Origin of the sequence: Vibrio galatheae, assembly GCF_000967545.1 — a bacterium.
In the GTDB taxonomy this organism is placed as follows: domain Bacteria; phylum Pseudomonadota; class Gammaproteobacteria; order Enterobacterales; family Vibrionaceae; genus Vibrio; species Vibrio galatheae.
This window is the reverse complement of sequence record NZ_JXXV01000012.1, coordinates 1-57,671: the sequence shown is the minus strand read 5'-3', so window position 1 is coordinate 57,671 and position 57,671 is coordinate 1. Positions and strand designations below refer to the sequence as shown.

At 44.6% G+C, this 57,671-nt stretch carries 52 protein-coding genes and 2 pseudogenes (1 of these 54 running past the window's edge); 26 read left to right on the top strand and 28 right to left on the bottom strand.

From position 1 onward, the window contains the following. The 7 genes from TW81_RS05935 to TW81_RS05905 all read right to left on the bottom strand — a co-directional run. A protein-coding gene (locus TW81_RS05935) for a DUF2861 family protein (protein WP_045954789.1) crosses the window boundary here: on the bottom strand, positions 1-219 show its 5' portion. The gene continues 660 nt to the left of window position 1, outside the view; only the first 219 of its 879 coding nucleotides appear in the window; its start codon is at positions 217-219; its stop codon lies beyond the left edge, outside the window. Next, complete coding sequence (gene vxrB, locus TW81_RS05930; protein ID WP_045954788.1) at positions 219-878, bottom strand: response regulator transcription factor VxrB; 660 nt, start codon at positions 876-878, stop codon at positions 219-221. Before vxrB ends, TW81_RS05935 begins: the two co-directional genes overlap by 1 nt. Further along, positions 853-2,277 carry a sensor histidine kinase VxrA gene (gene vxrA / locus TW81_RS05925; RefSeq protein ID WP_045954787.1) on the bottom strand — a complete coding sequence of 475 codons (1,425 nt, stop codon included), beginning with the start codon at positions 2,275-2,277 and terminating at the stop codon, positions 853-855. Before vxrA ends, vxrB begins: the two co-directional genes overlap by 26 nt. 180 nt (positions 2,278-2,457) lie before the next feature. Continuing rightward, on the bottom strand, positions 2,458-3,834 hold the full coding sequence (gene pntB, locus TW81_RS05920; protein WP_045954786.1) for a Re/Si-specific NAD(P)(+) transhydrogenase subunit beta: 1,377 nt from the start codon (positions 3,832-3,834) through the stop codon (positions 2,458-2,460). 13 nt (positions 3,835-3,847) lie between these two features. Beyond that, positions 3,848-5,398, bottom strand: coding sequence for a Re/Si-specific NAD(P)(+) transhydrogenase subunit alpha (locus TW81_RS05915; protein ID WP_045954785.1), 1,551 nt, complete (start codon positions 5,396-5,398; stop codon positions 3,848-3,850). 297 nt (positions 5,399-5,695) lie between these two features. Continuing rightward, positions 5,696-5,974: an HlyU family transcriptional regulator gene (locus tag TW81_RS05910; protein ID WP_045954784.1), complete on the bottom strand. Its 279-nt coding sequence runs from the start codon at positions 5,972-5,974 to the stop codon at positions 5,696-5,698. Positions 5,975-5,994: 20 nt separating this feature from the next. Continuing rightward, positions 5,995-6,360, bottom strand: a complete 366-nt coding sequence (locus TW81_RS05905) for a late competence development ComFB family protein (RefSeq protein ID WP_045954783.1) — start codon at positions 6,358-6,360, stop codon at positions 5,995-5,997. 218 nt (positions 6,361-6,578) lie between these two features. On the opposite strand from TW81_RS05905, the gene TW81_RS05900 reads away from it, so the two are divergent. Continuing rightward, positions 6,579-7,814, top strand: coding sequence for a GGDEF domain-containing protein (locus tag TW81_RS05900; RefSeq protein WP_045954782.1), 1,236 nt, complete (start codon positions 6,579-6,581; stop codon positions 7,812-7,814). Here the strand turns inward: TW81_RS05900 and TW81_RS05895 are convergent. After that, entirely contained in the window at positions 7,811-8,743 is a 933-nt protein-coding gene (locus tag TW81_RS05895; RefSeq protein WP_084715823.1) for a GGDEF domain-containing response regulator, read from the bottom strand. The two genes, TW81_RS05900 and TW81_RS05895, sit on opposite strands and share 4 nt — an antisense overlap. A gap of 215 nt (positions 8,744-8,958) precedes the next feature. On the opposite strand from TW81_RS05895, the gene TW81_RS05890 reads away from it, so the two are divergent. After that, positions 8,959-9,396, top strand: coding sequence for a DUF3069 domain-containing protein (locus TW81_RS05890; protein WP_045954780.1), 438 nt, complete (start codon positions 8,959-8,961; stop codon positions 9,394-9,396). Between the two features lie 39 nt (positions 9,397-9,435). Here the strand turns inward: TW81_RS05890 and modC are convergent, their stop codons facing one another. Genes modC through TW81_RS05870 form a run of 4 tightly spaced genes read right to left on the bottom strand, consistent with a single transcriptional unit; the run spans position 9,436 to position 13,457 of the window. Continuing rightward, complete coding sequence (gene modC / locus TW81_RS05885; protein ID WP_045954779.1) at positions 9,436-10,542, bottom strand: molybdenum ABC transporter ATP-binding protein ModC; 1,107 nt, start codon at positions 10,540-10,542, stop codon at positions 9,436-9,438. 2 nt (positions 10,543-10,544) lie between these two features. Then, positions 10,545-11,228, bottom strand: a complete 684-nt coding sequence (gene modB, locus TW81_RS05880) for a molybdate ABC transporter permease subunit (protein ID WP_045954945.1) — start codon at positions 11,226-11,228, stop codon at positions 10,545-10,547. 5 nt (positions 11,229-11,233) lie between these two features. Further along, on the bottom strand, positions 11,234-11,995 hold the full coding sequence (gene modA / locus TW81_RS05875; RefSeq protein ID WP_045954778.1) for a molybdate ABC transporter substrate-binding protein: 762 nt from the start codon (positions 11,993-11,995) through the stop codon (positions 11,234-11,236). Between the two features lie 4 nt (positions 11,996-11,999). Next, positions 12,000-13,457: a cobyric acid synthase gene (locus tag TW81_RS05870; protein ID WP_045954777.1), complete on the bottom strand. Its 1,458-nt coding sequence runs from the start codon at positions 13,455-13,457 to the stop codon at positions 12,000-12,002. Between the two features lie 168 nt (positions 13,458-13,625). Here TW81_RS05870 and TW81_RS05865 point away from each other — a divergent pair, with 168 nt between their 5' ends. Together TW81_RS05865 and TW81_RS05860 are read left to right on the top strand one after the other, a co-directional pair. After that, complete coding sequence (locus TW81_RS05865) at positions 13,626-14,000, top strand: YgiW/YdeI family stress tolerance OB fold protein (RefSeq protein WP_045954776.1); 375 nt, start codon at positions 13,626-13,628, stop codon at positions 13,998-14,000. Between the two features lie 111 nt (positions 14,001-14,111). Next, the gene (locus TW81_RS05860; RefSeq protein ID WP_045954775.1) at positions 14,112-14,630 is read left to right on the top strand and encodes a hypothetical protein; all 519 of its coding nucleotides are present in this window, start codon (positions 14,112-14,114) and stop codon (positions 14,628-14,630) included. Between the two features lie 55 nt (positions 14,631-14,685). On the opposite strand, the gene cra is transcribed toward TW81_RS05860, so the two are convergent. Further along, a complete protein-coding gene (gene cra / locus TW81_RS05855) occupies positions 14,686-15,663 on the bottom strand; it encodes a catabolite repressor/activator (protein ID WP_045954774.1) in 978 nt (325 codons plus the stop codon). A 311-nt stretch (positions 15,664-15,974) separates the two neighbouring features. On the opposite strand from cra, the gene fruB reads away from it, so the two are divergent. The 5 genes from fruB to glgC all read left to right on the top strand — a co-directional run bounded on the left by fruB (position 15,975) and on the right by glgC (position 23,312). Then, positions 15,975-17,108 carry a fused PTS fructose transporter subunit IIA/HPr protein gene (gene fruB / locus TW81_RS05850; RefSeq protein ID WP_045954773.1) on the top strand — a complete coding sequence of 378 codons (1,134 nt, stop codon included), beginning with the start codon at positions 15,975-15,977 and terminating at the stop codon, positions 17,106-17,108. An 11-nt stretch (positions 17,109-17,119) separates the two neighbouring features. Next, the gene (pfkB, locus tag TW81_RS05845; RefSeq protein ID WP_045954772.1) at positions 17,120-18,094 is read left to right on the top strand and encodes a 1-phosphofructokinase; all 975 of its coding nucleotides are present in this window, start codon (positions 17,120-17,122) and stop codon (positions 18,092-18,094) included. 19 nt (positions 18,095-18,113) lie between these two features. Further along, entirely contained in the window at positions 18,114-19,850 is a 1,737-nt protein-coding gene (fruA, locus tag TW81_RS05840; RefSeq protein ID WP_045954771.1) for a PTS fructose transporter subunit IIBC, read from the top strand. A 194-nt stretch (positions 19,851-20,044) separates the two neighbouring features. Beyond that, positions 20,045-21,946 (top strand): sensor domain-containing diguanylate cyclase, encoded by a 1,902-nt coding sequence (locus TW81_RS05835; RefSeq protein WP_045954770.1) that lies wholly within the window; start codon positions 20,045-20,047, stop codon positions 21,944-21,946. 151 nt (positions 21,947-22,097) lie between these two features. After that, entirely contained in the window at positions 22,098-23,312 is a 1,215-nt protein-coding gene (gene glgC / locus TW81_RS05830; RefSeq protein WP_045954769.1) for a glucose-1-phosphate adenylyltransferase, read from the top strand. 208 nt (positions 23,313-23,520) lie between these two features. Here glgC and TW81_RS05825 read toward each other — a convergent pair whose 3' ends face one another. Continuing rightward, a complete protein-coding gene (locus TW81_RS05825) occupies positions 23,521-24,405 on the bottom strand; it encodes an AraC family transcriptional regulator (RefSeq protein WP_045954768.1) in 885 nt (294 codons plus the stop codon). Positions 24,406-24,547: 142 nt separating this feature from the next. On the opposite strand from TW81_RS05825, the gene TW81_RS05820 reads away from it, so the two are divergent. Both TW81_RS05820 and TW81_RS19525 read left to right on the top strand, forming a co-directional pair. Then, on the top strand, positions 24,548-25,696 hold the full coding sequence (locus tag TW81_RS05820) for an iron-containing alcohol dehydrogenase (protein ID WP_045954767.1): 1,149 nt from the start codon (positions 24,548-24,550) through the stop codon (positions 25,694-25,696). 50 nt (positions 25,697-25,746) lie between these two features. Next, positions 25,747-25,889 (top strand): annotated as a pseudogene (locus TW81_RS19525) (lysoplasmalogenase family protein); the annotation flags it as partial. On the opposite strand, the gene TW81_RS05815 reads toward TW81_RS19525, so the two are convergent. Beyond that, the gene (locus tag TW81_RS05815; RefSeq protein ID WP_045954766.1) at positions 25,880-26,401 is read right to left on the bottom strand and encodes a GNAT family N-acetyltransferase; all 522 of its coding nucleotides are present in this window, start codon (positions 26,399-26,401) and stop codon (positions 25,880-25,882) included. The pseudogene TW81_RS19525 and the gene TW81_RS05815 sit on opposite strands and share 10 nt — an antisense overlap. 7 nt (positions 26,402-26,408) lie before the next feature. After that, positions 26,409-29,300 (bottom strand): TMAO reductase system sensor histidine kinase/response regulator TorS, encoded by a 2,892-nt coding sequence (gene torS / locus TW81_RS05810; protein ID WP_045954765.1) that lies wholly within the window; start codon positions 29,298-29,300, stop codon positions 26,409-26,411. An 80-nt stretch (positions 29,301-29,380) separates the two neighbouring features. Between torS and torT the strand changes: the two genes are divergently transcribed. From torT to TW81_RS05795, 3 genes are all read left to right on the top strand, one after another. Further along, positions 29,381-30,397, top strand: a complete 1,017-nt coding sequence (torT, locus tag TW81_RS05805) for a TMAO reductase system periplasmic protein TorT (RefSeq protein ID WP_045954764.1) — start codon at positions 29,381-29,383, stop codon at positions 30,395-30,397. A 9-nt stretch (positions 30,398-30,406) separates the two neighbouring features. After that, positions 30,407-30,862: a methylglyoxal synthase gene (locus TW81_RS05800; protein WP_045954763.1), complete on the top strand. Its 456-nt coding sequence runs from the start codon at positions 30,407-30,409 to the stop codon at positions 30,860-30,862. A 237-nt stretch (positions 30,863-31,099) separates the two neighbouring features. Beyond that, positions 31,100-31,297, top strand: a complete 198-nt coding sequence (locus tag TW81_RS05795; RefSeq protein WP_045954762.1) for a hypothetical protein — start codon at positions 31,100-31,102, stop codon at positions 31,295-31,297. Here the strand turns inward: TW81_RS05795 and TW81_RS05790 are convergent. Both TW81_RS05790 and TW81_RS05785 read right to left on the bottom strand, forming a co-directional pair. Next, complete coding sequence (locus tag TW81_RS05790) at positions 31,294-31,941, bottom strand: HAD-IA family hydrolase (protein ID WP_045954761.1); 648 nt, start codon at positions 31,939-31,941, stop codon at positions 31,294-31,296. The two genes, TW81_RS05795 and TW81_RS05790, sit on opposite strands and share 4 nt — an antisense overlap. A 139-nt stretch (positions 31,942-32,080) precedes the next feature. After that, positions 32,081-32,581, bottom strand: coding sequence for a hypothetical protein (locus tag TW81_RS05785; RefSeq protein ID WP_045954760.1), 501 nt, complete (start codon positions 32,579-32,581; stop codon positions 32,081-32,083). A 224-nt stretch (positions 32,582-32,805) separates the two neighbouring features. Between TW81_RS05785 and TW81_RS05780 the strand changes: the two genes are divergently transcribed. Beyond that, positions 32,806-33,273, top strand: a complete 468-nt coding sequence (locus TW81_RS05780; RefSeq protein WP_045954759.1) for a CreA family protein — start codon at positions 32,806-32,808, stop codon at positions 33,271-33,273. Positions 33,274-33,463: 190 nt separating this feature from the next. Further along, positions 33,464-34,768 (top strand): inosine/guanosine kinase, encoded by a 1,305-nt coding sequence (locus TW81_RS05775; RefSeq protein ID WP_045954758.1) that lies wholly within the window; start codon positions 33,464-33,466, stop codon positions 34,766-34,768. Between the two features lie 30 nt (positions 34,769-34,798). On the opposite strand, the gene TW81_RS05770 is transcribed toward TW81_RS05775, so the two are convergent. Next, complete coding sequence (locus tag TW81_RS05770) at positions 34,799-35,401, bottom strand: beta-phosphoglucomutase family hydrolase (RefSeq protein ID WP_045954757.1); 603 nt, start codon at positions 35,399-35,401, stop codon at positions 34,799-34,801. Positions 35,402-35,544: 143 nt separating this feature from the next. Between TW81_RS05770 and TW81_RS05765 the strand changes: the two genes are divergently transcribed. After that, positions 35,545-37,305 carry a methyl-accepting chemotaxis protein gene (locus TW81_RS05765; RefSeq protein WP_045954756.1) on the top strand — a complete coding sequence of 587 codons (1,761 nt, stop codon included), beginning with the start codon at positions 35,545-35,547 and terminating at the stop codon, positions 37,303-37,305. A gap of 73 nt (positions 37,306-37,378) precedes the next feature. On the opposite strand, the gene TW81_RS05760 is transcribed toward TW81_RS05765, so the two are convergent. The 3 genes from TW81_RS05760 to TW81_RS05750 form a co-directional block, all read right to left on the bottom strand. Next, positions 37,379-40,534, bottom strand: coding sequence for an efflux RND transporter permease subunit (locus tag TW81_RS05760; RefSeq protein WP_045954755.1), 3,156 nt, complete (start codon positions 40,532-40,534; stop codon positions 37,379-37,381). Positions 40,535-40,543: 9 nt separating this feature from the next. Then, positions 40,544-41,668: an efflux RND transporter periplasmic adaptor subunit gene (locus tag TW81_RS05755; RefSeq protein ID WP_045954754.1), complete on the bottom strand. Its 1,125-nt coding sequence runs from the start codon at positions 41,666-41,668 to the stop codon at positions 40,544-40,546. A gap of 98 nt (positions 41,669-41,766) precedes the next feature. Continuing rightward, positions 41,767-42,327, bottom strand: coding sequence for a GNAT family N-acetyltransferase (locus TW81_RS05750; RefSeq protein WP_045954753.1), 561 nt, complete (start codon positions 42,325-42,327; stop codon positions 41,767-41,769). Positions 42,328-42,586: 259 nt separating this feature from the next. On the opposite strand from TW81_RS05750, the gene TW81_RS05745 reads away from it, so the two are divergent. After that, positions 42,587-43,714: an acyl-CoA desaturase gene (locus TW81_RS05745; RefSeq protein ID WP_045954752.1), complete on the top strand. Its 1,128-nt coding sequence runs from the start codon at positions 42,587-42,589 to the stop codon at positions 43,712-43,714. 48 nt (positions 43,715-43,762) lie between these two features. Here TW81_RS05745 and TW81_RS05740 read toward each other — a convergent pair whose 3' ends face one another. The 3 genes from TW81_RS05740 to TW81_RS05730 all read right to left on the bottom strand — a co-directional run bounded on the left by TW81_RS05740 (position 43,763) and on the right by TW81_RS05730 (position 46,204). After that, complete coding sequence (locus TW81_RS05740) at positions 43,763-44,269, bottom strand: GNAT family N-acetyltransferase (RefSeq protein WP_045954751.1); 507 nt, start codon at positions 44,267-44,269, stop codon at positions 43,763-43,765. Between the two features lie 64 nt (positions 44,270-44,333). After that, the gene (locus TW81_RS05735) at positions 44,334-45,593 is read right to left on the bottom strand and encodes a DEAD/DEAH box helicase (RefSeq protein ID WP_045954750.1); all 1,260 of its coding nucleotides are present in this window, start codon (positions 45,591-45,593) and stop codon (positions 44,334-44,336) included. Positions 45,594-45,628: 35 nt separating this feature from the next. Continuing rightward, positions 45,629-46,204: an acyl carrier protein phosphodiesterase gene (locus TW81_RS05730; RefSeq protein WP_045954749.1), complete on the bottom strand. Its 576-nt coding sequence runs from the start codon at positions 46,202-46,204 to the stop codon at positions 45,629-45,631. A 574-nt stretch (positions 46,205-46,778) separates the two neighbouring features. Between TW81_RS05730 and TW81_RS05725 the strand changes: the two genes are divergently transcribed. Together TW81_RS05725 and msrB are read left to right on the top strand one after the other, a co-directional pair. Continuing rightward, on the top strand, positions 46,779-47,981 hold the full coding sequence (locus TW81_RS05725; protein ID WP_045954748.1) for an aromatic amino acid transport family protein: 1,203 nt from the start codon (positions 46,779-46,781) through the stop codon (positions 47,979-47,981). 153 nt (positions 47,982-48,134) lie between these two features. Continuing rightward, positions 48,135-49,271 carry a peptide-methionine (R)-S-oxide reductase MsrB gene (gene msrB, locus TW81_RS05720; protein WP_045954747.1) on the top strand — a complete coding sequence of 379 codons (1,137 nt, stop codon included), beginning with the start codon at positions 48,135-48,137 and terminating at the stop codon, positions 49,269-49,271. A 79-nt stretch (positions 49,272-49,350) separates the two neighbouring features. Here the strand turns inward: msrB and dbpA are convergent, their stop codons facing one another. Further along, the gene (gene dbpA, locus TW81_RS05715) at positions 49,351-50,727 is read right to left on the bottom strand and encodes an ATP-dependent RNA helicase DbpA (protein ID WP_045954746.1); all 1,377 of its coding nucleotides are present in this window, start codon (positions 50,725-50,727) and stop codon (positions 49,351-49,353) included. A gap of 107 nt (positions 50,728-50,834) precedes the next feature. Then, entirely contained in the window at positions 50,835-51,488 is a 654-nt protein-coding gene (gene folE, locus TW81_RS05710) for a GTP cyclohydrolase I FolE (RefSeq protein WP_045954745.1), read from the bottom strand. Positions 51,489-51,645: 157 nt separating this feature from the next. On the opposite strand from folE, the gene moeA reads away from it, so the two are divergent. The 4 genes from moeA (at position 51,646) to TW81_RS05690 (ending at position 54,914) form a co-directional block, all read left to right on the top strand. Continuing rightward, positions 51,646-52,881: a molybdopterin molybdotransferase MoeA gene (moeA, locus tag TW81_RS05705; RefSeq protein WP_045954744.1), complete on the top strand. Its 1,236-nt coding sequence runs from the start codon at positions 51,646-51,648 to the stop codon at positions 52,879-52,881. A 9-nt stretch (positions 52,882-52,890) separates the two neighbouring features. Then, complete coding sequence (moeB, locus tag TW81_RS05700) at positions 52,891-53,640, top strand: molybdopterin-synthase adenylyltransferase MoeB (protein ID WP_045954743.1); 750 nt, start codon at positions 52,891-52,893, stop codon at positions 53,638-53,640. Positions 53,641-53,667: 27 nt separating this feature from the next. Next, the gene (locus TW81_RS05695) at positions 53,668-53,985 is read left to right on the top strand and encodes a hypothetical protein (RefSeq protein WP_052706153.1); all 318 of its coding nucleotides are present in this window, start codon (positions 53,668-53,670) and stop codon (positions 53,983-53,985) included. A gap of 101 nt (positions 53,986-54,086) precedes the next feature. After that, positions 54,087-54,914: a sulfurtransferase gene (locus tag TW81_RS05690; protein ID WP_045954742.1), complete on the top strand. Its 828-nt coding sequence runs from the start codon at positions 54,087-54,089 to the stop codon at positions 54,912-54,914. Between the two features lie 46 nt (positions 54,915-54,960). Here the strand turns inward: TW81_RS05690 and TW81_RS05685 are convergent, their stop codons facing one another. After that, positions 54,961-55,941 (bottom strand): sugar-binding transcriptional regulator, encoded by a 981-nt coding sequence (locus tag TW81_RS05685; RefSeq protein WP_045954741.1) that lies wholly within the window; start codon positions 55,939-55,941, stop codon positions 54,961-54,963. 449 nt (positions 55,942-56,390) lie between these two features. Between TW81_RS05685 and tal the strand changes: the two genes are divergently transcribed. Both tal and TW81_RS05675 read left to right on the top strand, forming a co-directional pair. Then, positions 56,391-57,341, top strand: coding sequence for a transaldolase (tal, locus tag TW81_RS05680; protein ID WP_045954740.1), 951 nt, complete (start codon positions 56,391-56,393; stop codon positions 57,339-57,341). Positions 57,342-57,419: 78 nt separating this feature from the next. Continuing rightward, positions 57,420-57,671 (top strand): annotated as a pseudogene (locus TW81_RS05675) (transketolase); the annotation flags it as partial.

Here is a 57,671-nt window from a genome sequence, read left to right as displayed (position 1 = left end):
TGATTGCAAGAATATATCGTTGAGATGAGGAGCAATAGCGCGGTTTTTTTCTAACTGCCAGACTTCTACCAACGAATTAAACATCGCTGGTAGCTCATTGTTCAACAAATTTCGATGAGCCTGCGTCAGTGGCGAATTACTTTCGAACCAAGGAACTTGAGCTGCCATCGTTGGCGCACTCATTAGTAGTGCGCCCATAATGAGTTTGACGTTTGCCATTACGCTTTCATTTTGTATCCAACACCACGCAAAGTTTCAATTTCAAGCCCTGGAAGCTTTTGGCGTAGCTGCAAAACATGAGTGTCAACGGTGCGCGTTGTCGGAAAATGGTTGTATCCCCAGACGTGATCGAGCAACTCATCGCGTGTAAATACTCGGCCTAGATTACTGGCTAAGAACAACAATAAATCAAACTCTGTCCGCGTTAGTGTAATCGGCTCATCTTTGTATAAAACTTCACGTGTCGCTTTATCGATAACAAGATGCACGGTGACCACTTTATGATCGTCCTGCGCCTCACCTTCCGGTGCACGGAGCTGAGCTCGGATGCGCGCAAACAATTCTGCTTCGGCAAAAGGCTTTGTTAGGTAATCATTGGCACCTGCATCAAGGCCTGCAACCTTATCTTTAACAGTGACAAGAGCAGTAAGGAGAATGACCGGAACATCTTTGATTTTCTTCCAACTTACAAGGTGTTCGACAGAATCACCATCTGGTAATTGGCGGTCGAGAATAACGAGATCTGCTTTGTCCCAATATTGCTCAACATCGGCAATAGTTTCGGAATGGAAGCATTCATACCCCGCTTGCTCTAAGCTAACCAATAGACCATCAGCTAAGTTTTTATCATCTTCAACAAGAAGCAGTGTCTGTTTCACAAGGTATCTCCAAAATAAACGCTGTTGGTGGGCCAACTAATGACATTTTACCGCCCATTCGCCCAACCATGGATTCCACTATAGTTAGTCCAAGACCTAGCCCACTCTTACTAACAAATGGCTTGCGTAATTGTCGCCAATCTTTCGCAGACAGGGTTCCTTGGTCTTGTACTTTAACCGTGATTTTTTGTGTATCTGTTGTTACATCAAGAACAACAGGCGCAACGCCGTACTTAATAGCATTACGAATTAAATTATCTATACATGTGCCAAGCCAATATACATTGAGCTTGGCGGCAATGTCCTGATTGATGTGAAACTCTACTTTCCCATCAAACTCTTCTTCTACTTTAAACTCTAGCCACTCTTGGACCGACGGGACCCAATCAGTTGCAAGAGGTTTGCTGTCAGACTGCAAATAGTCCTTACTTGCTTCAGCCAACTGGCGAAGTCGTCGTGAGTCTTCACACAAGCGCCTAAATTCGTCATACACCGATTCGGGCAAACGCTCAAATTCACGTCTAAAACCTTCGACAGTCAGAGATAAACTCGCGATTGGCGTTCTGAGTTCATGAGTAAGAATCTGCAGTACCAACATCCGGCTTTTCATCTCTTGCCGCTTGGTATTCCAACGATATGCCGACCAACCGAGAACCAACAATATGTTCGCGATGACCAAAGCGACCATACTGGTTCGCAATATGTCAGAATGATCAGCTACATCCCAACATAAATTGCCTCGTTGCACGAAACAACTGCTTGATTGATTGGTCAGACTAAACGATAGCCCTGATTCTTCTACCGCCTGTTTCCAAAGGCTCTCTGGGTAGACCAAATAGTTGTCGTTTTTGCGCAGCCATAACTCATTGCGTTCAACAAACATGCTCGAACCAGAGATTAAAGCAACCATTGCATCTTCATTCATTCTTTGTAGCCGACCCAACAAACTGGAATCGAGAGCTAAAGGACGCTCTTTGATATGCATATACTGTTGTAGCGCATCACTATACTCTGGATATATTTGAACATATCTATTCGCATAGGTTCCCCCACCGGGGTGAATAAGTGCACTACGCGCAAACCATTTCTCGCTAAGTTTCGATCCTTTACACATCGCACGAGTAAATACCAAAGGTTCAGTAATCAAAGGGCTGAGCGGCAATTTTCCAGTACAATTTTGCGCCAGTTGGTAAAGCCTCTGGATATCTTTTATCGGGTATTCTGAAGTCTGGGGCAGCATTGAATCTGGAGTAAGCAAGCGAGTTGGATAATCAGATTGCAGGCTGCGAATATCATAGGAGACCGTAGCTTGACTCGGTTCGAAAAGATCGACAAATCTGTCGATACGCTCCGGTAAGGACTCAGCAAATACACTACCTGATAAGAACGCAATACCCATTGCGATCACTTTAACTGTTGTCTTAATCAATGCAAAAATTCATTAAATCAGTAAGTTATGATTTAGAGTAAAACATTATGGCAAAAATATAAAATTGAATTGTAATATCAATGTCAGAAATGATACTCAATAAACGAAAGAAGCCAGCGTTATGCTGGCTTCTTTCTCGTATCTAGCGACTTAAAGCGCTTTAAAAATTGCTTCTACACTTTCTTTCGCGTCACCAAAGAGCATTTGCGTATTCTCTTTGAAGAACAGCGGGTTTTGCACACCTGCGTATCCCGTATTCATTGAACGCTTAAACACAATAACGTTTTTCGCATTCCAAACTTCGAGGACTGGCATGCCCGCGATTGGACTGTTTGGATCATCAAGTGCCGCTGGGTTTACCGTATCATTCGCACCGATCACTAATACCGTATCTGTTTCTGCCAGATCGTCGTTGATCTCGTCCATCTCCAGTACGATGTCATAAGGCACTTTCGCTTCAGCTAAAAGCACGTTCATGTGACCGGGCAAACGGCCCGCGACTGGGTGAATACCAAAACGAACTTCAACACCTTGTGAGCGTAGTTTGTCTGTAATTTCATGGACTGGATATTGAGCTTGCGCTACAGCCATACCGTATCCCGGGGTGATAACCACAGATTTGGAGTTTTTAAGCATTTCTGCCACTTCTTCTGCGGTTGTCTCACGGTGTTCACCTTGCTCTTCGTCTGTCGATATCACCACTTCTTGGCCAAAACCACCAGCGATAACACTGATAAACGAACGATTCATCGCTTTACACATTATGTATGAAAGGATCGCACCCGATGAGCCAACGAAAGCGCCCGTTATGATCAACAAATCATTCGCAAGCATAAAACCAGCAGCAGCTGCTGCCCAACCCGAGTACGAGTTCAGCATAGAAACAACCACTGGCATATCAGCACCGCCAATTGACGCGACCAAGTGGTAGCCAAATGCGAAAGCGATAAGAGTCATTAGAATCATTGCAAACATGCTACCGTCGGCATTAACAAAATGAAGCAATAAAAAAATTGATACAATGATCGCTGCAAGATTCATTTTGTGTTTATGCGGTAGATTTAGCGGCGACGATGAAATGATCCCGCGCAGTTTACCAAAGGCCACAACTGACCCAGTAAAGGTTACAGCGCCAATAAATACTCCGAGGAACACTTCAACTAAGTGAATAACATGCTCAGCATGTGTCGCAACTTCTGGCGCATCGATGTAGCTGTTGTATCCAACCAATACCGCTGCCATACCAACAAAGCTATGCAGAATTGCCACCAATTCTGGCATTTCTGTCATTTCTACTTTCTTGGCGTAATGGATACCAATACCACCACCGATCACCATAGCGATAATAATCCAAATAAATCCTTGCGAATCAGGACCAAAGATCGTCGCGATCAGCGCGATTGCCATACCCGCGATACCGAAGTAATTACCAGATCTTGCCGTTTCCTGTTTAGACAGACCTTTTAAACTTAAAAAGAAGAAAAATGCAGCAACAATATAAGCTGCTTGTACTAATCCTGCAGACATTCCTTGTTACTCCCTAGTCTTTACGAAACATTTCAAGCATACGCTTGGTAACGGTGAAACCACCGAATATGTTAATGCTGGCGATCAAAACGGCAATAAAGGATAAGAAAGAGACAACGCCATTCCCCTGTCCAATTTGCAGTAAAGCACCAACAACGATGATGCCTGAAATCGCATTTGTCACCGACATCAGTGGCGTATGTAACGCGTGGGTAACGTTCCATACCACGTAATAACCTACAACACATGCTAAGAAGAACACAGTAAAGTGAGATAAGAATGCCGATGGCGCTACAGAGGCGATCCAAGCGAAAGCACCAACGCCTACAACTAACGCCGCGATCTTTTTAGCTGGTGAAGTAGGCTTTTCGACTTTAGGTTCTGGTTTCTTGGCCGCTGGTGCCGGTTTTTGTTCTGGCTGCGCTGAAACCTGAATTGGTGGTGCAGGCCAAGTAACCTCACCTTCTTTGATTACAGTTACTCCGCGTAAAACAACGTCTTCGAAATCAATGTTGATGTTGCCATCTTTTTCTTTGCTGAGAAGCTTGAGTAAGTTAACGATGTTAGTCGCATATAGCTGCGAAGATTGTGTTGGTAAACGCCCCACCATATCGGTATAGCCAACAATTTTCACTCCGTTAGGCGTCGTGATAACTTTATCTGCGACTGTATATTCGCAGTTGCCGCCGTTTGCTGCGGCTAAATCAACGATAACGCTCCCCGCTTTCATGCTGTCGACCATTTCTTTGGTAATCAGCTTAGGCGCAGGACGACCCGGAATTAACGCTGTGGTAATGATGATGTCGACATCTTTGGCTTGTTCTGCGTACAGTTCAGCCGCTTTTTTGTTGAAGTCGTCAGACATCTCTTTCGCGTAGCCATCACCAGAACCAGAGTCTTCTTTAAAATCGACTTCTAAGAACTCAGCACCCATGGATTGCACTTGCTCTTTTACTTCTGGACGAACATCGAATGCACGTACAATCGCACCTAAACTGCCTGCGGCACCGATAGCTGCAAGACCAGCAACACCCGCACCCGCGACCAAGACTTTCGCTGGAGGAACTTTACCCGCTGCGGTGATTTGACCAGTAAAGAAACGGCCAAACTCATGAGCTGCTTCAACGACAGCACGGTAGCCTGCAATATTGGCCATAGATGAAAGTGCATCCAGAGCTTGAGCACGCGAGATACGGGGAACCGCATCCATCGCCATGACGTTAATGTTTTTGCTCGAAAGCTTTTCCATTAACTCTGGATTTTGCGCTGGCCAGATAAAACTGATTAGGCTAGCACCGTCTTTCAACAACGCTATTTCATCTTGCTCTTGGTTGAAAAGAGGGGCGTTAACTTTAAGAATCAGATCAGAGTTCCAAACCTCTTCGGTGGAAACAATCTTTGCTCCAGCAACTTCAAAAGCGGAGTCATCAAAGCTCGCTAATTCACCTGCTCCAGCTTCGACATTGACTTCGAAGCCTAATTTTAATAACTGCTCAACCGACTTTGGCGATGCAGCCACTCGCGTTTCTCCCGCGAGTATTTCTTTTGGCACACCAATTTGCATTAGCTATTCCTTGACTATTCGCAACAATGATTGTTCTTTTTTTATCCAACGATTTTAGATACTTCAAGTACTTTGTAACAAAAACACAAAATATCATTACTTATAACCGATGGTAATGAACCATTATGCTTAGCAATTTGTGACTCATCGACACTTGTTTTAGTGGCAAGAGGTCAAACCAGTAAGCAATAAATCTCATTAAAACAATTAATTATGTAAGACTCACATACTAAAAGAGCCATCAGAATAACGACTAATGACTCTTAAAATTATGATGCTTGTCAATTTGGCGAGGATCTACGTAAAAATGTTGTCACCCATCTGATCGATAAACATTTGCGCCTTTTTGAGCATAAACTCATTGGCATCACTTTCACTGGGTAATACATCGGAGCGAATGAAGCGGTGTGTTTTCACTTCTTCACCGACCTGTTTAGTGATCCGCCCTGCGATTCGATATTGACCACCTTCAGACAATGCTTCTTGGAAAATAAGAAAACCTTTATATTCTATAGGTTCAACGGTTGTTTGAGGTTGCTCTTTTGCACCACCAAATAAGCGAGAAAACAGACCCACACATTACTCCTAGATACTGATTAGTTTTTATTGAGGAGCGGCTTTTCATACCACTCTAATTCAATGTTATCGTCGAACATCTGCTGCTTGCTAAACACAACAAGGACTTCATCTTTCCTGTTTTTTCTACGATCGTCAATGATCATCGACGTCGCGGCTTCAATGGCTGTTACAGCGTAGTCCTTCAAAGCAACCAAACGCTCTTCGGGTAACGCCGACAAGAAATCAATATCATGGCGAATATAGACCGGGCGAAGTTGAGAGAGCGCTAAACATGCAAGATCTGCCAGCTGTTCGTGGTCAAAGTTGTCAACATACTTAGGTTTAGCAAGCTCTTGACCAACCAAGGTCTCCATATAGTTATGTACGTCCACACTAATTTGCATCTTTTTCAACTCCTTTTGGGGACAATTGTTTGTTTTAGTATGTTTGAAATAGTTGCACCTTTCTATGAATTTGCCTATTTCACCACCACTTCATGTCCACTATTTATACATGACACCAATTTTCATCTATAAGTTTAGTAAAAAGCTTGGAAATTCATCAAATAAAAGTATTCTTAACACGTTACTTATTAATAAATATTCCTATTAGGCTAGGCTGAATGTCGTTTTCCATCGTCACTACAAATTGGTTTCGTGTTTCGTTACCTTTGCTGTTACTGACCTTTATTGCTTTTGGCATGAATAATGTCATTAACCTGACCTATGCAAATCTTGGTGTTGTCTCTACATTACCTTTCGTACTATTCGCCATTACGATCGTACTCGCTAATGCGTTTAAACAAAGTCGTATCGCAATGGTCGCGACGGCACTTTTAGTCTCCTATTGGGTGATTCAAGAACGCTTACAGAGCCCCCTTTCATCCGGAACAACCATCTTAGAGCTATCTTTGTTGGCCGCATTACTGCCCATTGCTCTTCTTTTCGTATACAGCTTTAAAGACTCTTCGCTATTCACTCGTGCTTTCGGATTGTATCTTTTTAAACTAAGTGTCTTGGTGCTGTGGTGCCATCTGATCTTGACCTATTTCTACGAAGGTGGCTTTGAGAACATCAATGAGACCTTCCTCTATGTGATCCCTGAAATCTCTAAGCTACCCTTTATTTTGGTTGTTTACCTCAGCGCTATGGTGCTGCTATTTGCTATTTTTGTACTGAGCCGAAACAGTATTATCGATGTCGTACTCTATTCAGCCGCTCTGCTGTCTGCCCTAACATTTGTCTTTTTCCATGTTACGTACATTTCCAGCACCATGTTCTCACTCGCGGGTATTCTGCTGCTGGTCTATTTACTGTCTGCAAGCTACGAACTCGCTTTTCTTGATACTCTAACCGAGATCCCGGGTCGACTGGCGCTTGAATCCGACCTTAAACACCTTGGCAGCAAGTTCACCATCGCTATGGTTGATATTGATCACTTTAAATCGTTCAACGACACCTATGGTCATGATACTGGCGACGATGTATTGAAACTCGTCGCAGCCAAGCTTCAACAGGTCGGTGGACGCGCTAAAGTCTATCGTTACGGCGGTGAAGAATTCACTGTGTTATTTAAAGGAAGGGACGCTGATTATGCTCGCGATCACTTGGAATTACTTCGTGCATCCATCGAGAATTACGATATGGTATTAAGGAATCAAGACGCACGGCCTAAAAATGACAAGGTTGGTTCTAAAAAGCGCGGCGTTGCAAAACAACTAGATCATGTGAATGTGACGATCAGCATTGGTGTTGCAGACAGCAGCGAAAGTAAGAGAGTGACAGAAGTCATTAAAGCCGCAGACAACGCGCTGTATAAAGCGAAGAAAGGGGGGCGAAACCAGGTTTGTATTGCTTAGTCGCAAGCCACAAAACGATTACGGCCAGAAACCTTTGCTTTGTACAGACGTTTGTCCACCCAATCGTAAATTTGTTCAATCGACTCTCGACCATTTGGGGTCAATTGATACACTCCTTGTGACACCGTCACAATGTTTGATACATCACTGAAAGCATGTGGAATACTCGCCTGCTCAATGACGGTTTTGATTCGTTCAGCGTTCTCTATTGCCTTATCCGCATCTGTGTAGCCAAGTAATACAACGAACTCTTCACCGCCATAACGTCCCACTATCTCACCGCTTCGGACAAACAGCCCACTAAGCAGAGAAGCGAGCTTAATTAAACATTTGTCCCCTTCAATGTGACCATAGTTATCGTTATATAGCTTAAAACGATCAACATCGAGTAAGATGACACTCATAGGAAGCTGATGGCGGCCATGCTGATATATCATTTCAGTTAGCTTCTGGTCGATGTAGCGTCTATTTTTTACTTTCGTTAAACCATCTTCTTCAGCAAGATGGGCTAATTCCTCGTTCGCTTTAGCGAGTTCAGCAGATTTCTGCTTTAACTCACGGCGCATAAACGCTATGCGCTGCATGGCAATCAGCTTGGAATTTAACACAATTTTATCGACAGGCTTGATCAGGTAATCATCACCCCCAGCTTCAATCGCGCTGGCGATCATGGTTGGTTCATCATGGCTACTCAAGAAGATGATCGGTACCCAATCAGGATACAACTCTCTAATTTTCATAGAAACTTCAAAGCCATCCATTTCAGGCATAGAGATGTCAAGCAGCACTAAATCGGGTTCAAACTTTGGATACAACTCTAATGCTTGTTCACCTGAACTGGCCATTTCGACCGTATGACCGAGTTGTTTTAAACGGATAGCCAATTGCATACGTTCCATTTGAACGTCATCAACCAGCAAGATGTGCATTGCAGAGCCCGTTATTTCCACTAATCGCTACCTTAATTGTTTCTTGTTGATTTAGCTGTCTAGTTTCATATTCGCGTGGATGAGAAAACAACTAAGAAATCACATGCTTAACAAAAGAATACTCTACCTTGTTCATTTCATCCAATCGAGGTTGACTTTTAGCCCCAATTTTTTACGATAGCGCCGGTATACACACATTTTAAGAGAAAATATCCATGTCTGACGTTAATCAAACAGAACAGCAAAAAGTCGATCTTACAGAGGTCTCTGCTGAACTTCGTCAAGTTATTGAATTTGATGAAGTTCCTGAAGCTATGCACCTAATGGTAACGTCAATCCATGAAGTTTCTGAAGAGGCAGTGCGTGAATCTTGGAACGAACTTCCAACAAGTGCACAGAATGTTTTGGATAACTTCGAGCAGTTCCATGCGCTCGTATCAGTTAGCCAAGCGTTTGCGGGACTAAACGTCATGGAAGAGTTCCCGACACTCGATTTGCCAAAAGAGATGACGGAAGAGCAAAAAGAAGAGTACCGTGCGCAGTTACTGGATCAAGTCTTACACAACTGTGTTAAAGATATGGTCAAACAAATCAAAAAAGCACGTCGCGATCCGATCCTGAAGCGCGACTTTACCGATGTGTTTGCGAAATAAATCGCGCTTTACAATCAAACGCCGCTTTTTGCGGCGTTTTTAATGAGACAGCACAACATCTCGTTGCGTGACGCTCACCCCTTTGATTTGTGCATAAACACTCATACCTCGTTTTAAATTGAGCTCGTCTCTTGCCCATGCGGTGATCGTCGCAATTAAATGACAATCCGTAGACAGTTCCACTTCCACCGAGACACTGATCCTATCTTGATTATTACTGTGTGTTTCGAGTTTTGAGACCTCACCCAGCAACACATTACGAATGGACGTTTGCTTAGGTTTATCAAGCATCAACGACACATCATTCGCCCTGACCTGCAATCTAACCGGCGAACCTACCTCACCTTCAATTTTCTGCACCCACAACGCAACATTTGGTGCCAGTTCTATCTTAGACAACGCATACTGTGTGTTGTGCTCAATCACGCGACCTTCAAATAAGGAGCTTTGTTCAGAGAAAGACTGCCAAGGCTTCATCGCTTGTGACGACCAGACATCTTCAATCGGGCCCGAAACTGCAACTTTGCCCTCTTCTAGCACAACCAAATGATCCGCAAGTCGCAGCACTTCATTTAAACTGTGAGAAACGTATATGATTGGAATTTCAACCGTTTGAGCCAGCTGTTCTAGAAAAGGCATTACTTCGCGCTTGCGTGGTAGATCGAGTGAAGCTAGCGGCTCATCCATCAATAGAATGTCAGGTTTCGACAGTAGAGCACGTCCGATTGCGACGCGCTGTTGCTCTCCCCCAGACAGTTGATGGGGATAGCGCTTCAACAAGGTGTCTAAAGCCAGCAAGCGTACAATTTCATTGAAATGCGCTTTATCTTGCTCATTAACGCCGTAAATAAGATTGTTGGTGACATTAAAGTGAGGAAATAGGCGTGCGTCTTGAAACACATAGCCAACATTACGTTTGTGAATTGGAACATCAATACTTAATTGTGAATCATATAATGTGTGTGTCCCTACTCTTATAAGCCCACTTTCAGGTTGCGTTAAACCCGCAATTACATTGATAAGCGACGTCTTTCCCGCCCCTGAACGACCAAATACGGCAGAAATACCTTTGCCCGGAAGCGTGAGATCAATATCGAATTCGACTTCGCCGAGTGTGTTTTGATACTTTGCGACGATTCCCTGCATAGTTAGGCTCCTAAACGACGAGAGCTAAATCGAGAAAGCCATTCAGAGATCAGCATCGATGCCAATGCAATAGCGATAGAAATAATACACAAACGCATCGCTTCCGTTTCTGAGCCTGGTGTTTCAATAAAGGTATACATCGCGAGCGGGATAGTTTGGGTTTCGCCCGGAATATTAGACACAAAACTGATAGTTGCCCCAAACTCACCCAAACTGCGCGCGAAAGACAACATAGTGCCAGTGATAATCCCGGGAATCGTCAATGGCAAAGTAATCGTAATAAAGATTTTTAATGGTGAGGCACCAAGTGTTGCCGCGGCTTGCTCTAATCGACCGTCGACATTTTCAAGGCTTAAACGTATGGAACGGACCATTAGCGGCAAAGCAACAACGATGCACGCCAAAACAGCACCTTTCCAACTAAACGAGAACACCACCCCAAAATGCTGATAGAGCCACTGACCTAGATAACCTTGACGTCCCATAAAAATGAGCAACAGATAACCGATAACAACAGGAGGCAATACTAAAGGCAAATGGATAAGGGAGTCGAGCAAGCTTTTGCCGAAGAACTGCTTTCGAGCCAACAGCCAAGCAAGTGCAATGCCCAACGGCAGCAACCAAAAGATCGAAAAAAGCGCGACTTTCAAACTCAGCAAAAGCGCTTGATATTCATATTCCGTCAGCAAAATTATCTTATTTCCTCAGCAAGTGAAAAACCGTAACTTAGCAGCACGTTTTGCGCCTGTCGCGAACTTAAAAACTCCGCAAACGCCTTGGTTTGTGGCTTCTCGTTAAGAACCGCCATCGGATAGACTATTCTAGTGTGGAGTTTCGCGGGCAACACAGCCACGATTTGAGATTCCTGACTCTGCATCGCATCTGTTTGATACACAATACCAAGAGGCGTCTCGCTTCTTTCGACCAATGTCAACGCAATACGAACATTGTTTGTTGGTGCGAGTCGCGACTCCAGCATTTGCCAAACGCCTAAATTAACCAACGCCTCTTTTGCATACATACCAGCAGGAACCGCATTAGGTTGTCCGATCGCGAGTCGAAACTCGCCAAGCTCCGCAAGCCAAGATTCGCTATCCGACAATTCGAATGGTACCTTCTCACCCTCGGGAGCAATAACAACCAGTCGATTTGACGCCAAATTAGTGACGGCGTCACTACCAACAACACCTTGGCCTTGTAAATACTCCATCCACTGCTGATTGGCTGAGATGTAAATGTCTGCTGGAGCACCTTGCGCTATCTGACGAGCTAGGGACGCACTCCCTCCATAGACCTTAGAGACAGCGACAGGCTGATTAGCTTCAAATTGAGTAACCAGTTCATTGACAACATTAGTCATCGATGACGCCGCATACACGCGCAGTTTCTCTGCATGAGTAGAAAAACTCGCACACATCAATAAGCTGAAAAGGTAACAATTTAGATTGGTCATAAGTCTATAATTCAGGCCAGAGTGCTTTTAAATCCAGGTGTTGTTCTATTGCATCGGCAATCATGTCAATCGCTTTTTGCTGATTAAGCCTATGGTCTATCTGCACGATGCTCTCAACACCGACCCATTGGCAAATGGCTTCAACAACATCTGAACGGTCAAAGATACCATGTAGATACGTTCCAAGTACCTGATTGCAGTCACTTATCGCCCCATCTTGCTGATTATTTTCTAATTCGATCAGCGCTTGATCGGAAACTTGGCTAATACCAGCGTGAATTTCGTAACCACTTACCGCAATGGATTTACCATCTAAATGCATGGTTCCACTCACATTAGTCAGTGTTTTTCCATCCTTAAGTTCCGTTTCCACATTTAAGAGACCAAGCCCCTGTGTTGAGCCAGGTGCACTTTCTATCCCTAGCGGATCATGGATCATAGTGCCAAGCATTTGAAACCCTCCACAGATTCCCATCACCTTGCCACCTAGCCTAACATGCCGACTAATGTCTTTATCCCAACCTTGTCTGCGCAGATAGTTAAGGTCGTCTCTGACCGATTTTGAACCAGGCAAAATGATCAAATCTGCCTTTGTTAACCGCTCGCCTTTACCTACATACGTCAGGTTGATATCAGGATTAAGTCTTAAAGCATCAAAATCGGTATGATTGCTAATGCGCGGAAAAACAGGCACAACGACGTTGATTTTGCTCTGCTCACTGCAGACTTGCTGGGCGTTAATCGCATCTTCTGCTTCTAAATCGAAACCATGCAGATAAGGCAAAACACCAAAAACAGGTTTTCCGGTTTTCTGTTCTAGCCAATCTAATCCGGGCTGCAGCAGTGAAATATCACCACGAAAACGATTGATGACAAAGCCTTTGACTCTTTGCTGTTCACTTTCAGACAACAGTGCAAGCGTACCGTACAAGTGCGCAAATACCCCGCCCCGATCAATATCAGCAACAATTATCACCGGAACATCGGCCTCTTCGGCAAAGCCCATATTAGCGATATCATTCTCACGCAAATTGATTTCTGCTGGGCTACCTGCACCTTCGATCATGACACAATCATATTGAGCCTGCAGAACAGAGAACGATTCCATGACCACAGGAAGCGCGACTTTTTTATAGCTTTGATAGCCAATCGCATCGACCGTTGTTGTCGCTTTGCCTTGGAAGATAACCTGTGCACCCATATCAGAATTGGGTTTAAGTAGCACCGGATTCATATGAACACTAGATTGAACGTTGGCAGCTAAAGCTTGCACCGCCTGAGCTCTGCCAATCTCACCGCCATCGGGCGTGACCGCGCTATTTAACGCCATATTCTGCGGCTTAAATGGTGCGACCTTAACATTTTTTCTTGCTAATACTCGGCACAAACCTGCCACAAGTACGCTCTTGCCGGCGTCGGAGGTTGTCCCTTGTACCATTAAGGCCTTAATTGTTGACTGCATAAATTATTTAAACTTAGTGAATCTCTCTCTAGCCCCATAATAACGGTATTTGGTTAATTTCCTCAACAATATGAATTCAATATGAATTTCGCGCTCAGCAAACGTTCAAATTGAGTTTGTTTTAATCCCTCCAACGAAGACCAACACAGACACACAAAGGAAATGACAATGAAAAACATCGTTCTTGCCACTGCAGCAGCCATCATCTTTGCGCCAACCTTAGCTTTAGCTAACGAAAATCCTCACAACAAGAGTAATAGTGTTCAATACATTGGGCCTGTAGAGGTTAGCACGCTGGATACACTTCTCACTGACAGCGGGATGTTCACAGAAAAAGACGTTGTCGTCGAAGGCCATCTATTGAGACAAATTAAAAGTGATACCTATATTTTTTCCGATGGTAAGGGCGAAATTCAGGTCGAACTCGACGATGACATTCGCTTGGCTCAACCCATCGACGAAAAAACTAAAGTACGCCTGTATGGTGAATATGAAGGCGGTAAAACACCGGAAATTGAAGTCGATCAACTGCTAATTCTATAATTATCCTGTATTCGTGCTCCGATTACGTTATGATTTGGCTTGTTTATTGCTAAGTATTCATTGTTTAAATAGCATCATAGTCAAATAATTATTGTTAGTCGGAGACTACTTTTGAAACAGATTATTTTAGCCAGTGCCTTGGCTCTTGCAGGGTTTAGCTTGAGCGCACAGGCAAACAATTTCAACTATAACTATTTTGAAGTTCGAACTGCGATCGGCCCTGAAATGACAGGGGCAGAGTTTAGTACCCTTTTCACTGAAAATTCTCACTTGATTCTTCGCGCAGACACTCAATTCGATAAAGACTACGACATAGCAGGTGGTATAGGCTTTAACGGCCCAATCAATCAGTTTGCTGACGTCTACGGCCAGTTACTTATCCACCAAGTAAAATACACTGAAGAATCCGGTGGTGAAAGTAATACACAAGCAGAAGTTAACATTGGTTTGAGAGTTTGGTTAACAGAGCAAGTTGAAGTGACAGGACGCCTTGGTCGTAATGATGATTCGTCGGTGGTTCACGCAGGTGTACGCTTTCACTCGACCCAGCAACTGTCCCTTTCAGCAGAAACGCGTAACAACGGACTCTACGGGCCGCAAGTTACTATGTCTGTCCGTTTCCAGTATTAATCAAGCTGACTAAGTTTAAAATACGAAAAAGCCCTGTGTTATTCAGGGCTTAAGCTTAACGAACAACGATTTTTCTAGAAATCAATTCGACGCCAGTTTTATAACGTTTAGACGCGGCATTCAACGCCAATTCCATCGCGCTGTCAGCAATCATCTCAAACTGCTGAGGCAAAGAGTTGATTTTCATTGGAAGAAAATCGAGTAGCCTGTTGTCACCAAACGTCCCAATCTTCACTTTCTTAGCGAGTTCACTGTTTTCTAACATGACGTCAAGTACGCCTTCAAGCAAGGTGTAAGACGTGGTGATGATCGCATCTGGGATATTTCCGTCTCTGCACCAATCTTCGAGAACCTGTTTACCAACGTTGCGATTAAAGTGATCGCCATAGCCAACGATTGAACTCACTCCACACTGCTTTACGGCCGAATTAAAGCCCAACTCCCGCTCACGCGAGATGTTAAGATCAGGCAATGCCCCAATTAAACCAAGAGTTGTGACGCCGTCACACACCACCGACTGGGTGAGGTCAAATGCTCCGCTGAAGTCCTCACTAATGACACTAGGAAAATGTTCATCATCGAGTGGGCGGTCGAGCGCGATGACAGGTGTCCCCTTTTGCTGTAGTTGCAAATAGAATTCACTCGCTTCGGGAATTACACTGGCAACAAACAAGGCATCAACTTTGCGACTGACTAACGCATGCACAACACTTTTTTCTGTTTCTGGCTCATCATCAGAACATGCGATAAGAATTTGATAGCCGGCTGAACGAGAGTTTTGCTCCAACAATTTGGCTAATCGAGCATAACTGGTATTTTCAAGATCTGGAATGATCAGCCCAAATGAACGACTTTGCCCGGCACGTAATGTGCTCGCGGCTAAATCTGGTCGATAGTTATGCTCGTTCACCACTTCCATTACTTTACGTTGAGTTTTCTCACTGATGCGGTACTTCTGAGCTTTGCCATTAATTACGTAACTCGCCGTTGTTTTTGAAACACCCGCAAGTTTGGCAATTTCATCTAACGTCATATCCTCAACCTTCATTATGTGCGCCGGATCATAATACGCTATAAATGATCCTACTCTGAGTTGAATTATAAGCTGAAACGATTCAGTATAAAAGCTGAAAGGATTCAGCATAAAGTAGAAAGTGAGCAAGGTCACTTATTTATTGCTAGTTATTTCGGTGTTTCGCCACAGATGATTCATCGATGAGTCGTAGCCTGAATCCACAAGTTTTTTATCTTTTTGCTGAATCGATTCAGTAGCATTAGGCAAAAAGGATCATGAGCACGATGTTGCTCTGTAAATTATTAAAACCTTAGAGCTGGAGAAGCACCATGCTTAAGTTAGCGCAAAGCGACATTACTCTGTCACAATCGGCACTGAATAAATTAGAAGCGATAAAAAGCATCGCTTTGAGCCTTACAAACAAAGGGTTAGTTGAGCAAGGCTATGTCGATGGCATGCTCAACAGAGAAATTCAAAACTCTACGTATCTTGGCAATGGTATCGCCATTCCACATGGTACGACGGATACTCGCTCGATGGTCAAAACCACTGGTGTTGCTGTACACCACTTCCCTCAAGGCGTCGACTGGGGAGATGGCAATACCGTCTTCGTTGCCATTGGGATCGCCGCTAAATCCGATGAACACTTGGGTATTCTAAAACAGTTGACTAAGGTTTTGGCTGCTGACGGCGTTGAAGAGCGTTTACGTCAAGCAAAGAGTGAACAAGACATCATCGCCCTACTCAACGGCGATGTGCAGCTAGAAGCTGAGTTTGATGCTTCACTTATCCAACTTCAATTTCCAGCAAGTGACATGGTGCAAATGAGCGCGGTAGCGGGAGGCTTATTAAAAAATACAGGTTGTGCCGGAAGTGAGTTCGTCGCGGATCTAGTAACCAAACAACCAACCCATTTAGGGCGTGGTTTGTGGCTAGTTGGGAGCGATAAACAAGTGACTCGTACGGGTCTATCGTTCGTTTCAACCGCTAACGACTGTGAGTTTGATGGCGAAAAATTACGCGCACTTATCGCATTTGCGGCCTGTAACAATGCGCACCAATCAATCTTAACGACAATTTCGAAACTTGTATTTAACGATAAGCATAACAAGCTGTTAGACGCATCCACAGCACAAATCCTCGCCCTATTCAAAGGCGAAGAGGTTGTCAGTGAAGCTGGCGACGCTGAAAACACCGCCATTTTTAAGATAAAAAATGCGCACGGCCTACACGCTCGTCCTGGTGCAATGTTGGTTGCGGAGGCGAAGAAATTTGAGTCGACTATCCGTGTTTCAAATTTAGATGGTGACGGCAAAGCGGTTAACGCCAAAAGCCTGATGAAAGTGATTGCACTAGGGGTTAAGCATGGTCATCAATTGCAATTTTCTGCCGAGGGGCCAGATGCAGCAACAGCGCTTGAATCTATTGGCAAAGCTATTGCCTCTGGATTAGGTGAAGGTTGAGGAGAGACGCTATGACTCTAGCAAAGACAAATAAAGTCGTCACCGTCACGCTTAATCCAGCCCTTGATCTTACAGGATCATTAGCGTCACTGAATGCTGGTGCGGTAAGCCTAGTTCACCAAAGCAATCTTCACGCTGCCGGGAAAGGTGTCAACGTGGCTAAAGTGCTAAGTGATATTGGTGCCGACGTCACAGTAACGGGCTTTTTAGGCAAAGATAACCCCGAGCTCTTCCACCAGCTGTTCGCGGAGATTCACGTCAATAACCAATTTATTGAAGTCGAAGGTGCAACCCGTATCAACGTTAAATTGGTCGAACAAGATGGCCGAGTGAGTGACATTAACTTTCCGGGTGTTGAAGTTACACAGGAAGAAATTGCACGCTTTGAAGCCACACTATTCCGCCTTGCCCAAACTCACGATTACTTCGTTATTGCAGGTAGTTTACCACGTGGTGTGACTGCCGATCAGTGTGCGATATGGATTGAGAAACTGCATCAGCTCGGAAAAAAAGTTCTGTTTGATAGCAGTAAACAGGCACTAAATGCGGGTGTAGAGGCTCATCCTTGGCTCATCAAACCAAACGACGAAGAGCTAAGTGAGTTTGTCGGTCAACACCTAGAAACCGCTGAGCAATGCCAAATCGCTGCGCAAACACTGAGCGATAAGGGGATAGAGAACATAGTGGTATCTATGGGTGCCGATGGCGTCATGTGGCTCAACCAAGGGCAATGGTTACGCTCTCAGCCGCCACGCATCAATGTCATTAGTACGGTTGGCGCTGGCGATACACTGGTTGCCGGACTCTGTTGGGGTCATATGCAATTGATGCCAAAACACGAATTATTGCGCTTCGCCACTTCGCTTTCTGCACTTGCAGTCAGCCAAGTTGGTGTGGGCCTAACCAGTCATCAAGAACTGGAGAATATAATGCTCGATACCAAAGTTAGCGAGCTAAACCCTATTACTAACTTAGATAACAACTAAGGAACAGAAGGTTATAAGTATGAATATCGCCATTATTACCGCATGTCCAAGTGGTGTAGCAAATAGCATCATCGCCGCGGGCCTGTTAGAACAAGCTGCTGCAAAATTAGAGTGGAATGCCAAGATCGAGTGCCAATCTCATGTAATTCAACCAGTCCAGCTAACGCAGGCGGATATTGAGCAAGCAGACGTTATCGTGATCGCCGCCAATACAGCCGTTGATACCTCTCGCTTTGTTGGTAAAAAAGTGTACCAAGCCGAAATAGGTTCGGTAACAGCAGACGCCACGGTTTTCTTACAAACTGCGGTTGAAAATGCAACAACTCTTGCACAGACAACGACACTATCGACAGCAGCATCGAGTGACACTTCATCTAAGAAGATAGTTGCTATAACAGCTTGCCCAACGGGTGTGGCACACACTTTTATGGCTGCTGAAGCGCTGGAAGACGAAGGCAAACGCCGTGGTCACCAAATCAAGGTAGAAACGCGCGGCTCTGTTGGCGCAAAGAATCAACTGACCGAGCAAGAAATTGCCGACGCTGATCTAGTTATCATTGCCGCTGACATTGAAGTGCCACTTGAGCGTTTCAATGGCAAGAAGATGTACCGCACTAAAACTGGCCCTGCGCTGAAGAAAACAGCACAGGAGATGGACAACGCTTTTGCACAGGCGACGGTTTACCAACACTCTGGTTCATCAGCAAGCTCGTCTACGACAGAGGAAAAGAAAAGTGCATACAAACACCTAATGACAGGGGTATCTCACATGCTTCCTGTGGTTGTCGCCGGTGGTTTGATCATCGCCCTATCATTCGTATTTGGCATCGAGGCATTTAAAGAAGAGGGCACGCTTGCGGCAGCGCTAATGACCGTAGGTGGTGGTTCAGCATTTGCACTAATGATACCTGTTCTGGCTGGTTTCATTGCTTTTTCAATCGCTGACCGCCCTGGCTTAGCCCCAGGGTTAGTTGGTGGCATGCTGGCCAGTTCCACTGGCGCTGGATTCCTTGGTGGTATCGCTGCAGGTTTTATTGCCGGTTACGCCGCTAAGTTCTTGGCAGAAAAAGTATCCTTGCCTCAATCAATGGAGGCGCTAAAGCCTATATTGATCATTCCTTTTGTCGCCACCCTATTTACCGGTCTGGTGATGATCTACATCGTCGGTGGCCCCGTTGCTGGAATCATGAATGGTCTTACCGATTTCTTGAACAGTATGGGCTCCGACAGCGCCGTTCTGCTTGGTATTATATTAGGTGCAATGATGTGCTTTGATTTGGGTGGTCCAGTAAACAAAGCAGCTTACGCATTTGGTGTCGGTCTATTGGCCTCACAACAGTATGCACCTATGGCGGCGATTATGGCTGCGGGTATGGTCCCAGCACTAGGCATGGGTGTCGCAACGTTCATCGCCAAAAACAAGTTCGAACAAAGTGAACGTGAAGCTGGCAAAGCCTCTTTTGTTCTAGGTCTGTGCTTTATCTCCGAAGGCGCGATTCCATTTGCTGCAAAAGACCCAATGCGTGTTATTCCAGCATGTATGGCTGGTGGTGCGCTAACAGGTGCCCTATCTATGTTGTTTGGCGCTAAACTCATGGCACCACATGGTGGCTTGTTCGTACTACTGATTCCAAATGCAATTACGCCTGTTCTCATGTATTTGGTTGCTATCGCCGCGGGTACAGCATTAACTGGTTTTACCTACGCTTTACTCAAAAGCAAAGCTGAACAAAAGCAAACCACAGCTGCGGCATAACAATATTGTTGCCAACGCCCCCAATTGATGGCACAAGCACCTCGTAATGAGGTGCTTTTTTTATCTCTGCCCGCGTCAAGATCCAATAAACGTGACGTTTATCCAAACAATATTCAATCATGCTCACAGTAACCACAACAAAAAGTGGGTAATCTACGCCTTCTATTGACTCGCTTAATAACTAGAACACTTCAATGCACAAACGTCGTCCCAAAATTATCATTCAATTTGCTACTGTGTTCTGTGCGCTGGCGTTCGTCCCCTTTCTCTATTTCTATACCCAATTTACTCATATCGAACAAAAAACACTTGAGTACGTCGAGCAATTGAACCGCAATAAGCTCGAATACTCCAAAGTTGAATTGCAAACTTCTCTGCTCAAGATCGGTGCATCACTGCGTTATCTTTCAAATAATGGCATGCTCAGCCAAGCCATTTTGCGCCCAACAGATGAGAACCTCGATGCGCTGAAAGAGTTTTGGCTACTGATTGCTCGAACCCAAGGTTACTATTCTCAGTTAAGATTTCTCGATGCAACAGGGATGGAAATCGTACGCATCAACAGTGGTGAGCAGTTTATTGAAGTTGTCGATCAAGAACGACTGCAATATAAAGGCGATCGAGATTACTTCTCCTTTGCCAAAACATTAGGGGACTATGACACGGGTAATTTTGGTATCGATCTAGAGCGTGAACAAGGTAGCGTGGTGCAGCCTTACAAACCAGCCTATCGAGTGATATACCCGATTACCCTTAATGGTGAGCGTAAAGGTTATTTTATCGCTAATCTTGATCTCAATCGTATCTATCATGGTTTAGCCTATAAGCGCGATCCTTCCAACTTACCCAGTGTCACGACTGACGATGGCTATTACCTGATGTTGAACGGTGGCGATAAAATTTTGGGCAACAGGATTGAAGCTCATCGAGATGCAAATATCGCCCTGCAATACCCTAAACTATGGAGTGAGCTGCAGTTAAACAAATTTGGTACGGTCAGAGAGCAAGACGTTTGGATATCGTTTACTACCGCAGAACTGCATGATGTAGAACATGTAAAGGAGTTGATATTCTTTGTCAGAACGCCATTAGAACAAGCGGCAACCTTTACCAACGATGCAAGTTATGATCTATACCAACAAGCTTCCTTCATCGTGATTATTATTTTGTTGCTGACAACAACGTTTGTTACATGGAATCACAACCATGAAAAAAACAGCCTAGACAGTAAAATTGCCAGAGCCGCAATGAATGGTATGTCTGCCGTTGTCATTACGGATCGCAACAACCGAATCATCCAAGTCAACAGCGAATTCACTCGCATTAGTGGCTACACGCTCGAAGATGTTAAGGGGCAGCCACCTTCTCTCTTTGCTTCAGGTAAGCATCAGCAAGAGTTCTATATGAATATGTGGAAGGTACTTGAGGAACAGGGATTATGGGAAGGTGAAGTGGTCAATAAACGCCGTGATGGGTCATTGATCACCGAAATTTTACGTATCCAAACCGTTAGAGATAGATTTGGTGTGATTCAATTTTACGTCGCTTCCTTTGTCGATATTTCGCAGCGAATTGAATTAGAAAACCGATTAAGAGAACTGAGTGAAAAAGATCCAATGACCTCGCTTTGGAATCGGAGAAAATTTGACACAGAAATGCAAACTCAAGCGATGCTCGCAAAACGATACAGCGATAGTGAAAGTGCGGCATTAGCCTTAATCGACATTGATCATTTTAAACGAATCAACGATACCTACGGCCATGACCAAGGCGATGAGGCCATCAAGCAGGTCGCCGAATGTCTGGTTGCACAGCTAAGGGAAACGGATATCGTCGCTCGAATCGGCGGCGAAGAGTTCGCGATCATTATGCCTAATACCCCCTTGCCAGAAGCGGATCGAGTATTGAATCGAGTTCGCGTCGCGATCAATCAGCAAAGCAAACTGGACATTACTGTCAGCGCGGGAGTGACAGAGATATCCAACAAGCCACAAGCTACCTATAAACGTGCAGACATTGCACTGTATGAATCAAAATCTTTAGGTCGCAACCAAGTATCTGTTCTTTCAGTTAACGAAACACAGACCATTGCCTAGTTTTGGTGCATAAGGGTTTACTAATGCACCAAGTTCACACATTTTCTTTGTAGCGAACTGTAACAGCCCCCATTAAACGGCCTTCTTCTGGTTGGCGCAGATCTTGAACTAATCTTGATATGTTCCTTGTTGCGCTATATGGAGATAGAAAATGCAGGATACACTTACCGTCATCTTAGCGGGTGGCATGGGCTCTCGTCTTAGCCCTCTCACGGATGACCGAGCTAAACCCGCAGTTCCGTTCGGAGGCAAATACCGAATTATCGACTTCACGCTCACTAATTGTTTGCACTCGGGTTTGAGAAGAATTCTGGTCCTTACTCAGTACAAGTCCCATTCATTGCAAAAGCACTTGCGTGACGGATGGTCGCTGTTTAACCCAGAACTCGGTGAGTTTATCTCAGTTGTCCCTCCTCAAATGCGCGGTAAAGGAAAATGGTATGAGGGAACTGCCGACGCAATCTATCACAACCTATGGCTGCTCAATCGAAGCGATGCCAAGCACGTCATCGTTTTGTCTGGCGATCACATCTATCGTATGGATTACGCAGAGATGTTAAAAGATCACATTGCGAAAGGAGCCAAACTCACCATAGCGTCGATGGACATTGCGCAAAAAGAGGCATCCGCGTTTGGGGTTTTATCTATCGACGAAAACAGCGCTGTAAAACGATTTAACGAAAAACCGAGTGAACCTGAAGCAATGCCGAGTGATCCTGAGCGCAGCCTTGTGTCGATGGGTATTTATATCTTCGAAATGGAAACGCTGCAACGTGTGCTAACAGCCGATGCCGAGAAATCAGATTCCTCACACGACTTCGGTAAAGATATTATTCCCAGCCTAATCGAAGAAAAAGGCGTTTATGCTTACAACTTCTGCTCTGATCGTGGCCGTGTTGCGCGGGATTGTTATTGGAGAGATGTCGGTACCATTGACTCTTTTTACCAGGCCAACATGGATCTTTTAGAGCCGATTCCACCGATGAATCTGTACCAAGCGAACTGGGGTATCCGTACTTATGAGCCTCAACTACCACCCGCGAGAACAGTATCGTCAGCCACTGGCAACGAAGGCATTTTCATCAACTCAATCATTGCCAACGGCGTGATTAACTCTGGTGGTTCAGTGCAACACTCAGTGATCTCATCTAATGTGCGCATTAACGACTGTGCGATGGTCGTTGACAGTATTTTGTTCGATGATGTAGAAGTTGGTGAAGGGTGCAAACTGGTTAACTGCATCATCGACAAACACGTAAGAATACCAGCCAACACGTCGATTGGTTTAAATCCGATTGAAGATGCGAAACGATTTAAGATCTCGGACAAGGGTATTGTTGTTGTACCAGAAAGCTACAAATTCTAGCCCCTCTCCTCACTTAGCCGTCTAGATAATGTGCGTTAGTAGTTAGTCGAATAAATTAAACCCCTTGCTCGTGAGATTAAGGGGTTTGTTGCAGAAGATTGACTAGATCTCCTAAAGGGGAAACGAGAACAACTCTCGTTAATGGTTAGTATTGATCAACTAACACCAAAAAAACACGGTAAAACGAACAAACCTTGCTTCCCCATTTTTAACTGGTCAATTTCGCTTTCGGGGTTTCGTTGAAATGACGTTTGAATTCACGCGAAAACTGCGATGCGCTGTTGTAACCCACCAAGCGAGCCGCGTCCCCTACTCTTACCCCTTCTAGCTGAATAAGTTCGCGCGCCTTATCTAGGCGTACTTTTTTAATGTATTGGATTGGTGAGGCTAATGTGACATTTCTAAATGCTTGATGGAACGCAGAGACACTCATGTTGGCATGCTCAGCAAGATCTTGCACCGTAACGTTACGTGTATAGTTTTTGTGCAGATAATCAAGCGCTTTCGCGACTCTTGCGTAATGGCCTTCGTGACGGGCAAGATCAAACAGAACGTTGCCTTCTTTGCTCATCAACGCACGATAAGCCAGCTCTTCCATCAAACTCTCACCAATGACCGCATGTTCAACCGGATGGCACAACGCTTTCATTAGTCGCTCACAAACGTCGAGCATATCTCTATCCATACTGACAGACTTGAGTCCGGATCGAGTATTACAATCTCGACAAGGCTTGTAGCAATTGAGGCTATCAAGTTTATTGACTAGGCGATGCAACACTTGAGGATCAATATCGATCGTCAATCCCAATAAAGGTTCACCGTCAACCGCTATCGCTTCGCACTCTAGCGGCATCGGTACTCCAACAACGAGGTATTCTTCTGGCCCATACTGAACGGGTTGATTACCTAGATAAATGTTCTTCCTACCCTGACCAAGCACGATCAACCCAGATTGATAAACAAAAGGTTTGCGCGCGTTTCCTGTGCTACTTCGATAGAAGTACAAGCCATCAATTTCCGTCTTAGCCATGCCTTCTAGTTGATCGAGTCCTTTTTGATCTACGTATTGCTTCATTAAAGTAGCCAGTGACATATTTTTTCCATTGATAGTTTAAATTTAGAGAAATAGGCAAAATCAATGGAGAAATTGACCTTTTAATGATCCAAAGTCAAGACTAATATGCATCTTAACAGCACAACCCATTAAACTAAAATGGCAGCAAGAGGCAAATACCATGCATTTTACTTATGTCAATCCGACTCAAATCAACTTCGGTCAGGGCCAAATCCAAAGCATTCAATCCAATATTCCTGTAGAGCAGAAAGTCTTAGTCATTTATGGTGGTGGCTCGATTAAAAACAATGGTGTTTATGACCAAGTCGTAAATGCGCTAAAAGACCACACATGGTGTGAGTTTTCCGGTGTTGAGCCAAACCCAACTAAAGAGACACTTGATCGCGCTGTCGCTATCGTGAAAGAGCAATCTATCGACTTTATTCTTGCCGTCGGCGGCGGATCTGTTATTGACGGTTCAAAATACGTGGCTGCGGCAGCTAAATATGACGGCGACGGTTGGGACATTATGCTGGGTCAACATCGCGTGACTTCTGCCGTGCCCCTTGGTGCTATATTGACGCTCCCAGCAACGGGCTCAGAGTCAAATATGGGTGCAGTTGTCACCAAGGCAGAGACTCAAGACAAACTGTCATTCATGACACCGCATGTACAGCCTAAATTCGCGGTTATGGATCCAGATGTAATGAAAACGCTGCCTGAGAAGCAACTGATCAACGGAATTGTTGATGCTTGGGTTCACGTGTGTGAGCAATACATCACTCGACGTCATGATGCTATGGTGCAAGATGGTTACGCAGAAGCACTACTCAGAAACCTGAAAACACTCGGTGAGCAATTTGACGAGCGCGACAACGATGCATGGCGCGCGAATCTGATGTGGTCAGCGAATCAGGCACTGAATGGCCTAATTGGCTCTGGTGTGCCACATGATTGGGCAACTCATATGATCGGCCATGAATTTACCGCGCTTTGGGGGGTTGATCATGCGCGCTCTTTAGCCATCGTACAGCCTTCTTTGTTGCGCAATCAAATCGATGCCAAAAGAGCTAAGTTAGAGCAAATGGGTAAAAATGTATTTGGCCTTGCTCAATCGGATGATCTTGCCGAACAGGCGATTGCAGCAATCGAAGCATTTTATCAGTCACTTGGCGTCACAACTCAGTTTAGTGAATACGAAAACGGCAAGGAAGACGCCGTCGAAGCTGTCATTGAGCAATTATCTCAACACGGTATGACCGCCCTTGGTGAAAATCAGGCAATCGATCTAGAGCAGAGTCGCCGAATACTGAGTCTCGCTATTGCGTAAATTTAGCTAAGTTATTAATCTTAAAAGCAGCATTCGCTGCTTTTTTGTTTGTATTTATTGTCTCGGATGTTGTTCTTGCTGTCGACAGATTCCGCAGCCACTCAGCGTTTCTCGGCATGTCATTATGATCACCTACTACACTGCGCAATCACTACTCACACTCTCTGTCGTCGCCAGCGGATTTTATACCTGAAAACGGTAGATTAAATCATCATAACGTTGGCCGCCTATTTGGTAGGCATCTTTTTCACGCTCAGCAAGTTTAAACCCCGCTTTCTCTAGCACTTTACACGAAGCAATATTGCCGTCAGTCACGATCGCATTGACCGTTTTAATCGGAAATTCTGCTTTTGCATGATCCATTAACGCTATCAGCGATTCTGTGCCATAGCCCTTGCCATGAAACTCTGGTAGTAGCAGATAACCCACTTCGATTTCGTTTATGTTTTGCTCTGAAACACAAAGCCCAGTCACCCCAATTGGGGTACCCGTCTGCTTTTCACTTATCACTAGGCACAACCAATGACTATCAGGCCACTTCCATTCAGGTAATCTAGATTCAAAACGCTGGCGGATTTGCTCGGTTGACGGTTTATCAAAGGCGTAACGAATAACGTCTTCATCTTGGTTTAACCGTTCAAATAGGGCCCAGTCTTTATCTGTAATTTGAGTCATTACAAGTTGTTCTGATTCAATGCAGTTCATATGCTCTCTATCTAATTAATTCATCTAACGATTGCTTCGACTTTTCAACCAGCAAAGCCAAACGTTGCCTATTTTGTGAGTAAAGTGCTAACGGCTGTGATGACATTTCAATCTCTAAGCTCAAGTCATATAGTGCTTCGAGCCCCAAGCTACCTGCAGATCCTTTTAATTTATGTATTAGCTGAACGATGGCGTGAGCATCTTGATCTCGCTGCGCAGATTTAAGCAAATCTAACACTTCGTTCGCCCCAATGTGAAACATCTCGACAATTTGTGTCATTTTGTCTTTGCCTAATACATCCATATCGGCCAATAAAACACGAGTATTGATAATGGCTCTCTGCTCTGTGTCGATCTCTGGTTGCGGATAGTCGTCTTGATCAAGCAACAAAGGCTGACCTTCGAGATGACTTTGAATCGTACGGCATAACCGATCTTTATCAAGCGGCTTTGGCAAGTAGTCATCAAAACCTGCCGCGAGGTAACCTTCAACCTCCTCGCGGTAAACATGCGCCGAAACCGCAATCATTGGTGTGTAAAGTTGGGGTGAAAGCTGCGCTTGGTATGCTTTAAACTGCGCGAGTAAATCAACACCGTTCCCATCGGGAAGATTGATGTCCATTAAGACCAAATCATAAGTCGACTGCTTAAACAGCGCCAATGCTTGTGCACCGTTAATCGCAGTGTCGACAACATGATTCATACTCGCAAGAAAGCCTTCAGCCACTAAACAGTTGACTGGATTGTCTTCTACGAGAAGAACTTTGGCTTTGATACTACTGCTGGTTGGCGTTCGTGCTTGAACGTATTCTTTGCCCTCAGTAAGCGGAATAGAAAACCAGAAGCAGCTCCCTTCGCCAAGGTTGGAATCAACGTAGAGACGTCCCCCCATGGCTTCCACTAGACGCTTGCAAATCGCTAAACCTAGCCCTGTTCCGCCTTTGTTGCCAACACCTCCAGATGCTTGAGTGAATGCTTCGAATAACGTCAATTGCTCCTCAGCACTGATTCCAACGCCAGTGTCCGTCACCTCAAACATCACATTGCCGACCGTATCTGGGTCGATTGCAACATAGATATCAACATTACCCCTTTCGGTAAATTTTATCGCGTTGCCAACTAGGTTATTTAACACCTGACTGATACGAGTGGCATCACCAAACCAATATCTTTTTACGTCACTTTCAATGCAATACTCTAATTGCAGTGATTTTTGCTTTGCATGCCCCAGAAGTAACTGCTTGGCGTCATCCACCATTGCATGAAGATTGAAATTGATCGGTCGGATTTCTAGGTGACCCGCCTCAATCTTTGAGTAGTCTAAAACGTCGTTTAATATGGCTAACAAGTTATTTCCACTGCGATTAATAACGTCAACATACTGTGCTTGGACTTGATTCAGATCTGTCTCTTGTAGCAGTTGTACCGTCCCTAACACACCATTCATCGGCGTTCTGATTTCATGGCTCATTGTGGCAAGAAAGGTTGATTTAGCTTTATTCGCCTGCTCGGCTTCTTCACGTGCCCGAGTATGGTTATCCACCTCTTGGTTTAAACGCATATTCGCGTCTTGCAGTTGCTGAGTTCTTTCATCGACTAACTCTTCGAGTTGCTCTTTATGAGCTTCAAGCTCTCGCTTGGCAACCGCTTCACTTTCAGCGACGACTTTAAGTGCTTTAGCCGTGTTTCTTGCAGTGATGATCGCTTGGCCCATATGTGCCAATTCATCTTTACCTTTGATGGTGAGCTCAACGTCTAATTGTCCGTTGGCAATGGCCACCAGCGCTGAAGAATATTGGTCTAAGCGTTTTAATACCGATATATAAACCACTTTCCAAACGATCCAGACCACTATGATTAAGCTAAGCATCGTTATCACCGCCAGTGTTAGTTGCGCATACTCGAGCGTGGCCTTCAACTTTGATACGGCATCTGCGGTGGTAGCGTTAGAGTCATCAACCAATTTGTTCACTGTGGTATTGAGCGTCGAAAACTGGGTTAAGGTAACTTGCATCAATCGCTGGGCTTCACGTTCGTTATCGTAAGCTTGGATTAATCGTTCAAAAACGCCCTCATGTTGCTGCAATTTTTTAAGTAAAGTCGCCATCTGTTTGGATCGCGTTGGATCTTCCACCGACTTAACGCGGCGGTTCATGATACTTAGATTGAGATTAAATTCATGGCGGATGGTAAAAATACGTTCAAAGTTTGAAACGGTACGAGTCTCTTCAATATGGTTGAGCAATTTGAACGCAAGCAAATGAAGTTCGTGCAAACGTTCAGCCAAATCCAGATCGACTTCGACCAATGTATCGAGTGCTTTATAGGCTTGTTCCCGCTGGTCTTTATCAAGTAACGCGTAAATATGTGTCACGTTGGCGACAGCAATCGTTGAAGTATTGGCGACTTGAGTACGAGTGAGTTGTTCGAGCTCTGTCGCTAGTGCACGCAATTCTTCAGTTTGCCATTGCAGCTCATCATTTAAAACAAGTCGCCGCTCAACCGTACTTCCGAGCTTAGCTAAAGTATCGATAACACCTTGAACATCATTTTCCAACCGATCCAGCAGCGACGAATCAAATGCGTCTTCACCTAACTGGGTAATATGTCTCATCATAGATTCGAGCAATGAAAACAGCTCTTTACCAGATTTCTGGCGTTCTGCCTCAGTTTTCGCATTAGACAAGGTTTGAACTAAGGAGATGATACGAGAGCTGAGCTCGGATACCTGTCGCGCCTCTATCATGGCTGGAATCGCGGAGTTGACAACTTTACGCTCAGTTTTTTCGATTGAAGTGAAGCCAAACATACCGATTAGTGCAGAGATTAAGACAAGCAGTGTCATCGCTAAAAATGCCAGCAGTAACTTGCGACCAATACTCGCTTTAGCCAATAACATTGGGATTCTTCACTTCTTAACTCTTGAGGAATGAGTTATATTTTGCAGTGTTTATAGGCCCATTACCAATGAAATGCTGTATGTCTTTGATCTCTGCAATCAAATTATCTTTAAAGGTCGTGACAGCTCTTCTTGTTTCTATATCCGTGCCGACCTCTGTTAGCTTTGCGACTGAACCGACAATGATTTGCGCGATTTATCCTCATTTGAAGGATTCTTATTGGCTTTCGGTTAACTACGGCATGGTTGACCAAGCCAAGAAAGAGGGCATCGAACTCCGTGTTTTAGAGTCAGGTGGATACCTTAATCTTGAAAAACAGCGCGAACAAATGTCACAGTGCGTTGAATGGCAAGCTGACGCAATTATATTGGGCAGCGTTTCACCCGAGCTCTTCTACTCCTCATTAAACTCAGTCGCCGCATCAATCCCGGTTTTTGCAACGGTCAACCAACTCACCCTCGACAACTCAAATCAAGCCGCACTAAAAGGGCAAGTTGGGGTGAATTGGTATTGGATGGGTTTCTATGCCGGTGATTACCTCAAAACCAAACATCCTATTGGTTCTGGGGTGGTCAATGTTGTGTTACTCCCAGGTCCTCAATTAAGTGGTGGCACGAAACCTGTTATAGAAGGCTTTTATTCAGCGATAGCCGCAAGCGATATTAATGTTGTCGAAACCTACTGGGCAGACAATGACAAAGAACTGCAACGCAACTTAGTTCAAATAGCGATTGATAACAAAAATATAGATTATATAGTGGGAAGTGCGGTGGCCATAGAAGCGGCGATTAGTGAACTTCGCAGCACCAATCTGACAAATGAGATTAAGCTCATCTCTACTTATCTGAGTCACGGTGTGTACCGCGGGTTACTTAGAAATAAGGTCGAGTTCGCTCCTACCGATAAAATGGTACTCCAAGGTAGGATGTCGATTTTGCAAGCCACCCACTACTTGCGCGGAGAAGATTACAACAAAAAACAAGCGCCGACGATCGAGTCTCTGACTCCACAAAATTTGAACCCTGAGGTGATAGCCCAATCTTTGTCTCCTTCAGAGTATCGACCAACATTTAACGTATATAGCGAAAACAATTAGGAAGTCTAAATGGAAAAAACGACGCGTACCCTGCCGGCACACAAACATATCGCACTTGTCGCCCACGACAACTGTAAGCCCGAGCTACTGCGCTGGGTAAATGAAAACAAAGAAAAGCTACAACGTCACTTTCTTTACGCTACCGGTACAACTGGTACCATGTTAAGTAAAGAGACCGGGCTAGCGGTTAAGAGCATGATCAGTGGCCCTATGGGCGGTGACCAGCAGATAGGCGCATTGATTTCCGAGAAGAAACTCGATGTGTTGATTTTTTTCTGGGATCCACTCAATGCCGTACCGCATGACCCAGATGTTAAAGCCCTATTGCGTATTGCTAGTGTGTGGAACATCCCAGTCGCCACCAACCGAGCGACAGCGAAATTTATTATTCAATCAGAGCTTATCGAACAAGAAGTCTCGATTGAGATACCTGATTACGAAGCGTATCTAGCTAAGCGAACCTAAACACCTTGGTCACATACAGAGCTCGCACCACGCGAGCTTTGTTCCCTTCACAGAACGAAAAACTGACTAATATATGAAATGCTTCTCAATATTTACGAATAATTTTAACGCTTAAGCGATGCAACGATCCCTTTAGCTAAAATAGATTTGTCAGACAAACTCAGCCTAGCTAACCTGTTTTAGGCCAAAAAGAATTAATAAAAAATATTTCTATTATCGCTGCTGGGAGATTCCCCTATGAATAAAGACGAGAAACGTAACGACGTGCTGTGCTGCCCGCTTTGTGGTAGCGAAGAGTATTTGTTGTCAGACACCAACAATATGCTTTGCGCAGTATGCGGTTCATTTTTTGAGAACGTCACTCAACTAAAACCGAATCATACCTTGTTTCGCCCCATCGGCTTCAAGGCGGCTTACGCCAACATTTCACACTAAATGAATGTTTCGAGCTCTTTTAGGTGTTTGATTATCTTTAAATCTAAAGTGTGATGTTTGTTGTTTAAACCAGAGAGTTGGATGGTGCGAACGCCAGCTCTTAAACCAGCTTCAACCCCTTTTGTCGTGTCATCAACGTAGAGGCAATCTTCGAGTTTAAATCCCATAATCATGGCACTATACATGATAAGATCAGGTTCAGGTTTCCAGCTGTTGGTATCAAACGCTGAGAAGATTTTACCGTCGAAATACGGCAGCAAACCCGTTAACTCCAAACTGCGTTCGATTTTATCTCTTGGTCCGTTTGAAGCTACACAGTACTCAACCTTGCTATCGTTAAGGTACGCCAACAGATCGAATACACCTTCCATCGGCTGTAAACCTTCTTCAAATAACCTATCAACTCTCGCTCGGTATAATGGCTCTAACTGGTCAATCGATATATCAACGCCCAATCTTTGCTTTGTCGCAGACAAAATGTCAGCTAGCTTACCGCCTTCAAAATGGCGAATAGCCTCTTCCATGCTTAAGCTCGCACCAAACTGATGAAAGGTTTCACACAGTGCCTGACAGCAAAGCCTTTCACTATCAATTAATGTTCCGTCACAATCAAAAATTACACATTGAGCCTGAGGTTGCTTCATATCAACTGCCCTATTCATTAACTGAAATAAATAGTAAGACACCTGATCGTAGATGAAATGACCAGCTTAACATTTCACTGGTTTAGAAAAGATTTATAAGCAGAAGTTTAAAGCGCGTCACTTTTTATAACGAATCAGACTAGCGCTCAACAAATACACAGCATGAATTATTGTCATCAATCGCCAGCTTAAGGCATAAATCTGAAATAAAATCTTGTGGACTAAACTGCTCATCACGCACAACAACATCAGAAATCAAAATTTCTTCGTCGTTGTTTGTTACGATAGCAGCGGCAACGGCTTCGCCCGCTCTAAAGCCAAGGTAGAGGTTGCAGGGTTCGGAATAGATGATTTGTGATAGAAACTCTAGGATAAGATCACGATCCGATTGGTGTTGCCACTGACGCGATTGAAGCAGCGCAAACATAACTGTTAATCGATGAAAATCGACAAGAAACAGATCTTCGTCACCGAACACACCGCTAGGTTGAGGAACCTTGCTTAGCTGTTCATATTGGCAATGGGCTATTTTATCTTTGTACAGCGCTAGTCCGGCGATACTTTCTTTGGTCGGATATTCAACATCGACTTGCTGATACAGCCACTCGTTTTTGATGTTCGCAATCTTTGGTATCGTCATAACGTCGGTCCGACCTGTACTCACTTGTAAATATTACGCAGCAGCTTACTCGATAACACATTGGCGTCTCAAGTCTTTTAAAACCACATTCGATATACTATTCAAAAACCTGATATGCTAGCAATCTATTGTGAAGAGGCTAATATTCGCTTTACTGACAGTGACAATAGCATTCAATCTCAACCTGAGACGTCACAAATCCATTTATAGTAAGGGCTCAAAAAATGAAAAAACGACTAGCGGCTACGTTACTAGCAGCACTGATTACTGGCTGTTCTGACAACGAAGTGGGTGACGTGTCACTGGGTGTATTTACCCTAAAGGACATCAAAATTGAAAACCTAAAAGATGACATCATCACTGGTGTCACTTGCCACATTGCGTCTATCGAAGCAGATTTCAGCTTAGCGGATCCAAGTGATAGCTCGATTTCTTGCCGCCAAACAGGCGATATTACACCAGAGATGATCGCAAAGATTGATAAAAGTAAATCGGGTGAAGTGGTGTTTAAAAAGTCTAAAAGTATCTTCTTCAAGTCGATGAAAGTTAGACGTATTTACGATGCAGAGAATCAGACCTTGCTCTATTTGTCTTATACTACCAAAGAAACTGACGGTAGCTTTAAACATAGTCTTTCCACTGTGCCTCTGTGGGGAACAAAAGCGTACGTTGAAAAGCCTGTGGCGCAATAAATAGATAAACCAGGCAGCTTGGCAATAAGCTGCCTTCAAATCCCAAATTAACCTTTCAGCTAGATCTGTTTACCAATCTTGATTAGAACGACCTCAATCCAACCAATATCACACTAAGGTGAAATTTTTATGAAAATTTTATTTACATACTGTGATATCATTACAGAAAATATCTAACTCTAGCTTAATCATGAAGTTTCCCGGACAGCGCAAATCTAAGCATTACTTTCCAACTCACGCTCGTGATCCACTCATTAACCAAATGAAGCAAACGCCAAAACTCTACCGTCCAATTGTCGTTGGTGTTGGTCAGACGATTGTCGATATTGAAGCGCGCGTTGATGACGACTTCCTTGCCAAGTACAACTTGAGTAAAGGTCACTCATTAGTTTTAGAAGAAAGCCAAGCTGATGCACTATATAAGGAACTGATGGAACGTGATTTGATCACTCATCAGTATCCGGGTGACACAATTGGCAACACTCTACACAATTACTCCGTTCTCGCTGACAGCAAGTCAATTCTTCTTGGCGTGATGTCACGCAACATAGAAGTCGGTTCTTTTGCCTACCGTTACCTATGCCGTACTTCGTCGCGCATGAACCTAAACCACTTGCAAATGGTTGAAGGTTCCATTGGTCGTTGTTACACCCTGATCTCAGAGAACGGCGAGCGTACGTTTGCTATCAACGAAGGTCATATGAACAAGCTTCGCCCTGAGAGCATTCCTGAAGAGGTGTTTGATAAGGCATCTGCACTGGTTGTGTCTTCTTATCTGATGCGTGGAAAGCCTGAAGATCCTATGCCACAAGCCGTGGCGCGCGCAATCGAGATAGCAAAATCAAAAAATGTCCCAGTTGTTCTTACTTTGGGAACAAAATGGGTAATCGAAGGCAACGCAGAGTGGTGGCAGAATTACATCAAAGAAAACATCGCCATTGTTGCTATGAACGAAGAAGAAGGCGAAGCACTTACCGGAGAAAGAGACCCACTTCTTGCCGCAGACAAAGCATTAGAGTGGGTAGATGTCGTTCTATGTACCTCAGGTCCTGTCGGGCTTTACATGGCAGGCTATACGGAAGATAGCGTCAAACGCGAAACAGAACTTCCACTACTGCCGGGGAATATTCCTGAATTCAACAAATATGAATTTAGCCGCGCAATGCGTAAGTCGGACTGTAACGCGCCAGTAAAAGTCTACTCTCATATTGGTCCATACTTAGGTGGCCCGCTTGAAATTAAAAACACCAATGGTGCTGGGGACGCAGCCCTGTCGGCTCTATTGCATGATATGGCCGCAAACAGCCACCATCAAATGAACGTGCCGAACTCTTCAAAACACGATCAGCCTTTTCTGACTTATTCTTCTTTATCTCAGATTTGTAAATACGCAAACCGTGTCAGCTATGAAGTATTGACTCAGCACTCGCCTCGCTTATCGCGAGCCCTTCCTGAGCGTGAAGATAGCTTAGAAGAAGCATATTGGGATAGATAACAAGTGAGCCGCTAAGTTAGCGGCTCTTTTTTATCTGGCGTAAGGGTAAAAGACCAGTTGCCCATCTTCAACCATCATACAATCCATTTTAGCCGCGTGCGCAGCTTGCAGACCTAATTGGGTATCTTCAAACACAATACAATCTTCGGGATTTACGTTGACTTGTTGTGCCGCCCGTAAAAAAGTATCGGGATTCGGTTTGTGGTTGGAAACATCGGATGCGGTTACCAACGCGTCAAGTTTGTCTAGTAGATTGGCTTTTTCCAGTAAACGAGTCGCACTTTCACGCTGACTACCTGTACCTACTGCTAACTTTTTCTTTCCGAAAAAGTGATTAAGTATTTCAACGGTGCAATCAATCGGTTCACCCTGCTCTTCCAGTTCAGCAAACGCAGCCATCTTAAATCGCGACACTTCCATTGGCTCAAGCGCTAGATCATGCTTTTTATTCACTTCTGCGGCGATCTTATAACTCGGCATTCCTCCCAAACTATGTAGCCATTGCTCGCAAAATGGGAAATCAAAATGGTCAGCGGTCATTTTCCATGCCATTAAATGCGCAGGCATCGTGTCAATGATAGTACCATCCATGTCAAATATGAGCGCACGGTATTTATTCAAACTTTTAAACATTTACTTCACTTTTCCAAATTAAAATAGGTTCTTGCAACCCGCTAATAGAAGCGGAAAAAGACGATAAATTGATATATCTATCAACTAGAACTACCATCACATTAAACAATTAGAAATTTGTTAATTAACAAAAAGGTAATCTCATGAATATCAAGAATAAGCTATATTCATTGGGTGTCGTAGCCATTTTAGGCGTTGCTTCAATACTTTTTACTGCAACTCATTTTGCCCAAACTACTTCTGAACTCAGCCAAGCCAGTTTATTGGTTGCCAAACTTGAGATAAGACTCCTCAACTTACGGCGTAACGAAAAAGACTTTCTACTCCGAAAGGATATGAAGTACCTCGATACATTCAATAAAAACATGGAGACATTTTTATCGCTTGAATCTGAGCTAGCTCCTCTATTATTGACACACTCGTTACCCTCCAGTCAGCAATTAAAGCAAGATATCCTTAAGTATCAAACAGGGTTTAATGAATTAGTTCGTGCATTTGAACAACGCGGACTGAATGACGAAGACAATTTATTAGGCCGTTATAACTCTGAGCTAGTAGCGATAAAAAGCAGTCTATCTAACGATGAACTCATTGAGCTATTCGAGTTCAACAATTTAGTACACACTGGCCAATTAGATGACACATTGCTACCAAATAATGCATCGGCGGTTAAAACGGCGGCTCAAGCCTATATTGATGCCAGCCAGCGTATAGGGCTTAAGTACAATGAAGGGTTATTGGGTGAAACACGTAACCTCTCTCATAACGTAGAGGAGCAGTTCAAATCTTTTGCTGCCGCCCTAACAGATGAATCAGAAGCAACGAGGAATAGACTCGAAACCATTAAGCTCACGGTAACCATTGTTGTCGTGCTTATCATCTTCGGTTTCATTTTCCAGATTTCTCGCACCATCAACACTCAGGTAGCCGCGTTACTCGCAGCAATTCAAGAAATTGCACATACCAATAACGTATCTTTACGTGCCAAACTGACTAAGAATGACGAGCTTGCTGTTATTGCCAACTACTTCAATCGGTTAGTGGATGAATTTGAAAAACTGATTTCCGGTACACAGACTAAATCAGGTGAGCTGTCGCAAAGTACATCAAGCATGCACAATGAGCTACAAAGCGTCATCGAACAATTCCACACACAAGCCGACCACACCAGTATGATGGCGACGTCGGTACAGGAAATGGTTCTGACAATCAGCGAAATTTCAGAGAGCACCGCCGTTGCCGTAGAGGGCGTTCAGCAAGCTTCTGTCAACGCTCAGAATGGACGTAAGGTGGTTGAAACCACCGTACAGAACATCGATGAACTCTCCACTATTTTGGCAAGTAGTCAAGAGTCGATAAACGACCTCAATAACCATGTCGATAAAATTGGTGATGCGGTCAATATTATTCAAGAGATCGCTGAACAAACAAATTTGCTCGCACTCAACGCCGCTATAGAGGCAGCAAGGGCTGGAGAGCAAGGACGAGGATTTGCTGTGGTCGCCGATGAAGTACGAGCACTAGCCAGTCGCACTCACCAATCGACAGAAGAGATCACTAAAGTTGTCACCGCGATCCAATCGCAAATGTCTAAAGTCGTTACTGACATAGATCAATGTAACGAACAGGGTTCTCAAACCTTGGAAGCGTCACGCACATTAGATAGCAGCCTAAGCCAGATCATTGATGATATGACCAATATTCAAGCCAATTCAGAGCGCATTGCCTCTGCAATTGAAGAGCAAGGGATCGTGATGAATCAGGTCAGTGAATCAATCACAGAGTTGAATACGATTTCAGAAGGCAACATGCACTCAGCGCAGCAATGCTTAAGCGAAGTTGACCGAGTATCCAATCAGGCGACCGAAATGGACAATGCAGTCGCTATTTTCAAAACATCTTAGTCAGTTTTAGCCAGATAGCTGAAAGTAAAAAGCCCTAACAATTTTGTTAGGGCTTTGACGTTTCTATATCTCGCTACTCATCATCTTCCAATGGAACGAGTTTGGTACTTCCTCCGTGATATTTCTCACGTCGTCTTTGCACCAGTGCGTAAAAGCCAGGGATTAACATGGTACCTGCAATTAGCACACAAAGTAGACCACCAACCAAGGATATACCCAGCGAGTTTTGGCTCACGCTACCTGCACCGGAAGCAAATATCAGCGGGAAGATACCCAAGATAAATGACCAAGATGTCATGTTAACCGCTCGGAAACGTAGCTTACCACCTTGAACCGCTGCGTCATCGATCGATGCTTCTTTTTCTTCACGCTCTATTTTCGCAAATTCCACAATCAGGATCGCGTTCTTCGCGGCGAGTGCTATCAGCAGAACCAGACCAATCTGTGCATATAAGTTAAGCGGTGTACCCGTTAACTGCAACGCAAAGAACGAACCAAATGTAGCAATGGGTACGACTAAGATAATAGCGAGTGGAATGGACCAACTTTCGTACTGAGCTACCATAAACAGGTAGATGAAGAACAGTGCCAATGCGAACGCGTAGATCGCTTGGTTACCTGCAAGTACCTCTTGGTAGGCTAACCCTGTCCATTCATATTGGTATCCTTGTGGTAGTACTTCGGCGGCAACTCGCTCCATCGCTGCAATTGCGTCACCACTCGAATATCCCGGTGCAGGTTGCCCTTGGATAACCGTGCTGCGGTACATGTTGTAACGCCATGCGACATCTGGCTCAAACACAAGTTCGTGAGTAATCAACGTACTTAGCGGAATCATTTGACCCGACGATGAGCGTACATGAAAGCGATCGAGATCTTCCATGCTATTACGGTGTTCACTGTCGGCTTGCAACGTCACTTGGAAGTTTTTACCGTACAAGGTGAAGTCGTTTACATAGATTGAACCTAAGTTACCCTGTAATGTTTTAAAGATTGATGACAGAGGCACACCTAGTTGCTGCGCTTTCTCTCTATCTATATCAACATAGTAGTGCGGAACATTAGCTCTGAAGGTACTGAATGTATACGCGATCTCAGGCTGTGCGTTTGCCGTTGCGATTACATCATTCATTACCATTGCCAAATCAGTACGATTACGGCCTAAGGTGTCTTCAAGGACGAATTCGAAACCTGAAGCCGCCCCCATACCCGGAACCGCTGGTGGACCCATAGCAAAGATTTGCGCTTCTGGGATCTCTTCAACCGCTCTGGCATTAATTCGTGCTGCGATATCATTGGCTGTATGATTACCTTCTAACGCTTGACGTGAATCCCAATCGTGTAGCTTGACGAACAAGGTTGCCCCGTTTGAAGCCGCCGCGCCCGTCATAAAGGCATAGCCGTTCGCTACCGTAACACCATCGGCACCTGGCTCGGACTCAACCAACAGTCTTAGTTTCTCTGAAACTGCTTCAGTACGTGATAAAGACGCTGAATCAGGCAGCTGAACGTTGACGGCCAACACACCCTTATCTTCTTGTGGAACAAATGCTGTAGACGTGTTCTTCGCTAGGAAGTAAACCGCTGCCACCGCAACCACGAAGAATACAACAACAATCAGCGTTTTCTTCACTAGGAAACTCACTACATTGCTGTAGCCTGCAGTTACTCTATCAAGACCACGGTTGAAGGCTTTAAACCAATTCGCTGTATTGCCGCCACCTTGTTTGAGTAGCAATGTACAAAGCGCTGGCGAAAGCGTTAATGCGTTGATAGAAGAGATAACAACCGAAATACAAATGGTCAGCGCAAACTGACGGTACATAATGCCGGTTATACCCGGCAGCATCGCAACCGGAATAAATACCGCTAATAATACCAACGTTGAGGTAATGATCGGGCCAGTTACCTCTTTCATTGCTCTCAAGGTTGCCTGACGCGGCGATATAGTCGGCTCTTTTGCCATGGTTGTATCGACGTTTTCGATAACTAAGATCGCATCATCGACCACGATACCAATCGCCAAGATCAAACCAAATAGCGTCACTGTGTTTATCGTGAAACCCGTCGCTTGCATGATCGCAAACGTGCCGATTAACGAAACAGGAATCGCGACGACAGGAATCATGGTTGCACGGGCGCTACCTAAAAATAGATAGGTAACGGCGATTACAAGCAAAATGGCTTCGATGAGAGTTTTTACTACCCCTTTGATCGACTCAGCAACGAATAAAGTAGTGTCATAACTCGTTTCGTAGTCCATGCCCGCTGGGAAGTTCTTACTCAAGTCTTCAAGCAATGCCATAACCGCAGCACCACTTTCCAACGCGTTCGCATCTGACTGTAGTGACAAAGCGACAATAGAGGCGTCTTGACCGCGGAAAACACCGTTACCATCGTAGAACTTTTTACCCAGCTCAACGCGCGCAACATCTTTTAGATAGACAGTAGAGCCATCGGTACTCGAGCGAAGAACCACGTTTTCAAACTCTTCAACACTTTCTAATCGGCCTTTGGTGACTAAGTTAAACTGGACTTCCTGAGGGTTAGCATAAGGCGCAGCACCGATTCGGCCAGCCGCGACTTGAACGTTTTGAGAGGCCAGTGCCGCTTGGACGTCTTCTGTGGTTAACTTCAAGTTGGCCATTTTTTCTGGGTCGAGCCAAACACGCATTGCGTATTCGCCACCACCAATAACGTTCACATCACTAATCCCCGTAACACGCGCCAGCTGATCTTTAACATTTAAGTTAATGTAGTTTATCAAGAACTGGTCGTCGTATTTGCCATCAGGCGAGTAGAAGTTCAATACCATCAAAATATCTGGCGAACGTTTCTTAACCGTCACACCCACCATACGAACTTCTTGCGGTAGTTTTGACTCGATTTGAGCTACACGGTTTTGCACGTTGACCTGTGCCATATCGGGGTCTGTGCCAACATCAAAAGTTACGTTTAGGCTGTAAGAACCATCGTTAGCACTTTTAGACGACATATAGATCATATTTTCAACACCGTTGACGGATGTTTCAATAGGATCAGCTATCGCCTGCTCGACTACCTCTGCGCTTGCGCCCGCATAGGATGCACTCACACTCACAGAAGGAGGACTAATTCTTGGGTATTCAGCAACGGGTAAAATCGCAAGTGCAATAACGCCCGCCATTGTCAATATAATGGATATGACCAACGCAAACTTAGGGCGCTGGATAAAAAAGCGACTTAACATTTGCCTACCTTACTCAGTGTCATCTTTTGGGGATTCGAAACGGACAGGCGCACCATTACGAATGCGTTGCAATCCTTGTGTAATTACAGGCTCTTCGCCGTGTAACCCTTTAGTAATGATAATCCCCTGCTCCGTTTGCTCACCGAGTTCAACGTTACGCCTTTCCGCCAGATTACCCTCTGCAACGACCATAACAAAGTGGCCTTCAAGATCTGACTGTACTGCTCGTCGAGGAACCACTACCACGTCACGTGCTTCTTTGTCTCTTAAAACCACACGAACATGCTGACCAGGTAGAAGTTGGTATTCTGGATTTGCAAATACCGCTCTCATCGCGAGTGTGCCGGTATTAACATCAATGCGGTTACCGAGGTAATCAAGATCGCCAAGATGTTCAAAAGCACGGCCATCTTCCAAAATAGCTTGAACTTCGACCATAGCCGATTCAGAGCTGCCATCTCCTTCTACTTTATCAATACCTAGTTCAAGTCTTTCACGCTCACTAATGCTGAAACTTGTGTGCACTGGATCTAGGCTGACCAAAGTGGTTAATACGCCACTTTGTGGTGAGACAAGATCACCTTTGCTAACATGACTATCGCTAATACGGCCAGAGAACGGCGCAACGATCTGTGTATACGAGAGATTGACTTCAGCAAGATTTAACTGCGCTGTGCTTGCTTCAACTTGAGCCTCTGCGCCTAAGAGCGTTGCTGTTAGATTATCGAATTCAGATTGTGAAATACTGCCTTTGGGTAAAAGGCTTTTTCCTCGGGCAAAGTCCAATTGCGCTTTTTTTAGCGTCGCATTTGCTTGAGTGAGCGCCGCTTTTGCGCTGGCAGCTTGGGCTTCAAAAGAGGACGGTTCGATCGTATAAAGAAGTTGCCCCTTTTCAACCATTTGTCCTTCATCAAAGTGGCGCTCTTTGAGATAGCCAGTAACCTGAGCTGTGATATTAGTATCTTCAACCGCGCTGACTCGACCTATGTACGACTTACTTGGCTGGAATGGAGTGAGAAGTGCTTGCTCAGCAACCACCAATTGTGCTGTTTGCTGTTGCCCTTGGGTAGTTTCACCGCATCCTGCGAGAAAAAGCGCACTACTAAGCGCTGTAAAAATTAACGTTTTTTTCATGAACAGACCGTTAGATAAAGAAAAATGGGCAGGCTAACTCTACCCAACGGTCCATAAATCAATGTCCGAGAAATATCAGTAAAACAAGGTTAATTGTTTCAACTGGTTACAAGCTCTAACTTTGTGTAAGGTTCCAAACTACGGGCTAAGTCCGCACCTGAATTCCAAGTGTACACTAGCTCTGGTACTTTACTCCCACAAGGCGCATTCCATAGGCGTTCAAGGTGACAATCTCCACCTAAGTGTGAATAGAACTCAACGGCTTGTCTGTTATCTTTCATAACTTCAAGATAAACGCCGTTCTCAGGGAAGTATTGTTCGATCCACTTTGCTATTTCAGCCAGTAGTTGCACTCCCAATCCTTTGCCTCGGTATGCCAAATCGACATGAAGCGCGTCAATAATGGTGCCTTTTTCAAAATCATGGTTTCCGAATGCGCAAATAAAGCCACACAGTAAACCGCCTTCTTCTATTAGAAGTACATGTTGGTTAAAGGGGGGATTAATTAGGCGGGTTTGCCAGATAGCCATCCGTTCATCAAGCACCTCGTGCTCAAGATAGTCTTTACCTAAAATTCCTTGGTAAAATTGCTTCCAGCTTTGAGCATGCAAGGTTGCAATGCGTTCAAAGTCGCTATATTCAGCTACTTTTAATTCCATTTATAGTTCCTTATTACTTCCTGTAAGGATTAATTTTCCGCTTCATACTATAAAACATTCATCTAAAAGCCAAACATTCTAAATGTTAAAATAGCAAGATTGTGAAACATTTTCGGGCAAATGCCGGTTATACAAACTCAGTTACAAAATTATTGATCAAAAAGACGTGAGTCAGCCGTCAGACTCGACAATATCGTTTGACTTACACGTGTACGCTGATAATCTAGCGCACAACTGTTAGCTGAAAGGAAAACTCACCATGTCGGGCCCTAGTAAACCACCTCTGATTTGGTTAAATATCTTTATCTTTTTATCATCATTTCTTGTTGCTGCCTTGCTTGTTCCTTGGTACGGAATAACCAACGGCTATGGTGTGGAGCACTTTATTTGGTTTTTGGTCGCCTTCTCTTTTTGTAACCTTTCAATTACCGCTGGTTATCACCGTCTTTGGTCACACAAAACCTACGAAGCTCACTGGTCTTTACGTTTTCTATTCGCAATAGGTGGTGCATTTGCACTGCAAAACAGCGCGCTTCACTGGAGTTCAGATCACCGTATTCACCATAAGCATGTCGACAACAATGACAAAGACCCTTATTCCGCCAAGCGTGGTTTCTGGTTCTCTCATATTGGCTGGATGCTGCGCGAATACAACGCCAACACCTATGCAGACTACAGTAACTGCCGCGATCTACACAAAGACAAGATCGCTATGTGGCAACACAAGTATTATGTGCCATTGGCGCTTGCAACAAATTTTGGCATCCCAATCGCGATTGGCCTGTTGCATGGTGATATCATAGGCATGCTGCTTATTGTTGGTGTATTACGTTTGGTGCTGAGCCACCACTCTACCTTCTTTATTAATTCTCTCGCACATATTTGGGGAAGCCAGCCTTATACAGACAAAAATACCGCGCGCGATAATGCTGTACTTGCCGTGTTTACGTTTGGTGAGGGATACCACAACTATCACCATATTTTTGAAAATGATTATCGAAATGGCATCTACTGGTGGCAATACGATCCAACCAAATGGCTGATCAAATCTTGCTCTTTTCTTGGCCTTACCAAGAAACTGAGAGTTACACCAAAAATCAAAATTGAAAAAGCTAAGGCGAAACAAGCGCTGAGTACAGCATCGCGCAATATTGATCAGTTACCTAATGCGTCTATGCTCAATGAGGCGTTAAACAAAGAGTTCGAAGCCCTAATGGGGAAATTGGCAGACTACTACGATCTTAAGAAACAAGTACTTGAGGCCAAGAAAAACGATCTGGCAAAAAAATACGAGAATTCGCTGCTCAAAATGCGCTATCAGCAAATGAAGCAAGATCTCGCCGCCCAACGAAGAAGTTGGGAATCAATGGTCGCTCAGTACGCCTAATAAAAAAACGGAAGCACTTGCTTCCGTTTTTTTATTCACTAAATTTGTCTAATCAATATTCAAGCGATATTCAACACAGTCAATCGATTTGCCATGTAATTCGGTATAATCCTTTACTACTTTCCCTTGGCAGAAACCGGTTTGAGTCAATACTCGCTGCGAAGCTGGGTTGCTTGTCGCAGCGTAGGCAAATAGCCGTTTAACACCACGCGCTTTGATAATCTTCGTAACTTCCGCCACCGCCCATTTAGCAACGCCTTGATTAGTAAAATCTTGTCCTATCCTGTAGCCCAAATGAGCGCTGCGTTTGACGCTATTTATATTGGTGACATTGATTCGGCCAACAATCTCACCTTCTAAAGTTTTAATGAGTAGCGGGATCATTTCATTACACTGGTAGTCGAGCAAAAATTCACGAATGTGCTGAGTCACTCCCTCTTGAGAGTAGAACTCCTTCTCACGCGGAGGTATGAATTGCTCGAACCAGTGCTGATTGTCAATTTCAAAGGCAAGCAATGTGTCTGCGTCCTTTAATGCAATGAGTGACAGCTTCATTCCATATCCTTAATCATTTGCCGTAAAAGAAAAAGCTCATGTTTGTCACAACATGAGCCTTTTTCTATTTCTTCTTACCACGATTGGCGTGAATTTTAAGTTTTGCTTTCATTTTACGCTTATCTGCATTGCGCCCTCGTTTACGTGACGAATTTTCAGGCGCGGTGTCATCAATTAAGCTAGGTTCGAATCCTTCAAGCCACTCTTGAGGTAATTTGTTGTCGAGCAGTCTCTCAATCGCTTCCAGCAAGTACTCTTCATCGCGACTCATTAATGAAACTGCAAACCCTTCCTTGCCTGCGCGGCCCGTTCGACCAATTCGATGCACATAATCTTCTGCTTTGTAGGGCATATCAAAATTCACAACTTGCTCTAGTTGTTGGATATCTAAGCCGCGAGCCGCGACATCCGTGGCAATTAGCGCACGAACTTGACCGGATTTAAAGTCATCTAACGCTTTTTGGCGCGCACCCTGGCTCTTGTCACCATTAATCGAAGCTGCTTTGATGCCATCAAGCTTAAGCTCTTTTGCCAACGCATCACTACCCTGTTTGGTTTTGGTAAACACCAGTACTTGCTGCCAGTTTCTTGAACCAATCAAATAAGCAAGTAACTCTGCTTTGCGCTTTTTATCCACCGGATAGACCATCTGTTTAACGGTATCCGCAGTGCTGTTTGAAGGCGTAACTTGCACTTCTACTGGCTCATTAAGCATGTTGTGCGCGATGGTTTTAATGCGCTTATCGAACGTCGCGGAGAAAAACAAGGTTTGGCGCGCTTCATTGCAACGCTTCAGAATCCGTTTGATGTCGGGCATAAAGCCCATGTCTAGCATGCGGTCGGCTTCATCGAGCACAAGATACTGTGTTTTCAGCAAACTGATGTTTTTACAGAACATATGATCAAGTAAACGACCCGGTGTAGCGATTAAAACATCGCACCCTTGGTCAAGATTGCGCGTTTGCACGTTCATACTCGTGCCACCGTAAGCCGCGACGATTTTGATTTGAGTATCCTGAGCATACAGGGTTAGGTTATCGAACACTTGCTGAGCTAACTCACGCGTCGGAACTAACACAAGTGCTAGCACGTCATTACTTTGAGGATCGCGCGCCGATTCTGCTTGAAGCAATTTATGCAGAATGGGTAAACCGAAGGCAGCCGTTTTTCCAGTCCCCGTTTGAGCACCCGCGAGAACATCTTTACCTGCCAGCACATGCGGAATAGCTTGAGCTTGAATTTCTGTCGCTTGACTAAAGCCCAAATTTTCAGTGATTGAGGTAAGGGCGGAACAAAGCCCAAGTGATTCAAATTGTGTCGACATACGGATAACCTGTAATTGCAAGGCGAAAGATTCTATCAAAAACTTTTACTGGCGGTTAGTACATCTGGGTAGAAGGACGAAAATGTCTCGCTCAATTGGTCATAATTTCGCTCAATATAAGGAAAACAGTGTTGCAAATGTTCCATTCTTGGTGAGCGCTGCGACATTCTCTGCAGTGCAAATTCAATATTGTCCAAGTGCTGGTAAGATTCGAGCCAACCACCCTGCCACATAGCGGAAGAAACGCGAAGAAATCGCTCTGGTAATTCACCATCGCCATCTTCTATGACCTTGATTCTCGCCTGTTCAACAAACCAATTCAGCGAGTGCAAATGATACTCGCGCCACTGTTTTGCGAGGCAGTGGTCCCAAAACATGTCTAGTGCTATTCCAGAGAAACGTCTCGTTCCATTGGGAAACACCTGCTTTGCTTCGATGACTTGTGGGTGGTGATCGGTGAAGGAGTCAACATAACGGTGCAGCCTGATCCCTTGCGAAATTGAGGAGGGAAACTGAGTATCTGGGTTACCTTTGACAAAGTCACCTAATAAATTGCCGAGTAAACTAGAATCGCAATGATCAGCGATATGCAGGTGAGCGAGATAGTTCAAGCGCCTATCCTTGTTAAAATACACTCCCTTATAGAAGCACAAAGCCAGCGCAATTGCACTGGCTCTTTCTGGTCGCCACCTAGGTAGCCATGTATTAGCGAAGAATAATTATTTGAAAATTTCGTCTGCGAATTCTTCAATTGACTGCTCATAGTCTGAGAGCTCAAAGCCAATCTCCATCGCATCTAATAGCTCAAGGCATTCTTCATTCATTGTTTGGTCACTCATGCTGACCTCCTTTATAAAAACACTTTATAGAACTCTATCCAAGTTCTTACTTGAATATGCGGTCTATTGTTCCTTTTTAAAGCACTTATATGACAGTTTTTTGAAAGGGCAAAGAAAATTCTCATTGTGATTTGAATTCCATCCCAAGTAATCGTTTTCGTCGCTGCTTACGCCATTGGTGTAACGTTTAATTTACAACGCCGGTAATTTAGATGTACAAAAAGCTTGATGTCGCCATGTATATTTTGCAAAATCAGCACACAACTAGTGATAAAGGCTAATTACCTTCTAGTTTTCAGCCTATTTAACCAATCAATCCCATTTAATTCGTAAAGATAATTATACAATGAACACATCAAAGGTAATCGGTAGTACTTTGATCATCGCAGGTACCACCATCGGTGCTGGCATGCTCGCACTTCCTCTCGCATCCGCAGGTATCGGATTCTCTACGTCCCTCATGATTATGATTGCTTTATGGGGATTAATGGCCTACACGGCTTTGCTGATGATTGAGATTCACCAACACGCTGAAAAAGATGCCACCTTACACACGCTGGCGAAACAGTTTCTCGGCACCCAAGGTAAGTGGGTAGCCAGCTTTGCGATGATGTTCCTTTTCTATGCGCTTTGCGCGGCTTACATCGCCGGAGGTGGGGCTCAATTTGCAGAACGCATCGCTAGTTTTACGCATGTTGACGTTTCTAACACGACGGCGACAATAATATTTACTCTCGTGGTGGCAGCGGTCGTAACCATAGGAACAGCAACGGTTGATAAGGTCAACCGAGTTCTATTTATGGTTAAAATCCTTGCAATGGCGATGGTGTTAACCTTCTTGGCACCGAATGTAACCGAGTCTTACCTACTCAGTATGCCCGTTGAACACGGACTTGTGATCGCAGCAATCCCAGTAATTTTCACTTCTTTTGGCTTTCACGGTAGTATTCCGGCCGTGGTCAATTACCTAGATGGCCACACACCTTCATTGCGCAAAGCCATATTAATTGGTTCAGCTATACCTTTAATCATTTACGTTTTTTGGCAGTTAGTCACTCTCGGTGTCGTCAACCAAACCGTTCTACTTGAAAACCAAGGACTAAGCGCTCTGATTTCAACATTGGCGACGACAGTAGACGCCGCTAGTTTGGCTCAAGCTATAGGTATTTTTGCCGATTTGGCACTACTCACCTCTTTTCTTGGTGTGAGTCTTGGCCTGTTCGAATTCCTTGGTGATACGCTCAAAAAGCAAGCACAAGATCATTCGCGTTTGCTCGTTGGTGTTGTTACCTTCCTTCCTCCAATGGGATTTGCGCTGTTTTACCCGCAGGGCTTTATTATGGCACTGGGCTACGCCGCAATCGCTTTGGTTATTTTGGCAATATTCTTGCCTATATTGATGGTTAAAAAGGCTCGTGCTCAATCAAGTAGCGAGCACTATCAAGTTGTTGGCGGAAATATCGGTTTAATCGCTGGAAGTAGCGTTGGCGTACTTATCATTGCTGCGCAAATTCTGATTACCGCAGGGATTCTGCCCGCGCTCGGCTAAATAGCACCTTACATGTGCTTAAAAGACGCCAATACTCGGCGTCTTTTTTGATCTTTCCAGCTAGATTAACGATAAAAGTGACTAAACAACGCAATTTTTTCTCGCTTATTCCGTTCATATTAGGTGATAACGAAAACAATCGATGAGGTCGATATGAAAGCGAAGTTTAAGTTTGTCCTATCTGCTCTTGCGGCCGTTGCCGCCCTAGCCTCTTTTATGGGGACGGCAGAGAGTGACATGCCAAAAGCCACAGCGTCATCAGGATATGAAATTGCAACATTGGCAGGAGGCTGCTTCTGGTGCACTGAGTCTGACCTTGAGAAATTACCAGGGGTAATTGATGTCGTATCTGGCTATTCTGGTGGCGATTTAGATAACCCAACCTATAAACAGGTCTCTTCAGGCAAGTCAGGTCATATTGAAGTGATCGAGGTAAAATACGACCCAAGCGCGGTCAGTTACGAACAAGTGCTCGACCAACTCTTTCGCCATATGGATCCAACTGATGATAAAGGCTCATTTGTCGATCGCGGCCCTCAATACCGGCCCGCCATTTTTTATCATAATGACGAGCAGAAGCGCATCGCGGAGCAGTTTATGGCAGAAATTGATCAACTGGGCATTTTTAACAAACCGCTTAAAACACAATTAATCAAATTCGAAAAATTTTGGCCTGCAGAGGATTATCACCAAGACTATTACAAGCGTAACAAAGTTCGTTATAACTACTACCGTTACGCATCTGGTCGTGACCAATATTTAGACCAAATATTTGGCGAGGATCGTCAAGACAATCCGATTACGCTACGCCAGATGATTGATGAAAAAAAAGCCCTTTCCAACATTAAGGCATACAGCAAACCGTCAGACGAAAAAATTAAAGCATCATTGACCAAAATGCAGTTCTACGTCACTCAAGAAGAAGGGACTGAAAGAGCCTTTAACAATGAGTATTGGGACAACAAACAAGCCGGTATTTATGTCGACATTGTGTCAGGTGAGCCGCTATTTTCATCGACCGATAAATACAAGTCAGGAACTGGCTGGCCAAGTTTCACCAAGCCGATTAATGAAGGCTACATCGTCACCAAAACTGACTATTACTTAGTGTACCCAAGAACCGAAGTGAGAAGTCGCTTTGCCGATTCTCATTTGGGCCATGTGTTTAAAGATGGACCGGCACCAACTGGGCTGCGCTACTGTATGAACTCAGCCGCGATGAAGTTTATCCCGGTTTCAGAAATGGAAAAAGCGGGTTACGGCGAATACCTTTACTTATTTGACAGTTAATCCATCCAATTGACTGATAAAAATAAACCCCAGCAGGCCACACCTAGCTGGGGTTTATCATATTTAGCACAATGTGAACTTACTTCATAACACGTGCTTTGAAGCTGCGGCCCTTCATTTTGCCTGTTTGCAATTGCTTTAAAGCCGCTTTCACGATGTCGTGCTCAACCGCAACGTAAGACACCATAGCTAGGATATTAATTTTACCAATTTTTTTGCCATCTAAACCCGCTTGTTTAGTCAGTGCGCCTAAGATATCGCCAGCACGCACCTTTTGCTTTTTACCACCCAAGATCTGGATAGTTTGCATTTTCGGATAGAAAGGACGCTCAACAGGCTTAGCAGGAAGCTCTGCTGGCGAGATGGCAATGTCCATATATTCGTCGATTCGCGCTACACGGTATTCTTCTTTGTCGTTGAAGAAGCTAAATGCCATGCCTTTTGATCCTGCACGGCCTGTACGGCCAATACGGTGAACATGCACCTCTGGATCGCGTGATAATTCAAAATTAAACACCGCATCAAGGTTGTCGACATCCAGACCACGCGCCGCTACATCCGTCGCGACGAGAATTGAAATACTCTTATTGGCAAACATGGTCAACGCTTGTTCGCGCTCTCGCTGCTCCATATCACCATGCAGTTCTACCACACTGAACCCGCGATGACTCAGTTCATCTGCCACATTTTGCACTTCTTTCTTGGTATTGCAGAATACGACAGAAGACTCGGGCTTATGGGTAAGCAATAGCGCTTCAAGTGCATCGTCACGCGCTTCACTGCTCTCGACTTTGTAAAAGCGCTGCTCAATAGTGCTTTTTTGATGCGTAGACTCCACCTTCACCATCTCTGGAGCCACCATCACTTTGGCGGCTAAAGATTCAATATTGTCTGGGAAAGTCGCGCTAAACAGTAATGTTTGACGCTTAACTGGCGCTGCATCAATGATGGTATCAATCGCCTCTTCAAAACCCATATCCAGCATGCGGTCGGCTTCATCTAGTACCAGAGTGTTGAGTTCAGCAAGGCTAATACGACCTTTCGACATATGATCAAGAATACGGCCTGGAGTGCCGACCAAAATATGCGCCCCATGCTCTAGTGAGCCGATTTGCGGCCCCATTGGCATACCGCCACAAAGAGTCAGTACTTTAATATTGTGGATACCACGTGCCAAGGTACGAATTTCTTTCGCCACCTGATCAGCCAATTCACGCGTTGGACACAGTACCAACGTCTGCACTCGGAAGCGGTCAACGTTGAGGTTACTCAGTAAGCCAAGCGAAAACGTTGCGGTTTTACCCGAGCCCGTTTTACCCTGACCAATCACGTCTTTACCTTGCAGGACTAATGGCAACGCCTGCTGCTGAATCGGCGTCATTTCGGTGTAACCTAAGCTATCAAGCGTTTCTAGTAGCTCATTACGCAACCCAAGCGTGTTAAATGAATTTGTCACAATGTTAACCTTAATGGTTGATCGAAAGAAAAACTCTCTCGATTAAAAAAGTAAAAACCGCTTCATATAGAAGCGGTTTTAAATAATTCGCTTATCTCAACACTGCCCTATCGAATTCCGTGCAGGAACTCGTGTCGTGTTGCAGGGTTAGATTTAAAAATACCACCCAGCGCTGTGGTTGTCGTTTCGCTGGTCGCGTCCATGACACCACGTGATTTAACACAGTAGTGCGTCGCATCTATGGTCACAGCGACATCATCTGACTCAAGCAAGGTTTGCAAAGCGACTAAGATCTGCTGTGTCATGCGCTCTTGCACCTGTGGTCGCTGCGCAAAGAAACGAACAATGCGGTTGATCTTAGACAGACCAATAATTTTGCCGCGCGGAATGTAAGCGACTGCTGCGCGACCATCAATGGTCACCAGATGATGCTCACAGGTGCTGGTCACAGTAATGTCTTTTACACGCACCATTTCGCTCACGTTCATCTTGTTTTCGATAACCGTAATCTTGGGGAAATTCGAGTAGTCTAAACCTGAGAAAATTTCATCTACGTACATTTTGGCAATGCGATGCGGCGTTTCTTCAAGACTATCATCGGTAAGGTCAAGTTCTAGCAGAGAGAGAATTTCACGCATATGATGTTGAATTTTTTCTTTTTTCTCTTCTCGACTAAACGGATTAGGCGCCATTGGCGTTTCTAATCCTCTACGTTCTAGCGCATCTTTAACCAACTTTGCGGATTCGCTAAGACCTGACATACCACTTCCTCTTATTTACCCCTTTAGGATGGGTGACAAGGATACTCGGATTTTTGAATAATTACACCCATATTTTATCGGAGGTCATTACTGCTCAAAGCCCAATTATGGTAGAGTGTCGGCCAATAACAAAAATGAAATTTACTAGGATTCTGATATGGGATGCTGTGATGCACCGGGCTTGATGCCAATCGAAGAAGCGATGGAAAAAATGCTATCGCCAATCAAACCTATCCAAACCACCTTACAACTCCCCCTTGCTGAAGCGATAGGTTTTGTTTTAGCTGAAGATATTCTGTCTCCAATTTTTGTTCCCCCTTTTGACAACTCGGCGATGGACGGGTATGCCATTCGCTTAGCTGATCTCGCAGAAAACAATGTCATGCCATTGGCAGGCAAGTCTTTTGCCGGTCAGCCATTTGAAGACGATTGGCCACAAGGCAGTTGTGTACGCATTATGACCGGAGCAAAAATTCCGACAGGTTGCGATGCGGTCATCATGCAAGAAAACACCGAAGTTTTAGAGCAAGGCATTCAGTTCAATCAGACCGAAGTAAAACCACAAAACAATATTCGTCCTACTGGTGACGACATTAAGCAAGGTGATGTTGTTCTAAACAAAGGTGCGCGTTTAACCTCTCGTGACATTCCGATGATTGCCACGTTAGGTATCAGCCACGTTACTGTGGTACGTAAACCACGCGTTGCTTTTTTCTCGACGGGCGATGAGCTTAAGCCGCTAGGTGAACCTCTTGCTGAAGGGCAAATTTACGACAGCAATCGTTACGGCATTAAGCCGCTTATCGAAAACTTTGGTTGTGAAGCGATTGATTTAGGCATTATTCCTGATTGTCCAGAAACGCTAAAGGCGACTTTTGAACAGGCACAAACACTGGCTGATGTAGTTGTCACATCGGGTGGTGTCAGTGTTGGCGAAGCCGACTACACCAAAGACATTCTTGAACAGCTTGGTCAAATCGGATTTTGGAAACTGGCGATTAAACCGGGTAAACCTTTTGCTTTTGGGAAGCTCTCTACCGCGTGGTTCTGCGGCTTACCGGGCAATCCAGTATCAGCCGTGTTGACCATGTATGTTCTTGTTCAGCCGCTACTGGCAAAACTGGCAGGCCATAGCGAGTGGAAAGCACCGGAGTCTATTCCAGCGACCACGCGTAGTTCGTTTAAAAAAGCGCCTGGCCGAACCGATTATCAACGCGGAATCTATACCATTGAAGATGGTCAGTTTGTCGTGGAAACCACAGGTAATCAAAGCTCTGGGGCATTTCGGTCAATGAGTCTAGCGAACTGTTTTGTTGTCCTTGAGCGTGAACGTGGCCGCGTCGAAGCTGGCGAAACCGTGAATATTCAGCTGTTCAACCAAACCCTATACTAGAGGTGACGTTTGGAGATCTTATCTGATCAAGAAATGCTGCGTTACAACCGCCAGATCATTCTAAAACAGTTCGATTTCGACGGCCAAGAGGCGCTTAAGCAAGCTTCGATTCTGATTTTGGGCGCAGGCGGTCTTGGCTGCGCTTCCAGTCAATATTTAGCTACAGCAGGAATTGGCAAGCTCACTCTCATTGACGATGATGTGGTCGAACTGTCTAACCTTCAGCGTCAGGTGCTCCATCATGATGCCGATATCGGTGTGAAGAAAGTCGTGTCCGCAGCCAACTCACTAAAGCAGCTGAACCCATATATTGAGGTTGGAACGGTAGACAAAAGACTTTCAGATGACGAGCTCAATGCACTTATCGAACAACACGACTTGGTACTAGATGCGTCCGATAATGTCGAGACTAGGAATCAGCTCAATAAGCTATGTTACGCGCTGAAAACACCACTGGTCTCTGGCGCAGCGATACGTATGGAAGGTCAAGTCAGTGTTTTTACTTATCAAGATCCTAATCAACCTTGTTATCAATGTTTAAGCGCTCTGTTTGGCAGTACCGCTTTAAGTTGCGTTGAGGCTGGTGTGATGTCACCTGTGGTCGGCATTATTGGCGCTGTACAGGCAATGGAAGCTATCAAAGTCATCGCTAACTACGGGACGCCTAAGCAAGGTAAAATTTTAATGTTAGACGCGATGAGCATGTCGTGGCGCGAAATGAATCTGACGAAAATGCCCAATTGTCCAGTGTGTGGCTAACAGCTTGGCAGCGAGGAGTAGAGCCTGATGAACAATCCAAGAGTATTCCTTGCCGCCTTAATCATCCTTGTGCTGATCTTATCTTTTCTGATCTCGACACTGCCCTCCAAGTTAGAGAGTCATGTCCAAGGAAGAGTAATCAATCAAACACTCACTCAATCTCTCGATGGGCATAGACGCTATTTAAACATCCAACTTCCTGATGGTTCCACGGCATTGATCCAAGCACCAGCGAGCAGTCACTGCCCGATAGGATCAATAGTAAAACTCATCAAACAACACACTTCTTCTGGTGATGACGTTAACTATCACTTTGAAATGTGTTTCCCTGCCGAACCAAAGTAGACTACCGTTACGTCGCGCTTTTCGATCTTCGCCATTGTTGCGTGTGTTAAGGGAGTCGTGTAGCTTTATCTTTACTACTTTCAATTACCTAAGGTAATCCAATGTCCCCTTTAATTACTCCAGAGCAGCTACGTCAGCTTATGGTTAACGACGATCTGATCATTCTAGACGCAAGTATAGATTTTCAAATTCCGGGAGAGGTCGAGAAAGATACAACGAATCTCATCCCAAATAGCTTACGATTTGATTACGACAAAACGTTTTGCGATCCAGACTCATCTCTTCCGCATATGATGCCAAGTGAACAGAGATTTAATGATCTGGCTAGAGCATTGGGTATTAATAATAATTCGACCATCGTAGTTTACGATAACAGCGGCACATTTGCCTCTCCGAGGGCATGGTGGATGTTAAAGGCGATGGGCCACCAAGATGTCTATGTGCTAGATGGTGGTTTAATTGAGTGGAAGAAATACGGATTTGACACAGTTCAACATTACAACCAACCGCGTAAATTGGGTAACTTTGCTGGTGTACTCGACCCACGCTACTTCGTTGATGCTGCGTTCGTGCTCAATGAAATCAATAATGCTGATTCTCTCACTGTCGATGCTCGTTCTAGGCAACGGTTTAATAAAGAGGTGCCTGAACCTCGTGCTGGAGTACGCAGCGGTCGCATTCCCAACTCAGTGTGCCAACCTTTCGCAGAGCTGATGGATGGACATAAGCTAAAGCCAGTACAAGAGCTGCTTGAGATCCTCGCGTCATCCTTGTCGGAAGAAAAATCGTCCACCATATTCAGTTGTGGTTCAGGCGTCACAGCAGCAATCGTATTGTTAGCTGCTCATTTAGCTGGTTACCAGAATTTGTCGGTTTATGACGGTTCATGGACTGAATGGGGACAGCGCGAAGAGTTGCCTATCGAATAATCGTGTAAGGCCCGGTTTATTGCAGAGCAATGCATGGAATGACCATTTATTTCATTTGTTCATCTAAGTTGAGAACGGTTAATGCGTTACTTACGCTGGTCGCGATAACATCGATCACCCCCGTTCTTAGCGCACCTAATAGAGCCAATGGTTTGCTGTTTTCTGCTGCAATAGCGATCACTTGCGAGATCGGTCTGAACTCCTCAAGGCTAAGTCCTATCACTCTATCACTCATCACTGTTATTGCCGATTGTCCGTGAATATCGAAAAAGTCGTAGCCAGCAAAGTCCCCAACGACTCCTTGAAGCATGCGCGCTTGCACTACTTCACCGGCAGTAAACCACCCTAGATCGACCATGTAGCTGTTCTCGCTCATATCGCCAATGCCGACCAATGCCACATCCGCTTTACGAGCAAGATCCAGTGTCTGCTTAACAGTCGCATTCTGCATAAAGGCAAGTTTCTGTTCGCGGTTTTCTGCATAGGCGGGCGCATAGAGCGTTTCCGACGTGCCACCGTAGCTTTTCGCAAACTGGCGGCAAATATGGTCCGCATTAAACATGCCACCTCTTGGATGAATACCGCCAATGCCACAAACAAACTTTACGTCTCGTTGGGGAATCACTCCGGTGTGATGAGCCACGGCGGAAACATTTCGCCCTTGTCCGACCGTTACAACTGTGCCATTTTGTAAGGTACTGGCCATATATTTTGAAACCAGACTAGCGACCTGCTGACGCTGCTGCTCTTCACTGGGTTGATCAAGCGCGACCAATGCACGCTTTACACCAAACCGTTCAACCAACCTCTGCTCAATCTTGGCGCTAAATACCGGGTGATATTTCACGGTAATTTCAACAATCCCTTCATCTCGCGCCTGCTTAAGCATCCGTCCTACCTTAGCTCGCGATACAGAAAACTTTTTTGAAATCTCTTCTTGGGTAGCACCATCTTGGTAGTAGGCCACGGAAATTTCAGTTAGCAAGTCCGCATTGTCATCGGAAAAGTCATTTATCGTTTTATTCATATCGTTCACTATCTCTTCTCAGTAGCGTGTTACATTCGCTCACAGATGTAGCATATGTCACGCTCACTTTTATTGCCAACATTTGCTCAGCACCTTTACAAATTCTCAGCTTCATTTTCTAGCATGCTTGATGTGCTTGAGGCCTTGCACAACCTTGGCAAACGTTTAATTCAGAACCTTACCTGTGATGCATCAAAAAATAATTGATGTAAGTCACCATAACCTCATTTCTACGATTGACTTTCTGTCTAGATAAGATAATTATGGAGCCATCATTTACTCATCGTAAGAGCAAATGTTCACAACAATTGTTCATACGCTGATTTAATTTTGCTGAGTTAATCTTCTAGACTAATTTAAGGTTTGGGGCGATTAGCTTACGCGCTTGCAAATGCACAACTCACGTCTATTGTTTTGACGTGAAGTCCCATTTAAATAGGATGATCGAAATGAGCAACAAATTAGAGCAACTTCGTAAACTCACGACTGTAGTGGCTGATACTGGTGAAATTGATGCAATCAAAAAATACCAGCCAGAAGACGCAACAACTAACCCTTCTCTGATTCTTAAGGCCGCTCAAATCGCAGAGTATGCACCTCTAATTGATGCTTCTATCGAATACGCTAAAGCGCAAAGCAACAACAAGGCACAACAAGTTCAAGATACTTGTGACATGCTAGCGGTAAACATCGGTAAAGAAATCCTTAAGACGATTCCTGGTCGTATCTCGACTGAAGTAGACGCGCGTCTTTCTTACGACACACAAGGCAGCGTTGCCAAAGCGCGCCAGCTAGTAAAAATGTACAATGATGCAGGCATCACTAACGACCGCATCCTTATCAAACTGGCTTCTACTTGGGAAGGTATCCGTGCTGCTGAAATCCTTGAGAAAGAAGGCATCAACTGTAACCTAACGCTTCTATTCTCTTTCGCTCAAGCTCGTGCATGTGCTGAAGCAGGCGTATTCCTAATCTCTCCATTCGTTGGTCGTATCATGGACTGGTACAAAGCAAAAGAAGGTCGTGATTTCGAAGCATCGGAAGATCCAGGCGTTATTTCTGTAACTGACATCTACAACTACTACAAAGAACACGGCTACAACACCGTGGTTATGGGCGCAAGCTTCCGTAACATCGGTGAGATCCTTGAACTTGCGGGTTGTGACCGTCTAACTATCGCCCCTGCTCTTCTAGCTGAACTAGAAGCAGCTGAAGGTGAAGTTGTAGAGAAGCTAGTTGACTCTAAAGGCTCTAAAGAGCGCCCAGCTCCAATGACTCACGCTGAGTTCCTATGGGAGCACAACCTAGACGCAATGGCAGTTGAGAAAGTAGCAGAAGGTATCCGCAATTTCGCAGTTGACCAAGGCAAACTAGAAGACATGATCGCAGCTAAGCTGTAATCACACAGAATTAAAAAAGGGGAACGTTTGCGTTCCCCTTTCAATTTCCAATATTTAAAATTGAAATCGGTAATTATTATGGATCGTAAACATCTAGCAAATGCAATCCGTGCTCTAAGCATGGACGGTGTACAACAAGCTAACTCTGGCCACCCAGGCGCACCTATGGGTATGGCTGACATCGCTGAAGTTCTTTGGCGTTCACACCTAAACCACAACCCAGCAAACCCTGAATGGGCTGACCGCGACCGTTTCGTATTGTCAAACGGCCACGGCTCTATGTTGATTTACTCTTTGCTGCACCTTTCGGGTTACGAGTTGTCTATCGAC

Coding starts and splice junctions, on each gene's coding strand:
- fruB (WP_045954773.1), top strand. CDS start 15,975: ATGCTTAAGTTAGCGCAAAGCGACATTACTCTGTCACAATCGGCACTG.
- TW81_RS05815 (WP_045954766.1), bottom strand. CDS start 26,401: ATGAACTGCATTGAATCAGAACAACTTGTAATGACTCAAATTACAGAT.
- TW81_RS05890 (WP_045954780.1), top strand. CDS start 8,959: ATGTCTGACGTTAATCAAACAGAACAGCAAAAAGTCGATCTTACAGAG.
- TW81_RS05695 (WP_052706153.1), top strand. CDS start 53,668: ATGAACAATCCAAGAGTATTCCTTGCCGCCTTAATCATCCTTGTGCTG.
- TW81_RS05790 (WP_045954761.1), bottom strand. CDS start 31,941: ATGAAGCAACCTCAGGCTCAATGTGTAATTTTTGATTGTGACGGAACA.
- TW81_RS05835 (WP_045954770.1), top strand. CDS start 20,045: ATGCACAAACGTCGTCCCAAAATTATCATTCAATTTGCTACTGTGTTC.
- TW81_RS05780 (WP_045954759.1), top strand. CDS start 32,806: ATGAAAAAACGACTAGCGGCTACGTTACTAGCAGCACTGATTACTGGC.
- TW81_RS05825 (WP_045954768.1), bottom strand. CDS start 24,405: ATGTCACTGGCTACTTTAATGAAGCAATACGTAGATCAAAAAGGACTC.
- TW81_RS05900 (WP_045954782.1), top strand. CDS start 6,579: ATGTCGTTTTCCATCGTCACTACAAATTGGTTTCGTGTTTCGTTACCT.
- TW81_RS05745 (WP_045954752.1), top strand. CDS start 42,587: ATGTCGGGCCCTAGTAAACCACCTCTGATTTGGTTAAATATCTTTATC.
- TW81_RS05915 (WP_045954785.1), bottom strand. CDS start 5,398: ATGCAAATTGGTGTGCCAAAAGAAATACTCGCGGGAGAAACGCGAGTG.
- vxrA (WP_045954787.1), bottom strand. CDS start 2,277: ATGGGTATTGCGTTCTTATCAGGTAGTGTATTTGCTGAGTCCTTACCG.
- pfkB (WP_045954772.1), top strand. CDS start 17,120: ATGACTCTAGCAAAGACAAATAAAGTCGTCACCGTCACGCTTAATCCA.
- TW81_RS05755 (WP_045954754.1), bottom strand. CDS start 41,668: ATGAAAAAAACGTTAATTTTTACAGCGCTTAGTAGTGCGCTTTTTCTC.
- TW81_RS05895 (WP_084715823.1), bottom strand. CDS start 8,743: ATGCACATCTTGCTGGTTGATGACGTTCAAATGGAACGTATGCAATTG.
- pntB (WP_045954786.1), bottom strand. CDS start 3,834: ATGTCTGCAGGATTAGTACAAGCAGCTTATATTGTTGCTGCATTTTTC.
- torS (WP_045954765.1), bottom strand. CDS start 29,300: ATGTTATTGGCTAAAGCGAGTATTGGTCGCAAGTTACTGCTGGCATTT.
- TW81_RS05740 (WP_045954751.1), bottom strand. CDS start 44,269: ATGAAGCTGTCACTCATTGCATTAAAGGACGCAGACACATTGCTTGCC.
- TW81_RS05820 (WP_045954767.1), top strand. CDS start 24,548: ATGCATTTTACTTATGTCAATCCGACTCAAATCAACTTCGGTCAGGGC.
- TW81_RS05795 (WP_045954762.1), top strand. CDS start 31,100: ATGAATAAAGACGAGAAACGTAACGACGTGCTGTGCTGCCCGCTTTGT.
- fruA (WP_045954771.1), top strand. CDS start 18,114: ATGAATATCGCCATTATTACCGCATGTCCAAGTGGTGTAGCAAATAGC.
- TW81_RS05870 (WP_045954777.1), bottom strand. CDS start 13,457: ATGCAGTCAACAATTAAGGCCTTAATGGTACAAGGGACAACCTCCGAC.
- TW81_RS05775 (WP_045954758.1), top strand. CDS start 33,464: ATGAAGTTTCCCGGACAGCGCAAATCTAAGCATTACTTTCCAACTCAC.
- modA (WP_045954778.1), bottom strand. CDS start 11,995: ATGACCAATCTAAATTGTTACCTTTTCAGCTTATTGATGTGTGCGAGT.
- folE (WP_045954745.1), bottom strand. CDS start 51,488: ATGTCAGGTCTTAGCGAATCCGCAAAGTTGGTTAAAGATGCGCTAGAA.
- glgC (WP_045954769.1), top strand. CDS start 22,098: ATGCAGGATACACTTACCGTCATCTTAGCGGGTGGCATGGGCTCTCGT.
- modC (WP_045954779.1), bottom strand. CDS start 10,542: ATGCAGGGAATCGTCGCAAAGTATCAAAACACACTCGGCGAAGTCGAA.
- cra (WP_045954774.1), bottom strand. CDS start 15,663: ATGACGTTAGATGAAATTGCCAAACTTGCGGGTGTTTCAAAAACAACG.
- TW81_RS05770 (WP_045954757.1), bottom strand. CDS start 35,401: ATGTTTAAAAGTTTGAATAAATACCGTGCGCTCATATTTGACATGGAT.
- torT (WP_045954764.1), top strand. CDS start 29,381: ATGTCTTTGATCTCTGCAATCAAATTATCTTTAAAGGTCGTGACAGCT.
- msrB (WP_045954747.1), top strand. CDS start 48,135: ATGAAAGCGAAGTTTAAGTTTGTCCTATCTGCTCTTGCGGCCGTTGCC.
- TW81_RS05865 (WP_045954776.1), top strand. CDS start 13,626: ATGAAAAACATCGTTCTTGCCACTGCAGCAGCCATCATCTTTGCGCCA.
- tal (WP_045954740.1), top strand. CDS start 56,391: ATGAGCAACAAATTAGAGCAACTTCGTAAACTCACGACTGTAGTGGCT.
- TW81_RS05765 (WP_045954756.1), top strand. CDS start 35,545: ATGAATATCAAGAATAAGCTATATTCATTGGGTGTCGTAGCCATTTTA.
- TW81_RS05685 (WP_045954741.1), bottom strand. CDS start 55,941: ATGAATAAAACGATAAATGACTTTTCCGATGACAATGCGGACTTGCTA.
- TW81_RS05735 (WP_045954750.1), bottom strand. CDS start 45,593: ATGTCGACACAATTTGAATCACTTGGGCTTTGTTCCGCCCTTACCTCA.
- TW81_RS05750 (WP_045954753.1), bottom strand. CDS start 42,327: ATGGAATTAAAAGTAGCTGAATATAGCGACTTTGAACGCATTGCAACC.
- TW81_RS05905 (WP_045954783.1), bottom strand. CDS start 6,360: ATGCAAATTAGTGTGGACGTACATAACTATATGGAGACCTTGGTTGGT.
- moeA (WP_045954744.1), top strand. CDS start 51,646: ATGGGATGCTGTGATGCACCGGGCTTGATGCCAATCGAAGAAGCGATG.
- TW81_RS05725 (WP_045954748.1), top strand. CDS start 46,779: ATGAACACATCAAAGGTAATCGGTAGTACTTTGATCATCGCAGGTACC.
- TW81_RS05785 (WP_045954760.1), bottom strand. CDS start 32,581: ATGACGATACCAAAGATTGCGAACATCAAAAACGAGTGGCTGTATCAG.
- TW81_RS05800 (WP_045954763.1), top strand. CDS start 30,407: ATGGAAAAAACGACGCGTACCCTGCCGGCACACAAACATATCGCACTT.
- TW81_RS05760 (WP_045954755.1), bottom strand. CDS start 40,534: ATGTTAAGTCGCTTTTTTATCCAGCGCCCTAAGTTTGCGTTGGTCATA.
- TW81_RS05690 (WP_045954742.1), top strand. CDS start 54,087: ATGTCCCCTTTAATTACTCCAGAGCAGCTACGTCAGCTTATGGTTAAC.